57 protein-coding genes are annotated in these 57,671 nt (G+C 33.7%); 10 read left to right on the forward strand and 47 right to left on the reverse strand.

What is annotated here, in order from left to right; all coding sequences use genetic code 11:
* Positions 1 to 284: 284 nt before the first annotated feature.
* From WMO18_RS02945 to rimM, 23 genes are all read right to left on the reverse strand, one after another.
* On the reverse strand, positions 285 to 1,508 hold the full coding sequence (locus WMO18_RS02945) for a fibronectin type III domain-containing protein (protein WP_211148622.1): 1,224 nt from the start codon (positions 1,506 to 1,508) through the stop codon (positions 285 to 287).
* A gap of 33 nt (positions 1,509 to 1,541) precedes the next feature.
* Positions 1,542 to 2,801, reverse strand: a complete 1,260-nt coding sequence (locus WMO18_RS02950) for a fibronectin type III domain-containing protein (RefSeq protein WP_367286303.1) — start codon at positions 2,799 to 2,801, stop codon at positions 1,542 to 1,544.
* Between the two features lie 32 nt (positions 2,802 to 2,833).
* On the reverse strand, positions 2,834 to 4,087 hold the full coding sequence (locus WMO18_RS02955) for a fibronectin type III domain-containing protein (protein ID WP_367286304.1): 1,254 nt from the start codon (positions 4,085 to 4,087) through the stop codon (positions 2,834 to 2,836).
* A gap of 160 nt (positions 4,088 to 4,247) precedes the next feature.
* Positions 4,248 to 5,093 (reverse strand): pantoate--beta-alanine ligase, encoded by an 846-nt coding sequence (panC, locus tag WMO18_RS02960; RefSeq protein WP_211147493.1) that lies wholly within the window; start codon positions 5,091 to 5,093, stop codon positions 4,248 to 4,250.
* A gap of 1 nt (position 5,094) precedes the next feature.
* On the reverse strand, positions 5,095 to 5,931 hold the full coding sequence (gene panB / locus WMO18_RS02965) for a 3-methyl-2-oxobutanoate hydroxymethyltransferase (RefSeq protein ID WP_211147492.1): 837 nt from the start codon (positions 5,929 to 5,931) through the stop codon (positions 5,095 to 5,097).
* Entirely contained in the window at positions 5,921 to 6,781 is an 861-nt protein-coding gene (locus WMO18_RS02970; protein WP_211147491.1) for a Rossmann-like and DUF2520 domain-containing protein, read from the reverse strand. The genes panB and WMO18_RS02970 overlap by 11 nt, the downstream gene beginning before the upstream one ends.
* 236 nt (positions 6,782 to 7,017) lie before the next feature.
* On the reverse strand, positions 7,018 to 8,118 hold the full coding sequence (ftsZ, locus tag WMO18_RS02975) for a cell division protein FtsZ (protein ID WP_022505107.1): 1,101 nt from the start codon (positions 8,116 to 8,118) through the stop codon (positions 7,018 to 7,020).
* A gap of 202 nt (positions 8,119 to 8,320) precedes the next feature.
* Positions 8,321 to 9,703, reverse strand: coding sequence for a cell division protein FtsQ/DivIB (locus WMO18_RS02980; RefSeq protein ID WP_211147490.1), 1,383 nt, complete (start codon positions 9,701 to 9,703; stop codon positions 8,321 to 8,323).
* Positions 9,704 to 9,721: 18 nt separating this feature from the next.
* Entirely contained in the window at positions 9,722 to 10,975 is a 1,254-nt protein-coding gene (gene murA, locus WMO18_RS02985; protein ID WP_022505105.1) for a UDP-N-acetylglucosamine 1-carboxyvinyltransferase, read from the reverse strand.
* 67 nt (positions 10,976 to 11,042) lie between these two features.
* Positions 11,043 to 12,158, reverse strand: a complete 1,116-nt coding sequence (gene murG / locus WMO18_RS02990) for an undecaprenyldiphospho-muramoylpentapeptide beta-N-acetylglucosaminyltransferase (protein WP_211147489.1) — start codon at positions 12,156 to 12,158, stop codon at positions 11,043 to 11,045.
* A 13-nt stretch (positions 12,159 to 12,171) separates the two neighbouring features.
* On the reverse strand, positions 12,172 to 13,395 hold the full coding sequence (locus WMO18_RS02995; RefSeq protein ID WP_248004666.1) for an FtsW/RodA/SpoVE family cell cycle protein: 1,224 nt from the start codon (positions 13,393 to 13,395) through the stop codon (positions 12,172 to 12,174).
* 33 nt (positions 13,396 to 13,428) lie between these two features.
* Positions 13,429 to 14,460 carry a phospho-N-acetylmuramoyl-pentapeptide-transferase gene (gene mraY / locus WMO18_RS03000; RefSeq protein WP_211147488.1) on the reverse strand — a complete coding sequence of 344 codons (1,032 nt, stop codon included), beginning with the start codon at positions 14,458 to 14,460 and terminating at the stop codon, positions 13,429 to 13,431.
* A gap of 40 nt (positions 14,461 to 14,500) precedes the next feature.
* Positions 14,501 to 16,750 (reverse strand): penicillin-binding transpeptidase domain-containing protein, encoded by a 2,250-nt coding sequence (locus tag WMO18_RS03005; protein ID WP_248004665.1) that lies wholly within the window; start codon positions 16,748 to 16,750, stop codon positions 14,501 to 14,503.
* A gap of 113 nt (positions 16,751 to 16,863) precedes the next feature.
* Positions 16,864 to 17,361, reverse strand: a complete 498-nt coding sequence (locus tag WMO18_RS03010) for a cell division protein FtsL (protein WP_211147486.1) — start codon at positions 17,359 to 17,361, stop codon at positions 16,864 to 16,866.
* 236 nt (positions 17,362 to 17,597) lie between these two features.
* Positions 17,598 to 18,521, reverse strand: coding sequence for a 16S rRNA (cytosine(1402)-N(4))-methyltransferase RsmH (gene rsmH, locus WMO18_RS03015; RefSeq protein WP_211147485.1), 924 nt, complete (start codon positions 18,519 to 18,521; stop codon positions 17,598 to 17,600).
* 2 nt (positions 18,522 to 18,523) lie between these two features.
* Complete coding sequence (locus tag WMO18_RS03020; RefSeq protein WP_022505098.1) at positions 18,524 to 18,940, reverse strand: division/cell wall cluster transcriptional repressor MraZ; 417 nt, start codon at positions 18,938 to 18,940, stop codon at positions 18,524 to 18,526.
* Between the two features lie 259 nt (positions 18,941 to 19,199).
* Positions 19,200 to 19,655, reverse strand: coding sequence for an ATP synthase subunit B family protein (locus WMO18_RS03025; RefSeq protein WP_138157048.1), 456 nt, complete (start codon positions 19,653 to 19,655; stop codon positions 19,200 to 19,202).
* A gap of 1 nt (position 19,656) precedes the next feature.
* Entirely contained in the window at positions 19,657 to 20,145 is a 489-nt protein-coding gene (coaD, locus tag WMO18_RS03030; RefSeq protein ID WP_211147484.1) for a pantetheine-phosphate adenylyltransferase, read from the reverse strand.
* 30 nt (positions 20,146 to 20,175) lie between these two features.
* The gene (gene rsmD, locus WMO18_RS03035) at positions 20,176 to 20,724 is read right to left on the reverse strand and encodes a 16S rRNA (guanine(966)-N(2))-methyltransferase RsmD (protein ID WP_211147483.1); all 549 of its coding nucleotides are present in this window, start codon (positions 20,722 to 20,724) and stop codon (positions 20,176 to 20,178) included.
* 40 nt (positions 20,725 to 20,764) lie between these two features.
* Complete coding sequence (gene uvrC, locus WMO18_RS03040; protein ID WP_348982012.1) at positions 20,765 to 22,597, reverse strand: excinuclease ABC subunit UvrC; 1,833 nt, start codon at positions 22,595 to 22,597, stop codon at positions 20,765 to 20,767.
* A 66-nt stretch (positions 22,598 to 22,663) separates the two neighbouring features.
* The gene (locus tag WMO18_RS03045; RefSeq protein WP_022505093.1) at positions 22,664 to 22,930 is read right to left on the reverse strand and encodes an HPr family phosphocarrier protein; all 267 of its coding nucleotides are present in this window, start codon (positions 22,928 to 22,930) and stop codon (positions 22,664 to 22,666) included.
* A gap of 268 nt (positions 22,931 to 23,198) precedes the next feature.
* Positions 23,199 to 23,936, reverse strand: a complete 738-nt coding sequence (gene trmD / locus WMO18_RS03050) for a tRNA (guanosine(37)-N1)-methyltransferase TrmD (protein ID WP_022505092.1) — start codon at positions 23,934 to 23,936, stop codon at positions 23,199 to 23,201.
* The gene (gene rimM / locus WMO18_RS03055; RefSeq protein WP_211147482.1) at positions 23,926 to 24,438 is read right to left on the reverse strand and encodes a ribosome maturation factor RimM; all 513 of its coding nucleotides are present in this window, start codon (positions 24,436 to 24,438) and stop codon (positions 23,926 to 23,928) included. The genes trmD and rimM overlap by 11 nt, the downstream gene beginning before the upstream one ends.
* 187 nt (positions 24,439 to 24,625) lie before the next feature.
* Here rimM and WMO18_RS03060 point away from each other — a divergent pair, with 187 nt between their 5' ends.
* The gene (locus WMO18_RS03060; protein ID WP_211147481.1) at positions 24,626 to 26,326 is read left to right on the forward strand and encodes a glycosyltransferase family 39 protein; all 1,701 of its coding nucleotides are present in this window, start codon (positions 24,626 to 24,628) and stop codon (positions 26,324 to 26,326) included.
* Between the two features lie 104 nt (positions 26,327 to 26,430).
* Here the strand turns inward: WMO18_RS03060 and WMO18_RS03065 are convergent, their stop codons facing one another.
* From WMO18_RS03065 to ylxM, 4 genes are read right to left on the reverse strand one after another with little or no spacing between them, the layout of a single operon-like run.
* Positions 26,431 to 26,664 carry a KH domain-containing protein gene (locus WMO18_RS03065; protein WP_022505089.1) on the reverse strand — a complete coding sequence of 78 codons (234 nt, stop codon included), beginning with the start codon at positions 26,662 to 26,664 and terminating at the stop codon, positions 26,431 to 26,433.
* Positions 26,664 to 26,906, reverse strand: a complete 243-nt coding sequence (rpsP, locus tag WMO18_RS03070) for a 30S ribosomal protein S16 (protein WP_138157040.1) — start codon at positions 26,904 to 26,906, stop codon at positions 26,664 to 26,666. Before rpsP ends, WMO18_RS03065 begins: the two co-directional genes overlap by 1 nt.
* A gap of 60 nt (positions 26,907 to 26,966) precedes the next feature.
* Positions 26,967 to 28,373 carry a signal recognition particle protein gene (ffh, locus tag WMO18_RS03075; protein WP_211147480.1) on the reverse strand — a complete coding sequence of 469 codons (1,407 nt, stop codon included), beginning with the start codon at positions 28,371 to 28,373 and terminating at the stop codon, positions 26,967 to 26,969.
* Between the two features lie 12 nt (positions 28,374 to 28,385).
* Complete coding sequence (ylxM, locus tag WMO18_RS03080) at positions 28,386 to 28,751, reverse strand: YlxM family DNA-binding protein (protein ID WP_022505086.1); 366 nt, start codon at positions 28,749 to 28,751, stop codon at positions 28,386 to 28,388.
* 336 nt (positions 28,752 to 29,087) lie between these two features.
* Between ylxM and WMO18_RS03085 the strand changes: the two genes are divergently transcribed.
* The 6 genes from WMO18_RS03085 (at position 29,088) to WMO18_RS03110 (ending at position 34,886) form a co-directional block, all read left to right on the forward strand.
* Positions 29,088 to 30,059, forward strand: a complete 972-nt coding sequence (locus tag WMO18_RS03085; RefSeq protein WP_287920843.1) for a PhoH family protein — start codon at positions 29,088 to 29,090, stop codon at positions 30,057 to 30,059.
* Positions 30,046 to 30,552, forward strand: a complete 507-nt coding sequence (gene ybeY, locus WMO18_RS03090; protein ID WP_138157038.1) for an rRNA maturation RNase YbeY — start codon at positions 30,046 to 30,048, stop codon at positions 30,550 to 30,552. Before WMO18_RS03085 ends, ybeY begins: the two co-directional genes overlap by 14 nt.
* A 138-nt stretch (positions 30,553 to 30,690) precedes the next feature.
* A complete protein-coding gene (gene era, locus WMO18_RS03095) occupies positions 30,691 to 31,602 on the forward strand; it encodes a GTPase Era (protein ID WP_211147479.1) in 912 nt (303 codons plus the stop codon).
* Between the two features lie 60 nt (positions 31,603 to 31,662).
* On the forward strand, positions 31,663 to 31,827 hold the full coding sequence (locus tag WMO18_RS03100) for a hypothetical protein (RefSeq protein WP_211147478.1): 165 nt from the start codon (positions 31,663 to 31,665) through the stop codon (positions 31,825 to 31,827).
* A complete protein-coding gene (gene recO / locus WMO18_RS03105; RefSeq protein ID WP_211147477.1) occupies positions 31,778 to 32,530 on the forward strand; it encodes a DNA repair protein RecO in 753 nt (250 codons plus the stop codon). Before WMO18_RS03100 ends, recO begins: the two co-directional genes overlap by 50 nt.
* Before the next feature lies 1 nt (position 32,531).
* Positions 32,532 to 34,886: an endonuclease MutS2 gene (locus WMO18_RS03110; protein WP_211147476.1), complete on the forward strand. Its 2,355-nt coding sequence runs from the start codon at positions 32,532 to 32,534 to the stop codon at positions 34,884 to 34,886.
* A 122-nt stretch (positions 34,887 to 35,008) separates the two neighbouring features.
* Here the strand turns inward: WMO18_RS03110 and WMO18_RS03115 are convergent, their stop codons facing one another.
* The 18 genes from WMO18_RS03115 to alr form a co-directional block, all read right to left on the reverse strand.
* Entirely contained in the window at positions 35,009 to 35,794 is a 786-nt protein-coding gene (locus tag WMO18_RS03115) for a hypothetical protein (RefSeq protein ID WP_367286305.1), read from the reverse strand.
* Between the two features lie 49 nt (positions 35,795 to 35,843).
* Positions 35,844 to 36,023 (reverse strand): DUF6472 family protein, encoded by a 180-nt coding sequence (locus WMO18_RS03120; protein WP_022505078.1) that lies wholly within the window; start codon positions 36,021 to 36,023, stop codon positions 35,844 to 35,846.
* Between the two features lie 22 nt (positions 36,024 to 36,045).
* A complete protein-coding gene (locus tag WMO18_RS03125) occupies positions 36,046 to 37,269 on the reverse strand; it encodes a Coenzyme F420 hydrogenase/dehydrogenase, beta subunit C-terminal domain (RefSeq protein WP_211148565.1) in 1,224 nt (407 codons plus the stop codon).
* The gene (locus WMO18_RS03130; protein WP_367286306.1) at positions 37,262 to 38,707 is read right to left on the reverse strand and encodes an oligosaccharide flippase family protein; all 1,446 of its coding nucleotides are present in this window, start codon (positions 38,705 to 38,707) and stop codon (positions 37,262 to 37,264) included. Before WMO18_RS03130 ends, WMO18_RS03125 begins: the two co-directional genes overlap by 8 nt.
* Positions 38,708 to 38,710: 3 nt before the next feature.
* Positions 38,711 to 39,805 carry a polysaccharide pyruvyl transferase family protein gene (locus WMO18_RS03135; RefSeq protein ID WP_367286307.1) on the reverse strand — a complete coding sequence of 365 codons (1,095 nt, stop codon included), beginning with the start codon at positions 39,803 to 39,805 and terminating at the stop codon, positions 38,711 to 38,713.
* Positions 39,795 to 41,021 (reverse strand): O-antigen ligase family protein, encoded by a 1,227-nt coding sequence (locus WMO18_RS03140; protein ID WP_367286308.1) that lies wholly within the window; start codon positions 41,019 to 41,021, stop codon positions 39,795 to 39,797. The genes WMO18_RS03135 and WMO18_RS03140 overlap by 11 nt, the downstream gene beginning before the upstream one ends.
* A gap of 20 nt (positions 41,022 to 41,041) precedes the next feature.
* Positions 41,042 to 42,073: a glycosyltransferase family 2 protein gene (locus WMO18_RS03145; protein WP_367286309.1), complete on the reverse strand. Its 1,032-nt coding sequence runs from the start codon at positions 42,071 to 42,073 to the stop codon at positions 41,042 to 41,044.
* 9 nt (positions 42,074 to 42,082) lie between these two features.
* Entirely contained in the window at positions 42,083 to 43,249 is a 1,167-nt protein-coding gene (locus tag WMO18_RS03150) for a glycosyltransferase family protein (protein ID WP_367286310.1), read from the reverse strand.
* A 21-nt stretch (positions 43,250 to 43,270) separates the two neighbouring features.
* Positions 43,271 to 44,191, reverse strand: coding sequence for a glycosyltransferase (locus WMO18_RS03155; protein WP_367286311.1), 921 nt, complete (start codon positions 44,189 to 44,191; stop codon positions 43,271 to 43,273).
* A 22-nt stretch (positions 44,192 to 44,213) separates the two neighbouring features.
* Positions 44,214 to 45,332, reverse strand: a complete 1,119-nt coding sequence (locus WMO18_RS03160; RefSeq protein WP_367286312.1) for a polysaccharide pyruvyl transferase family protein — start codon at positions 45,330 to 45,332, stop codon at positions 44,214 to 44,216.
* Between the two features lie 11 nt (positions 45,333 to 45,343).
* Positions 45,344 to 45,841, reverse strand: coding sequence for a glycosyltransferase (locus WMO18_RS03165; protein WP_211148309.1), 498 nt, complete (start codon positions 45,839 to 45,841; stop codon positions 45,344 to 45,346).
* An 8-nt stretch (positions 45,842 to 45,849) separates the two neighbouring features.
* On the reverse strand, positions 45,850 to 46,314 hold the full coding sequence (pssD, locus tag WMO18_RS03170; protein ID WP_211148310.1) for a PssD/Cps14F family polysaccharide biosynthesis glycosyltransferase: 465 nt from the start codon (positions 46,312 to 46,314) through the stop codon (positions 45,850 to 45,852).
* A 9-nt stretch (positions 46,315 to 46,323) separates the two neighbouring features.
* A complete protein-coding gene (rfbC, locus tag WMO18_RS03175) occupies positions 46,324 to 46,926 on the reverse strand; it encodes a dTDP-4-dehydrorhamnose 3,5-epimerase (protein WP_211148311.1) in 603 nt (200 codons plus the stop codon).
* 19 nt (positions 46,927 to 46,945) lie between these two features.
* Complete coding sequence (gene rfbD / locus WMO18_RS03180) at positions 46,946 to 47,860, reverse strand: dTDP-4-dehydrorhamnose reductase (protein ID WP_211148312.1); 915 nt, start codon at positions 47,858 to 47,860, stop codon at positions 46,946 to 46,948.
* Positions 47,860 to 48,879 (reverse strand): dTDP-glucose 4,6-dehydratase, encoded by a 1,020-nt coding sequence (gene rfbB / locus WMO18_RS03185; protein WP_211148313.1) that lies wholly within the window; start codon positions 48,877 to 48,879, stop codon positions 47,860 to 47,862. The genes rfbD and rfbB overlap by 1 nt, the downstream gene beginning before the upstream one ends.
* 21 nt (positions 48,880 to 48,900) lie before the next feature.
* On the reverse strand, positions 48,901 to 49,797 hold the full coding sequence (rfbA, locus tag WMO18_RS03190; protein ID WP_211148314.1) for a glucose-1-phosphate thymidylyltransferase RfbA: 897 nt from the start codon (positions 49,795 to 49,797) through the stop codon (positions 48,901 to 48,903).
* 10 nt (positions 49,798 to 49,807) lie between these two features.
* Positions 49,808 to 51,259 carry a sugar transferase gene (locus tag WMO18_RS03195; RefSeq protein ID WP_367286313.1) on the reverse strand — a complete coding sequence of 484 codons (1,452 nt, stop codon included), beginning with the start codon at positions 51,257 to 51,259 and terminating at the stop codon, positions 49,808 to 49,810.
* A 251-nt stretch (positions 51,260 to 51,510) separates the two neighbouring features.
* The gene (alr, locus tag WMO18_RS03200) at positions 51,511 to 52,674 is read right to left on the reverse strand and encodes an alanine racemase (RefSeq protein ID WP_022505061.1); all 1,164 of its coding nucleotides are present in this window, start codon (positions 52,672 to 52,674) and stop codon (positions 51,511 to 51,513) included.
* 211 nt (positions 52,675 to 52,885) lie between these two features.
* Between alr and WMO18_RS03205 the strand changes: the two genes are divergently transcribed.
* Positions 52,886 to 53,281 (forward strand): hypothetical protein, encoded by a 396-nt coding sequence (locus WMO18_RS03205; protein ID WP_022505060.1) that lies wholly within the window; start codon positions 52,886 to 52,888, stop codon positions 53,279 to 53,281.
* Between the two features lie 35 nt (positions 53,282 to 53,316).
* Positions 53,317 to 53,964, forward strand: coding sequence for a 4'-phosphopantetheinyl transferase family protein (locus WMO18_RS03210; protein WP_022505059.1), 648 nt, complete (start codon positions 53,317 to 53,319; stop codon positions 53,962 to 53,964).
* 63 nt (positions 53,965 to 54,027) lie between these two features.
* Here the strand turns inward: WMO18_RS03210 and WMO18_RS03215 are convergent, their stop codons facing one another.
* Positions 54,028 to 55,479 (reverse strand): TrkH family potassium uptake protein, encoded by a 1,452-nt coding sequence (locus tag WMO18_RS03215; protein WP_022505058.1) that lies wholly within the window; start codon positions 55,477 to 55,479, stop codon positions 54,028 to 54,030.
* Positions 55,476 to 56,831, reverse strand: a complete 1,356-nt coding sequence (trkA, locus tag WMO18_RS03220) for a Trk system potassium transporter TrkA (protein ID WP_022505057.1) — start codon at positions 56,829 to 56,831, stop codon at positions 55,476 to 55,478. The genes WMO18_RS03215 and trkA overlap by 4 nt, the downstream gene beginning before the upstream one ends.
* Positions 56,832 to 57,048: 217 nt before the next feature.
* Between trkA and WMO18_RS03225 the strand changes: the two genes are divergently transcribed.
* Entirely contained in the window at positions 57,049 to 57,633 is a 585-nt protein-coding gene (locus WMO18_RS03225; RefSeq protein WP_022505056.1) for a YARHG domain-containing protein, read from the forward strand.
* Positions 57,634 to 57,671: the final 38 nt, after the last annotated feature.

Raw genomic sequence — 57,671 nt, forward strand, 5'->3', positions numbered from 1 at the left:
TACATAGGGCATAATACCTTTATTTAGGATAGTTTGTAACGGTTCAATAGTGTTGACCCTACACCTGTGAGTCATAGTTATATATGATTTAAAATGCATAATCTCACTATAAATTTTTCTTTATAGACAATTAAATTTAAAACAAATTTACCTTAACCCACAATCAAAATAAAAAAGACAAACCCAAATTTATCTCACAAAATAGGTATAAGAAAAAGCACTTCAAATGAAGTGCCTTTAGAATTAAAAACTTTAGACTTAAAATTCTTTTAACTTAGATAGAATTATTTTACATTAATCTGAACAAAGCCGATTTCTTCATTCATACCTAACATAGAAACCTGAGCCTTAGCCTTAACCTGACCTGCTGAAACACCTGTTACAACATAATCATCAGAAACAGTAGCAATACTTTCATCTAATGAAGTAATCTTTAGCACTGACTTTAATTGGTCAAATGTAATCATTCCACCTGTTTGTTTGATAGCTTGTTCAAAGCTTTTCTTGATAGAATCATCAGTTGCACCGGCATTAACATTAACAGTCATAACACCTTTGTACTGAGCCTTTGTTAACATAGCTACAGAGTTTGCTGAGCCTTTATAGGTAACAATCTTATAGTAGTATGTTTTATTCATTTCTACCTTAGTATCTGTATAAGAAGATTTATTCTTTGACAGTTTGCTTATTAATGTATAATTGCCATACTTACCGTTAGTTGAACGATATAGTTTGTAACCATCACAACCGTCATTTTTACTCCAATCAATATACATACCCTTTGTTAAAGCCATAGCAGAAATATCTGTTGGTTCAACATAAGTAATTTTTCTTGTTGCACTTACAGCACTTGTTGAATTATTTCTTCTTGCAACAACTCTATAGTAGCAAGTTTTTACATCATAAAGATTTTCGTCAACAAAGTATGAAGTGTTGCCTGTTGTCTTGATTTTGCTTAGCTTACCGTTACCTACTTTTCTGTAAATATCGTACTTATTAGCACCCTTTGACTTTGTCCATGTAATTTTTACACCATAGATATTATCATCAAAATCATCAAAATCGTCAAGAGAACCACTACTTAAGACGTCATTAACATCTATTGTACAATCAGGATTCTTAACATAAGACTGAACCTTCACATTCTGTGGTGCAAGTAGTCTTGTGATAGACTTTGTCTTTGACTTTGAAGTTTCTTTGCCTTTAACTGCAACAACCTGATAGGAATAAGTCTTACCGGCTGATACCTTTTTATCAAGATACTTTACAGTTTTGTTGTTAGTCTTTTTAACAACTGAATACTTCTTTGCACCGGATGCTTTTCTATACACTTTATAGCTTTTTGCACCGGAAACCTTTTTCCAACTTACATTAACACCACTTGAAATGTTGCTAACGGATACTGTTGTTTTCTTCATTGTTGTCTTTGCAGATGCAGTAATGTCAAATGAAACAAATACAGACACCATAATGCATAGTGAAAGACAAATACTTAATAATCTTTTCATAATTAACCTCCTGAAATTTATAATAAAAAATTATTAGTTTACATTAATTAGGATGAAACCGGCTTCATAACTCTTATCATCTAACAATAAATCAAACTTAGCTTTAACTTGACCCTTTGAAACACCGGTTACAACAAAATCTCGTGAAATAGTTGCAATTTTTTTGTTTAATGAAGTAAACCTTAAATATGGTTTTAAATCATCTACTGTAGTATCACCTAAATCAGAACGCTTAATTGCTTTCTCAAAGCTCTTCTTAACTGAATCATCAGTTGCTCCAACAGAAACATTAACTGTTTTCATTGGTTTATACTGAGTTTTTGTTATTATTGCAACAGAATTTAATGAACCTTTATATGCAACCATTTTGTAATAATAGGTTTTATTAAATTCTACATTTTTATCAGTAAATTCTAATGTGTTTTTTGAAAGTTTAGCTATTAAAGAATACTTACCGTTTTTACCATTTGTTGAACGATATATTTTGTAACCGTCGATACATTCATTAACACTATAACCCCAACCTAAGAACATACCACTTGCATAAGACTCAGTAGAAACTTTCATTGGGTCAATATAAGTAATTTTTCTTACAGTACTTGATGAACTGGTTGATTTACTTCTTCTTGCTACAACTTTATAGTAACACTTTTTTACTTTGTAACTATCATCATCTATATAATAAATATCCTCATCAACATATGCTGATGTATTACCTGTTGTTTTGATTTTTTCAAACTTGCCACCAACAATTTTCCTATAAATATCGTACTTATTAGCACCCTTAGACTTTGTCCATGTAATTTTTACACCCATTACATTGTTGTCAGGTTCACCCGGATCATCAACAAATAGCTTTGCACTATCTATATCAATATAACTCTTATCTACATAATAGTTATTCTTTACATATGACTGAACTTTTACATTCTTTGGTGCTAGTAATCTTGTGATAGACTTTGTCTTTGACTTTGAATAATCTTTGCCTTTTACTGCAACAACTTGATAAGAATAAGTCTTACCGGCTGAAACCTTTTTATCAAGATACTTTACAGTTTTGTTGTTAGTTTTCTTAACAACTGAATACTTCTTTGCACCGGATGCTTTTCTATATACTTTATAGCTTTTTGCACCGGAAACCTTTTTCCAGCTAACATTAATACCGTTTGAAATGTTACTAGCTGAAACTGTAGTTTTCTTCAAATTTGTCTTTGCTGATGCAGTAATGTCAAATGAAACAAATACAGACATCATAATGCATAAAGAAAGACAAACGCTTAGTAATCTTTTCATAAGTACCTCCTGAAAATTTATAATAAAAATTATTAGTTTACATTAATTAGGATGAAACCTTTTTCAAGCTCAAAATTTCCTAGTTTCTGAATAATAGGGGCTTTTATTGTACCTTGTGATACTGCTGTAATAATATAGTCCTTAGAAACGGTTGCTACCTTTTCATCTTTTGATTCAATTCTAATTGATTCCATAATTTTATCAAAAGTTACCTCTTGATACAAGTCCGACATATTTCTCTTTAGGTCTTTATTTATTTTTGCTAAGGTCTTTTTGAACTGCTTTTGAACAGAATCGCTAGTATCACCAACATTTAAATTCACTGTAGTTACAGGTTCATACTTTTCTTTAATTGTTAAGCCAACAGAATTATTTGAACCTTTATAAGCCACAAGTTTGTAGTAATAAGTTTTTCCTAATTCAGCATTCTTTTCTTCATACTTATATTCTTTTGTTGTGTATTTACCGATATAAGAATATGAACCGGCTTTTCCTGTTAATGAACGATACAACTTATAACCGTCACAACCTGCCACTTGAGTCCATGATACCAATAATTCATCTGATAAAGAATATGTAAATATATATGAAGGTTCAACATAACAGATTTTTCTTGTAGTACTATAATCACTTGCTGAAGTATTTTTTCTTGCTACAACTTTATAACTAAGATTTACTACACTAAAAAAAGATTCACGATCCACATATGTTGAAATATTACCTACAGTTTTAATTTTTCTGTACTTTTTACTGTTATCAACTTTTCGGTAAATATCATATTTATTTGCACCTTTAGACTTATTCCAAGTTATCTTTACCCCTAATTTTGAGTCAAAAGTGAAAACATTATCAAAAACATAATCAGCTTTGCTACCCTTTAAGGTACAATCGGTTTTACTGGCATATGACTGAACCTTTACATTCTTTGGTGCTAGTAATCTTGTGATAGACTTTGTCTTTGACTTTGAAGTTTCTTTGCCTTTAACTGCAACAACCTGATAAGAATAAGTCTTACCGGCTGATACCTTTTTATCAAGGTACTTTACAGTTTTGCTGTTAGTCTTTTTAACAACTGAATACTTCTTTGCACCGGATGCTTTTCTATATAATTTATAGCTTTTTGCACCGGAAACCTTTTTCCAGCTAACATTAATACCGTTTGAAATGTTACTAGCTGAAACTGTAGTTTTCTTCAAATTTGTCTTTGCTGATGCAGTAATATCAAATGAAACAAATACAGACACCATAATGCATAAAGAAAGACAAACGCTTAGTAATCTTTTCATAAGTACCTCCTTTTACAAATAAAAATTGTATCTCTGTAAGCACATTATACTATATTATGGTACAAAATGGAAGTATTTTAAATAAAAATAAATTACTAAGCGTAGAATATTTTAATTAAATTTTATAAAAGTTGTACAAACAATGTAATATTATTTTACATTATTTAACTGAGAAGTTGTCAATCAATCTTGTTTTGCCGATATAAACTGCCATAGCAACTAGGGTGTTTTCTTTGATTTCCTTAACAGGGTTCATTGTAACACCGTCAACTGCCTCAACATAGTCAATTTTTGCAAGTGGTTCAGCATTAATAAGTTCTTTCATTTTTGAAAGTATAGTTTCAGCATTCTTTTCACCATTAGCAATAATTTCTTTACCAAGGTTTACTGCTTTTGATAGACACAAAGCTGCCTTTCTTTCTTCATCACTTAGGTATGTATTTCTGCTTGACTTTGCAAGGCCATCACTTTCTCTAACAATAGGGCAACCGATAATTTCAATACCGTAGGACATATCCTTAACCATTTTACGGATAATTGCAAGTTGCTGAGCATCTTTTTCACCAAAGAATGCTCTGTCAGGAGTTACAATGTTAAATAACTTTGAAACAACAGTACAAACACCTCTAAAGTGAATTGGTCTTGTTTTGCCACAAAGTTGCTTTGGCATATCTGATAGAATTTCTACAAATGTACTGCTATCCTCATCATACATTTCAGAAACTTCAGGATGGAAAACCAGGTCAGCACCCATTTCTTCACATAATTTTTTATCATTGTCAAAATCTCTAGGATAAGACTCTAAGTCTTCATTAGGTGCAAACTGTGTTGGGTTTAGGAAAACACTGACAACTGTTTTGTCACAATGTTCAACAGATGTTTTAATAAGACTTGCATGACCTTCATGTAAGTAACCCATTGTTGGTACAAGACCAACTGTTAGTCCATTTCTCTTCCAATCCTTAACTTGCTGACGAACTTCACTGATTTTTGTTGCTACTGTCATTTTACTTCTCTTCTTTCCTTAATTCATCAATAATTTCTTTATCTATTGCAAAGCTATGGTCTTTATCAGGGAAAGAACCATTCTTTACTTCCTTATCATACTGCTTAAAAGCATCTACCATCTTGTCACCAAGAAGTTCATATCTCTTTACAAACTTAGGTACATAGTCACTAAACAAACCCAACATATCTTGATATACAAGAATCTGACCATCTGTACCATCACCTGCACCGATACCGATTGTAGGGATAGTTAGCTTCTCAGTAATATATTCACAAAGTTCAGTTGGTGCACATTCAATAACTACTGCAAAAGCACCGGCTTTCTCTACTGCTAAAGCATCTTCTACCATTTTTCTTGCACCGTCAATACTTTTACCCTGAACCTTAAAGCCACCAAAAGCATTTACACTTTGAGGTGTCATACCGATATGAGCCATTACAGGAATACCTGCATTAGTAATAGCCTTGATACGGTCGCACATTTCTACGCCACCCTCAAGTTTAACTGCATTTGCTCTAGCCTCTTTCATTAGTCTACCGGCATTCATTACTGCTTGTTCAACAGAAACTTCATAAGACATAAAAGGCATATCAACAACAACCATTGCATTTTTACATGCTCTTGATACTGCACTGCCAAAGGTAATCATATCTTCCATTGTAACTGAAAGTGTATCTTCATAACCTAGCATAACATTACCTAGGCTATCACCTACCAAAATACCGTTTACACAATTATCCATAATTTTTGCAGTTGAATAATCGTAAGCAGTCAGCATTGAGATTTTCTCTCCCTTTGCCTTCATCTTTGCAAAAGTTGAAACATTATTTTTCATTTTCTGCTCCTTTCAAAAGTACCTGTAATTCACTATAATCTCGGTTTTCATTTTTTACTTTGCTAATATTTAAAATTCTTTTTGATAGCAAAGTATAAATTTCTTTTTCTTCACCACTTAAACAGTTTAAGTGCTTAGTTACTGTATTAGTGTCACATCTTTCTACCGGTCCTGTTAAGCTGCTTACTACATCATTTTCCATAACATTCTTAACATTGTTAGTTACAATTGGAGTTAGTGCTTTCAGAGCGTTTTCCCTTGTAAATCCACAATCTACTAAAGTAGAAATACAAAAATCAAGTAGTCCTACCACAAGATTACTACCAATAGTAGCTGACAAATGATACTTATGTTTCATAGATTTATCAATAACTTGAAAATCATTACCACACTTTTTAAGAATATCTGTAACTAACTTAACACCAAGGGCTGAGCCTTCCACAGAAAAAAAGCCATCAGCTATTTCACAATATGACTTATACTTGTCACTAATTGCAAATAACGGATGGACTGAACATATCATTGCACCAAAATCTTCTGCATCATCAAAAGCCTCTTTAGCAGACATAACACCACTACAATGGCAAATTAATTTTCCCTTGATTGCTTGTTTTGAAAGAGAAGAATATACATCTCTTATATTATTATCCGGAACTGTAAGAAAAAGAGCGTCACAACTTCTAACCAAATCGTTTATACTTTCAAAACAACTTGTGTTTGTAAAACTTGATGCTTCCTTTGCACTAGAGATATTTTTGCTAAAATATCCAACAACAGATATACCCTTACTCTGAAAATATTTTCCCAAAGTAAATCCAACTTTACCTGCTCCTACAAATCCAATTTTCATAAAATCACCTACTTTCAAGGTGACACCCAAAGTCCCATTCCTTACGGATATAAGCTATAAAAGGATATTAAAAAACATTGTATGTGGTACTATTTCATAAGAATACAGTCCACAAAATATAATATAACATTCTAAAGAAAAAAAGTAAAGAAAAATATACCTTTACACTAAATAATTTTACAGAAAAAGGCAAAATAAAACTCCCCACAATGTGAGGAGTTTAAGTTTAAAATCAATTACTTATTAAAGATTGACATAATGTCATAGAAAGTATCGTCATCATCATCTTCAGCCTTTGGAGCCGGAGTAGATGCAGGTGTGCTACTTACAGGAGCAGTAGCAGTAACCGGCTTTGCAGGAATCTTATCTTCATCCTTATCGCCGTTGAAACCTGTAGCAATAACTGTAACGCTGATTTCGTCTTCCATATTTTCATTGATAACAGCACCCCAGATGATGTTTGCATCTTCAGAAGCCTTGTTAGAAATCATTGTAGAAGCAATATCAATATCTTCAAGTGAAATATCAGCAGAAGCAGTAACATTAATAATAACGCCCTTAGCACCGTCAATAGCTGTTTCTAGTAATGGTGAAGAAATAGCCTGTTCAGCAGCAAGTGTAGCCTTATCCTTACCGGAAGCCTTACCGATGCCCATATGAGCATAACCTGCATTCTTCATAATAGCAGTAACATCGGCAAAGTCAAGGTTAACAAGACCCGGAACAAGGATTAGGTCAGAGATACTCTGAACACCCTGACGAAGAACATCATCAGCAATGCTAAATGCATTCTTAAGAGTGATTGACTGGTCACTAAAGTACTTTAGTCTTTCATTAGGTACGATAATCAGTGAGTCAACAGATGTTGCAAGTTCCTGAATACCCTGTTCAGCCTGAGCCATTCTCTTCTTACCTTCAAAAGCAAAAGGCTTAGTAACAACTGCAACAGTTAGGATGCCCATTTCTTTAGCAATCTGAGCAACCACAGGAGCAGCACCTGTACCTGTGCCACCACCCATACCGGCAGTAACAAATACCATATCTGTATCTTTAAGTAGAGCTGCAATTTCTTCCTTTGATTCTTCAGCTGACTGCTGACCGATACTTGGAAGAGAACCTGCACCCTTACCTCTTGTAATCTTTTCACCAATCTGAACTTTCTTGTCAGCCTTAGAGAACTGAAGAACATGTTCATCTGTATTTATAGCAATAAATTCAACATTTTGAACTTCACTAGAAACCATTCTGTTGATAGCGTTACCGCCGCCGCCACCGACACCGATAACTTTAATAACTGGTAAATAATTCATTGGTTCATTTTCTAACTCAAAAGCCATTTAAACTTCCTCCTTGTTTCCTATATATCTAATACATAATGCTTTAAATAGACACAATTACTATTATATAAGGTATCATAAAATACGGAAAAAATCAAGTAATTTTGTGCTTTATCTTAAATTTCAAAAAGTATAACTACATATGGTGTATATAGTAATTTTTTCGTCAATATATTACTTATTATTTTAGTAAATATTTAACTTAGTTGTATAGTGTACCGTCACCATAACCTGTATCGTAACCTGTACCATAGTCTGTACCGTAGTCAGTACCATAATCAGTACCATAGTTTGTGCCGTAGCCAGTGCCATAGTTTGTGCCGTAATCTGTTCCATAATCGGTACTGTTACCTGTACCATAGTCAGTTACACCACCACTTGTATCAGTACTATAACCATTTGGATCAACATAAGAATTTGCATCTGTAGTTGGTTCTGTAGTAGTTGTGGTTGTATCGTCTGATTTATCAGCCTTATCTACAATAGAGTCTTCGTTAAAGTAACTTCTCTTTGTATCATAACAAGAACTTACATCCAAAGTACCCTCAATAACACCTTGATTATTTGGGTCTAGCTTTTCTGTAATAATAACCTTTGCTGTTTTGATTTTATAATTAATATTTTCCGGTAAACCAAGTTTTACAAGAATTCTATTATCATAAGTAAAGGTTAAGTTTGCACTTTTTGATACATTGATTTCTGTTATATCTTCAAGTTTATTATTGTTAAGTGAAGTGACAATTTCTGTAAGTGACTGTCCTACTGCCTTGTTGCTATATTCAACATAGTCACCGGGAGTATTGGACTTAAGTTTTGCACCTTTTAGAATTGGCAGTCCCTTTACCTTTTTGTTGGAATTATCAAGAATCCTGCCTTCCTTAGAAACTGTACAATACTCTTTGTCGTGTTTAACCATATAACTTGCTTCGCCCTCAGTAACATCAATTACGATTCTGTCAGGCAAACCAAAAGAAACATCAACCTTTTGTACATATGGGAAAGTATTTTTAATATTTTCTTCAGCCCACTTCTTGTTGGCTAAGAAAATATTTTCACCTTCCTTTATACCACAAGCAGAAACAAGTTGTTCCTTAGAATACCTTGTATCTCCTTCAATTTCAAAATTAGCTGTCTTAAAAAATACTGTTAAAGAAAGTGTAATACCGGCTACAACTACAACAGCCACCAAGGCTGAATATGTAATTATCATTCTCCATCTACGACTTTTCTTAGTATTTATACTTTTTGCCGGATTTTTCTTTCTTCTCATTCTGCGTAAATCATTTTTGTCAAGATATTTGTTGTCATCATAAGCTGACTGGTCAACAATATTCTCACCTAAAAAGTCATTACTTCCGGAATATCTGTCTTTTCTGGTATTTCTCTTTGTTGTATCAATTTTTCTTACATCTTTACGAGGTGTAATTACATCTTCTTTTAACTTTTTCTTTCTCTTTTTATTGGCTCTTTTAATTGCTTGATCTCTTCGCTTTTGCTCAGCTTTTCTTTCTTTTTCCCTTCTTTTCTTTTCTTCTTTTATTTTTTTCTTTCTGCTCTTTTCAATTTTCTTTTTTGCATCAGCCAATTTTCACACCTCTTTCCTCTATACTTTCCTTATATTTGCTCCTAAACTTGACAGTACAACCTCTAGGTCTTCATATCCTCTTTCAAGGTACTTAATTCCTTCAATTTCGGTTCTACCCTCTGCTTTTAAAGAAGCAACAACCAAAGCAGCAGCACCCCTTAGTTCTTTTGCTACTACCTTAGCACCAAATAATCTATCTACACCTTCAACAACTGCAACCTTGTTGGCTACCTTTATATTAGCACCCAATCGTGTTAAGTCCTCAACATGACGGTATCTGCTTTCAAAAATATTTTCAACAAATACAGTTGTACCCTTAGCAACTGTTGCAACAGACATCATAACTGCTTGTGCATCAGTCGGAAAACCGGGATAAGGCATTGTCCTTACAGATTTAAAGGGCTTTAGTCTGTTTGGACTATCTATCTTAAGTTTACTGTTTCTCACCTTTATATTGCAACCGGCCTCCTCAAACAGAGGAATAACTCCGTCAAGGTGGCTACTGATAATACCGTTAAGTATTAACTCACCACCGGTAACTGCCGAAGCAGCCATCAAGGTTGAAGCAACAATTCTGTCCGGAATAATAGTATGGACTGTTGGAGTTAAATTATCAACACCATAAATATAAATTGTGCTTTCGCCTGCACCATATATTTCAGCACCACACTTAACAAGATAATCACACAAATCAACAATTTCCGGTTCTCTGGCAGCGTTACTGATTATTGTAGTACCTTTTGCCAAAACGGCAGAAAGGATAATATTTTCAGTAGCACCTACACTAGGGAACGGCAAAGCAATTTTTGCTCCATGTAATTTATCTTTTACTCTACAAGTGATAAGTCCATATCTTTCATCAATAATAACACCCATTTTTCTAAGTGCAGAAAGGTGCAAGTCAATTGGTCTTGGACCTAATTCACATCCACCGGGGAAGTACAACTTTGCCTTTCCTTTTCTTGCGATTATTGCACCTAAAAATACAATAGATGAACGCATTTCATTCATCAAATTTTCCGGTATATCACACCTATTCATATCTTTGCTATCAACAATAAGTGTGTGGTCGCTGAGTTTTGCACTACAACCAAGATACCGTAAAATCTGTATTGATGCATTAATATCACTGATAATAGGACAACAATGAATTACACTTTCACCACTGCACAAGAGAGTTGCCGAGATAATAGGCAATGCACTGTTCTTAGCACCTTGCAAATCAACTTCACCTTGCAACCGTCTGTTACCATCAACTATAAACTTAGCCAATTACAACACCCTTTATAAAATACTGAAACTATTTCTACATATTTTATGTTGGTGTTTCAAAAATGTGTTAGCCTAGAATACCTTTAATAACACTAAAGATTCTTTCATTAGCATCAACAATAGCCATCTTTCTGGCATTTTTGCTATATTCTTCAAGAGTAGCACTACTCTCAAGTAGCTTATCAACTTTTTCAATTAGAAGTTCAGGAATTAAATCCTTTTCTTCAATAATTTCAGCAGCCTTTTTGTTTACCATAGCCATTGCGTTGTGATACTGATGATTTTCAGCAACATTTGGAGATGGAATCAGTACTGCCGGTTTGCCCTGTGCTTGGATTTCTGAAAGTGTAATTGCACCTGCTCTTGATACAACCACATCACAAGCAGCAAGACAAGTTGCCATATTGTTAATATATTCTCTAATATCAAGGTTAGGACACTTTGAAATGTCTGTACCTTTCTCTTTAACTAAATCAGGGAACCACTTACCGTATTGACCATAAGCATGGATATGCTGATACTTACCGTCTTTACCACTTCTTGCGATTAGGTCAGCTAGGTTTTCGTTAATCTTTCTTGCACCTAAAGAACCACCAAAAGATAGAACAACAGGTCTTTCATCAAGTCCAAGTTCTGCTCTGGCACTTTCTCTGTTAGCAGAAAGGATTTCCTGTCTTACAGGGTTACCTGTAATAACATAATCTAGGTTAGGATCAAGGTGTTTCTTAGCATCAGGAATAGCTAACATAACTTTCTTAGCTAACTTAGAAAGCATCTTTGTAGTAACACCCGGATAAGCGTTTTGTTCGTGTATAATAATCGGAACACCCATCTTTGCTGCAGTACGAAGTACAGGACCACTTACATAGCCACCTGTACCAACTGCAAGGTCAGGTTTAAATTCCTTAATAATTTTCTTTGACTCAGCAGAGGCTGTAAACATTCTCTTTACTGTTTTAACATTGTGACCGATTGCCTTAACATTAAAACTTCTCTTAAAGCCACTAATAACAATTTGCTTAAAGTCAAAGCCTGCCTGTGGAACAAGTCTTTCTTCCATACCACCCTTGTTACCAACAAAAAGGATTTCTGCTTCCGGCATTTGTTTCTTTACGTATCCGGCAATAGCAAGTGCCGGATTAATGTGACCGGCTGTACCCCCACCGGCAAATAAAATTCTCATATTTTACACCTCATTATGCTTTTTCAATATTAGAGTGTCTTGAAATCGAAAGTATTACACCCATCTGTGCCATCAATACAACCAGAGAACTACCACCATAAGAGAAGAATGGTAAGCTGATACCTGTATTAGGCAACCAGTCTGTAATAACAAAAATATTTAGAATAACTTGAATACCAATCTGTGAAATCAAACCAATACCAAGTAGTTTACCAAATCTGTCCGGTGCTTTCAGTGCAATCTTTACACCTCTATATACAAGTGCTGCAAAGATAATTAAGATTACTATTGCACCTACTAAACCAAGTTCTTCACATACAACTGCAAAGATAAAGTCGTTCTGTGGTTCAGGCAGATAACCATACTTTTGTCTTGAGTTACCAAGACCTAAACCGAAAAGACCACCTGAGCCTATTGCATAAAGACTGTTTCTGGTCTGCCAAGTTGTTTGCCACATATCTTCTGTTGTATATTCAAGAGCCTGACCCCAACCTTCCATTCTTGTCATAGCATAAGAAAGAAGACCGGTTACCCAAGCAATCAAGAAAGCAATTACAACTGCCACACCGGCAACAGCAATCCATTTTGTGTTAATACCTGCTAGGTAAAGCATTACAACTGTAAGTAATAGAATAATTACAATACCTGAATAGTGAGGTTCAAGCACCAATAAAACTGCAGTACTGACAAATACTGCAAGTGCAGGAACAACGCCATACTTAATGGTACTCATCTTATCATAGTAAAGACTTCCCCAATGTGCCAAGAAAAGCACAATTGCAAATTTTGAAAATTCCGAAGCCTGAATACCATAACCACCGACACCAATCCATCTATGAACATTGTTTACCGGTGGCAACAATAATACAAGAAATAGTGCCAAATAGGAAAGTCCTAAGAATACATAACATAAATGATGTAAGCTATGGTAGTCAATATAGGAAATACCCATCATAAGCACAAAACCAATAACTGCAAATATTAACTGCCTTTTCAAGAAGAAGAAACTGTCTCCCTGATTATAATATGCAACTGCATAAGATGCTGAAAACATCATTATAAGGCCTGTTACAAGAAGAACTAATAGAATAATTAGGAAAGGCAAGTCAATACCCATACCAATCGAGAAAGAAATTCTCTTTCTCTTTTTTGGAGGAGCATTTTTTCTTCTTGTCCTGCCACGGCTATCATATCTTTGTCTTTCGTTTGACATTCTTTTTAAAGTTTCTGATGACATTAAGTTCTCCTCCTCCCTATATTATATGAAGTATCAAAGTCCTAAAATTACTAATGCAGTAACAATACCACAAACAACAATTGTAAATGCACTGAATACTACAACAATCTTTGTTTCACTCCAACCACACTTTTCAAAGTGATGGTGGATAGGACTCATCTTAAATAATCTTTTACCATGTGTAATTTTGAAGTATGTTACCTGAAGGATAACAGATAGCATTTCAAGTAGATAAGTTAGTGCCATTGGAATTAGGATAACCGGCATATTCATTGAATAAGCCAATGCACAAACAATGCCACCTAAGAACAGTGAACCTGTATCACCCATAAATACCTTAGCAGGGTTAAAGTTCCATAGTAAGAAACCTAGACAACCACCGGCTACTGCTGCTGATAAAACACCTGTTGCAGGAGAAGTCATAATGCTTGAAATAATCATATAGAAAATAGCAACAAAGAATGTTTCAGAACCAACAAGACCATCAATACCGTCAGCTAGGTTAACTGCATTAACAACACCGACAATAACAATTACACTGATAATGTGGTAGATAATTGCAAAGTTGCCCATATGAACAGTACCTGCAAAAGGAATACATGTTGTATCGCCATAACCAAAGAAAGCATTGATTACAACGAATGCAATAGCAATTGCAAATTGGAACACTAGTTTCTGCTTAGCAGTTAGACCAAGGTTTCTCTTCTTAACAACCTTAATATAGTCATCAAGGAAACCCACTGCACCGTAAAGTACAGCCATACCTAGGCTAACAAACACCATTAGAACCTCTTTGTTATAAGAATAACCTGTTGGTTCATAAATATCACCGAAAATTGATAAACAAGGAATTGCAATTACTGTTGCAACAACAATACCAATGATAAACATAATACCACCCATTGTCGGAGTACCTTGCTTTTTCTTATGCCAAGATGGTCCAATATCAAGAATTGTCTGACCATACTTTAATTTGTGTAAAATTGGAATCAAAAATCTTCCTATTACTGCTGAAAGAACGAATGCAACAACTGCACCCACAAGTTCCCATAATCCTGTTGTCATTCTAACACCTCATTTTAACATCTTTTATATAAAAAATTTATTATTCTGCAATACCACTTTGTGGCGAGAAGGTAACTGTAATAACTGTACCTTCGCTAACCTTAGTACCCTCAGCTATACTTTGCTTTGTAGAGATACCGTCACCACTTGTACTTGAAGTACCCTTAACAGAGACATTCAGTCCATACTGAGAAGCAACACTGTTTACATCACTTAAGCTCATATCAAGTAAGTTAGGTACTTCTACCGTTTCTTTTGCCGAAGATTTGTCAGTATAAAGAACAACTGTTCCACCCTTTGGTACAGTAGAATTTGATTCCGGCATTTGAGCAATAACCTTGCTACCTGAACCCTTAACTACCGGTGTAAGTCCTTCATCGGAAATCTGTTGTTGTGCATCTTCTGTTGATAGACCAACATACTGACCGGCAATAGCATCTAGATTTTCTCTTTCACTATCTGTATATTCTGTTTCAACCTCTAAGTAAGGTAAAACTTCTTCCATAATCTGTGAGAATACAGGTGCTGCTACAACAGAACCATAGTAGTTATCACCTGTAGGAGTATCAAAGAACATTAGCATTGCATATTTTGGGTTATCTGCAGGAGCATAACCTAGGAAAGACGCAATGTAGTCTTCTACACCATCACCATTACTATCTACCAATTTTTCTGATGTACCTGTCTTACCGGCTACTCTGTAACCTGCAACATAACCACATTTTACACCACCCTGTTCTGAGTTGTGTTGTAAAATTGTGTTTAATGTTTTAGATACGCTACTTGATACAACTTTTCTCTTAATCTTTGTATCATAGTTTTGTACAACATTACCGTTGCTGTCCTGAATCTGCTTTACAACATGTGGCTGAACTAAGTTACCACCGTTTGCAACTGCTGATACGGCAGTAATCATCTGAATTGGAGTAATTGAGAAGCCTTGACCGAAAGAAGCAACTGCAAGGTCAACAACACCCATTGAACCGTCCGGTGTAAAGAACTGGTCGTCACTTTCACCCGGTAGGTCAATACCTGTTAATTCTGAATAACCAAATGCTTGATAATATTCCCAGAACTTTGCTGCACCTACTTTTGCACCAATCTGCATAAATGCAGGGTTACAAGAATTGATAATTGCTTGTTCAAAAGTCTGTGTACCATGACCGTTCCAGTCATGACAGTGGATAAGTCTATCACTTACTTGCATAGAACCGGTACAGTTGAAAGTGCTTGTATCTGCATTTACAACACCTTCTTCAAGTGCCATAGCAGAAGTAATAATCTTAAATACAGAACCCGGATAATATGTGTCGGAAATAGCTTTGTTACGCCACTGTTCAGCTAAAGCCTCATTATAGGCTTTATTCTTTTTCTTTTCATCTGTAATAGCTTTGATTTCTTTTTGCTTTGTTTCATCAGCTATTGTATAAGGTTCGTTAAGGTCAAAGCCACCAACTGTAGCCATAGCAATAATTTCACCATTTGTAACATCCATCATAATAGCACAACCACGGTTATAAACCTTATTGGTTATGATGTTCTGTTGCATATACTTTTCAACAACAGCTTGAACTGTTTCATCAATAGTAAGAACTAGGTTGTTACCGTCTTTAGCATCAACACTTTGTTCATATGCAAACGGCATATCAACACCTTGTGAATTTCGTGCTGAAATAAGTCTGCCACTTGTACCGGACAAATACTTATTGTACTGATACTCAAGACCTTCAAGACCTTGGTCATCTTCACCGGTAAAACCGATTACTGAAGAAGCTAATTCGTTATAAGGATAATATCTTTTGTAGTCATCAAGTAGCTGAATAACATTTTCCAGCTTATATTTTTTGCTTAAAGTATCTTGTAACTTTAAAATTTTATTTCTTTCTTTTGTTTCTATCTTTCGCTTAATGCTAACATAATATGAATTTTCTTTAGTTTCCTTTAGAACTTCATCATAATCCAAATCAAGAATTTTTGAAAGATTTTTAGCTACATACTCTCTCTGTTCATCAGTTTTGAAGTTAGCAGGAGCCATAACAACTCGCCATACCGAAGCACTCTGGGCTAATACTTTACCGGTTCTATCATAGATAGTCCCTCGTTTTGCTGAAATCTCAGTATCATGTAACTGTTGTTCAACAGCCTTTTGGCTTAAACTTTCTCCCCTAACCACTTGCAAAAATGCAAGTCTACAAGTAGCAGCACCAAAACCAATAACCAAAATAATAACCAAAAGAATCATTGTTCTATGTCTTAACTTTTGATTTACGCCTTTTACATTCTTAGCCAACTGGTCTTGCTCCTTTCTTATCTCTTTCATATCAATAAATACGGAAAAAGAGTTAAGATAATTAAAATCTCAACTCTTGTACCCTCTATAATCTTATTACACAAACCTAAGGGTTATGACCAAATTGAGGATATCCAATCTACTATAGTATCAAAAATACTTTTATCCTCTTTTTCAACAACCTTAGCTTTATCCCCACTAGATAAATCCACAAATTCCTTTTGGCTACTGTTCGCTTTAGTCATACCTAGTTTATCCTGTGCATATTCCTCAATAATAGAAGTTGTGTATTTAGCATCAACATTCATTTGCATTTGAGTATATTCACTCTGGCTATTTTCTAATGTTTCCTGTGCTTCTGAAATTTTCTGATTTAATTCTGTTAGCTGAACTTGACTATAAATAATCATACCAACTACTGCCACAACAACTGCAGAAAACAAAAAGCCAACAGTTAACTTCAAAGGATTGCGTTTGCGTCTTTTTGCTTGTTCAAATTTTTTCTTAGGTATTTTTACTACCTTATTTTTCTTATGTAAGTCCTGATTTTCAAGATTTTCATCTTCAAAAACAGAAATGTCATAAGCATTATTACTGCTCAAAAATGCCATTTATTCACCTATATAACCAATTCTTCATTTTTTTAAAATACTATATATAGTACCTTAAAATTTCTTTCTTCTCATAATCTTTACTTATTCGTAGTAATTAAAATCTCAATATATATTTATTGTAATTGTTTTGTTACACTATCTATAGATATTTGTAACTATAATTACACCACTGATATATTTTACTACATATACGGTGCTTTGTCTAGGGAAATACTACAAAACTGTCACTTTACCTAAATTTTTTCGCAAATTCTTAGCTTTGCACTTCTACTTCTAGGGTTTTTGTCCAGTTCTTTCTGTGTAGCCTCTATAGGCTTACGGTTTACCAGCTTTGCCTTTGGTACATTTCCACAAACACATACCGGAAAGTCCTTTGGGCAAGTACAACCCTTGCACCAAGATGCCATCTTTTGCTTTACTATTCTATCCTCTAGTGAGTGGAAAGAAATAACTGCAAGTCTGCCCTTTGGACTTAGCATTTCAAATGCTTCATCAAGACCGTTTTCAAGCTGAGTAAGTTCTCCATTTACTTCAATTCTAAGTGCTTGGAAAGTCTTTCTTGCAGGATGACCTTCTCTTCTAACCTTTTGAGGTACAGAATTCTTAATAATCTCAGCAAGTTGAAGAGTAGTAGTAATTCTTTCTTCTTCTCTTGCTTTAACTATACCCTTTGCGATAGATGGTGCAAATTTATCTTCACCATAGCGATATATAATATCTCTAAGTTCTTCATAACTTAAGTCATTTACTAAATCTTCGGCAGAAGTACCACTTTGGCTCATTCTCATATCCAAAGGTGCATCCTTATGAAAGCTAAAACCTCTTTCGTCAGTATCTAACTGATGAGAACTAACACCAATATCAAGAAGAACACCATCTACTTGATAAATACCTCTGTCATTTAATAGCTTTTTCATATCACCAAAACAACCATTTATAATAATTGAATTTGGCTCATTTTTAAATCTTTCGGAAATTGTTGTAATAGCATCCGGATCTCTGTCAATAGAAATCAATTTGCCACAATCAAGTTTCTTTAGAATTTCTGCTGAGTGACCGCCACCACCTGCTGTACCGTCAACATAAATTCCGTTAGGGTTAATGTTCAGTCCCTCAATACACTCGTTGAGAAGAACTGAAATGTGATTAAATTCCATAATTAAAACTTAATAAGCTGAAGAGCATCTTCAAGTTCTTGGCGTTGTTTAGCCATAAATGCATCGAACTTATCTTTGTTCCATACTTCAATACGACTATCCATACCAACAACTACAGCCTCACCTTGGATGGCGCTGTCCTCACGCAATTTTTGGGGAATTTGAATTCTACCCTGACCGTTTGGACTAACTAGTGTTGCTGCAGATAAAAGCAAATATTGAAGTGCCATAGCTTTGTTAGCAGGTAGCTCCCTTATCTGCTCTCTTAGACGATTAAACTCATCAACAGACATAATCTGTATATTTTCAGAAAAGCCATTGGTTACATAAAATTCTTCGCCAAGTTCTTCTCTGAATTTCTGTGGCAGTACAATTCTGCCTTTTGCGTCAACTGAATGAACTGTTGTACCGGAAAACATATTAAACTGCCACCTCCATTATTAATTAAATATGACACACAGAAATCACTTATCGACACCAAGTGTCCTATTGTGACACCAAATGCCACTTCTATATGAACCATTATATACTACTTGTAATGATATTGCAAGGAATTTGTAACAATTTCTTTATATTTTCAAACTGTTCACATAATGAGTTTTGGCATTAAAATATTGTTTTAGGCAAAAAAATAACCACTACTTTCGTAGTGGTTAAAAATCTCAATTATTTTCTAAATCAGTCTTTCTTCTGAGCCTGAATGTCCTGACGAGTCTTACGAATTTCGTTTGTTAAATCTGTTAGAGTTTCATCAGCTCTCTTCATTAGGTCAGTAACATAACCGTTAGCTGCTTTCTTCATTTCAGAAGACTTCTTCTTCGCATCACTTAGGATGTCTGCAGCCTGAGCCTGTGCCTGTTTTGTGATTTCATCTTCAGCAACTAACTGCTTCTTCTTTTCTTCACCGGCACGGATAATTTCTTCTGCTTCCTTCTTAGCTTCAGCAAGAATCTGGCTTCTATCGGCAACAATGCTCTTAGCCTGTCTAACTTCACCCGGTAGTGCATCCTGAATGTCGTCAAGAATATCAAGAACTGCTTCTGTATCTACAACAGCCTTACCACCTGTTAAAGGTAGAACCTTTGCATCGTTCATCATATCTTCTAACTCATTGATTAGGTCTTCCACTCTCATCTTAATTAACTCCTTTTAATCTACTGTATATTTTGTCATACAAACAAGCCGGAACAAAATCACTAATGTCCCCACCGAAGGATGCTACCTGCTTAACCATACTAGAGCTTAAGTACATATACTTTGCACTGGTAGTTAGGAAGATAGTTTCCAAATCGGGATTGAGTTTTTTGTTTGTTAAAGCCATTTGAAATTCATATTCAAAGTCAGATACAGCTCTTAACCCCTTAACAACTGTAACTGCTGATCTTTCCTTTGCATAACTTGCCAAAAGACCATCAAAAGATACAATCTCCAAATTGCTGATATGTGTTGTCGCTTCCTTTAACAAATCAATTCGTTCGTTAATAGAAAAACTTGGTTGTTTATTTGGATTAACCATAACGGCAACAATAACTTTGTTGAACATCTTAGATGCTCTTTCTATAATATCAATATGTCCAAGGGTTACCGGATCGAAACTACCCGGACAAATTGCTATTTTATCCATTCTTTTTCCTCTTTCCAAGTTTAGTACGAACTACTCAATATTTTCTTTGTAACAAAAACTGCTTACCTTTATTTTACCATAGCGATATTCTCTGTCAAGGCTAAAATTAGAATATTTTTCAATTATTTTTTCATCAACAGGATGTTCACATAGTACAACACCGGTTTCTTTCATATTTTCAAATACCAAAGGCAGTACTTCTTCAAGCAATCCTTGTCTATATGGTGGGTCAAGAAAAGCAATATCAAACTTCTCTTTATTCATCTTTAAGAAACTTACTGCTGAGCCGTTAACAACCTTTGATTTATCTTGAAATTTACATTTTTCAATATTTTCATTTACTACTTGCAAAGACTTTTTGCTATTGTCAACAAATACAGCTTTCTTTGCACCTCTTGAGATAGCTTCAATTCCCATTTGTCCACTACCGGCAAACAAATCAAGAAAAGTTCTACCTTCTATTCCAAATTGTAAAGCAGAAAAGATACCTTCCTTTACTCTGTCTGTGGTAGGTCTTACATCATTACCCTCCAGAGTTCTCAGTCTTGTACCTTTTGCTATTCCTGTAATAACTCTCATAATATCACCACCGTAATTCTAACATATATAAAAGAAAAACTCAATTACTATTATTTTCATTGTGAAAATAATTATAAACGCTATCGGCAGAAACCTTATTCATTTTAGGTGCATTAAGTAATTCTTCATAATCAGCTTCGCTGATATTTTTAATAGTTCTAAAGTGTTTTAAAAGTGCTTTTGCCCTTTCAGTACCTACTCCCGGAATATCGGTTAATGAACTTTTAAAGGTGTTCATACTTCTTCTTTGTCGCTGATAACCAATAGCAAATCTATGGACTTCATCCTGCATTTTACTGATAAAAGTAAACAGTTTTCTCTTTCTGCTAATTGCAATTTCACCCTTATCTGAAACAATTGCCCTTGTTCGGTGACTGTCATCCTTAACCATACCAAAAGTAGGTATGTCAATGTTATGTTTCTTCAGTATAGGCAATACTGCATTTACCTGACCTTTACCACCATCAAGCAAGATTAAATCAGGCTTTCTGCCAAATCCAACAGGCTCTTCTGCTTTTTCATATTCATCAAGTCTTCTGTCAATAACTTCTGCCATACTTGCATAGTCATCCTGACCTTCAAAGCCTTTTATCTTGAACTTTTTATATGCCTTTTTATTTTTCTTGCCATTTTCATAAACTACCATACCACAAACATTTTCACTACCACTAAGGTTACTGTTGTCGTATGATTCAATATATTCAGGAATTTTATCAAGTCCTAAAACTTCTTTAAGTTCTTCCAGCACACCATATTCACCGGTAGTACTGCCTTTAGTTTGGGCAAGTCTTTCAATTGCATTTTTCTTGCACATATCTACAAGGTGCTTTTGGTCACCGATTTTAGGTACAACAATATGAACTGCTAAACCTTTCTTTTCACTAAGCCACTTAGTAAGAAGTTTACTGTCCTCAATCTCTCTGTCCAGTGTTAACTGTTTTGGAACATCATCTCGGATTGTATAGTAACGGGTGATAAACTCAGCCATTAATTCTTCTTCATTCTCACCGTTATCAACCATAAAATGTTCTCTGTCAAAAAGCCTGCCGTCTTTAAATCTAAATACTTCAAATGTACCTTTGTCACCATCGGTAATATAAGCAATTACATCTTGTTCATCAACCTTAATGTCAACTACCTTTTGCTTATCATTCATTTTCTTAACTGAGGCTATTCTGTCACGAATTTTTGCAGCTAATTCAAAGTCGAGATTTTCTGAAGCTTTGTTCATTTCTTCAGTCATTTTTGCAATAGACTCTGTTGTACCACCTTTTAAAAATTCTAACGCAGAGTCAATATGCTCGTTGTATTCTGCCAATGACATTTTTCCTCTACATGGTGCACAACATTGCTTTATATGATAATTTAAACAAGGTCTTGTTTTCCTAAAATCTTCAGGAAACTTCTTGTTGCAAGTAGGAAGCTGAAAAATCTTTATTGCCTCATCAATGGCATTCTTAACATAATAGGAACTTTTATAAGGTCCGATATATGTTGCCTTTGGGTCATCCTGTTGTAAAGCATAGGAGATTCTTCTCCACTTATCACTACTGACTTTAATATAGCTATAGCCCTTGTCATCCTTTAAAAGAATATTATACTTAGGTGTATTTTGCTTAATCAATGAACATTCAAGGATAAGAGCCTCAAACTCACTGTCAGTAATAATATAGTCAAAGTCATAAACATTACTGACCATTCTACGGACTTTTTCTTGATGGTTATTTTGGCTACCAAAATACTGACTGACTCTGTTCTTTAGAGCCTTTGCTTTACCGATATAAATGATATTGTGACTTCTGTCTCTCATTATATATACTCCGGGAAGTAGTGGTAAAGCCATTGCCTTTTTTCTTAATTCTTTAATATTCACAATATCACCTCACAATAAAAAAATAAGGGTGGTTAAAAACTAACCACCCATAATGAAAGTCAAAAATTACATACCAGTGAAACCTGATTCTACAAGAGCAACAATACCTTCTGTTGCATCCTTTTCGTCAGGACCATCTGCAATAATCTTAATTGTTGTACCACCAACAACACCTAGGGATAAAACACCAAGAAGACTCTTACCACTTACTCTTCTTTCATCCTTTTCTACCCATACAGTTGACTTATATTCGTTAGCCTTCTGAATAAAAAATGTTGCAGGTCTACCTCTTAGTCCTGCTTTGTTCTGAACTAAAACTTCCTTTACATACATGCCTAAATCCCTCTCTTGTCAGTGAATAAAAACCTAAAATTTATCAAATCTTGCTTATAAAATCGAAACATCATAAGCAAATTTTCACATTCAATAAGTGTATTATAACCCTAGAAAACAACTAAATCAACCTTATTTTTTAAATTTGTTTCACTACACATTTGAAAAGAAAATAAAAATCTGTTTCTTGTGCAATCCGACGAAAACAACAACACATTTTTGTTATTACATCACAAGAATTTAATTTGTTATAACCAATATTACAAAACTACTTTAGTGAGTTTATATAATTTTTCAAAAATTCCTTATCTTCTTTTGATAACTCTTTCTTTTCTAACAAGTCAGGTCGCTTATTATATGTGTTGATTAAGGAATGTTCCTTCTGCCATTTATCCACATTAGCATGATGACCACTGTATAGTACAGGTGGAACTTCTCTATCTCTCCACACCTGTGGCTTTGTATATTGTGGACATTCAAGAAGTCCATTATAGTGGCTTTCATCAGTAAAGCAAACTGTATCGGAAAGTACACCCTCTGTCATTCTGGAAAGTGCATCAATAAATACAAGTGCAGGTAATTCACCACCGGTTAATACATAGTCACCGATAGAAATTTCTTCATCTACATATTCATCAAGTACTCTTTGGTCAACACCTTCATAGTGACCACACAATACACAAACATTCTTATGACTTGAAATATCAATTAGCTTTTGCTGATTTAGAGTTTTGCCTTGTGGTGACATATACACAAAGTAAGGCTTTTCACCAACTTGTTCACAAATGTTCTCAAAGCATAGTGCAATAGGTTCTGCTTTCATCAGCATACCTTTGCCACCACCATAAGGTGTATCATCAACTCTCTTATGTTTATCAAAGGCAAAATTCCTGAGCTGATGAGTGTTGATTTCAAGTACACCTTTCTTTTGAGCTCTACCTAAAATACTTTCGTTTAAAACTGTTTCACACATTTCCGGAAACAATGTTATCAAATCAATCCTCATCAAATAGTCCTTTCATAGGCTCAATGAGAATATACTCCTCATAAACATTAATTTCCTTAACAATTTCATCAATCTTAGGCATTAAGTAAGTTTTGCCGTCACTTGCTTTAATTTCATAAACATCATTTGCACCGGTATAGAGTACATCTGTAACTTTACCGTATACAGTACCGTCATTTATATCTCTAACTTCACAACCGATAATATCTTGTACAAAATACACATCTTCAGGAAGTGGACAATCATCTCTGTTAATATACAGAACTTTACCGACAAGAGGAATTGCATCGTCAATATTATCAATACCTTTAATTTTCATTAGTGCAATATTTTTATGAGGTCTGCTTTTTACAGAAATACTTTTCTTACCGTCTTTATCAAGATAAAGTGTTGTAAAGCAACTAAAAAAGTCACCACCATCACACCACAATTCTACTCTACACTCACCCTTAATACCGTGAGTGCCTACAATTTTACCTACTTCAAGATATTCCTTAATCATAGTATCTCTCCTATTATTTTAAGTATTCTTATTATCTTTTTTTCAATTATCTTTATATCATATATAAATAATACCCATACTTTTAGGATATTTTAACACAAATCACAACTACATTCAATATTCACTTGAATTTATGTTATATTTTAGATATAATTTATAAGTAGAAAAAAGAAAAGGATTTTTTATTATGGACAATTCAAAAAAACTTCCTTCTAATAAAAGGGAAAAGGTAGTTGCCCCTAACCTAAAAAAGCAAAATCTTTTTGAAACTATATGCTCATATGGTATCACAATTCTTTGCTTTATTTTCTTTGGTTATGTGGCAATAATGTCGGTATTACAAACCAGTGAATTTGACAGTGCTAACTTTGGTGGAGAAGTTATACAGTTTAACTATGATGACCTGGTAATGAACTTCTTTTTACTTGGTGGATTCTTCTTGTTAGTCTTTGCACTAAGCAGATACGCCAATGTTTTCAAGAAAGTTTCCGATTTAGCATTAGTAGTTGGACTTTCGGTTTACACCATAACACTTGGATTTATATGGATATTTATGGCACAGAGTGTTCCTGCTGCTGACTCAGGCACAGTTACTCAAACTGCTATGGAAGCAGCAAAAGGTAACTACCAATCATTCCAGGCAAGTAATGATACCTTCTATAACAATGTTAGTTACTACAAGATTTATCCATTCCAACTTGGTTTTGTGTTTATCAGTGAAATTGTTTACAGAATTTTCGGTACAACAACTTCAATGCCAATGCAGGTATTTAATGTACTGGCTTTAACTGCTCTTTACATTGCTATTGTAGCAATCAGTAAAAAATTATTTAAGAGTAAGTCAGTTACATTTATTACAGTGTTTATGTTAGCCGGTTGTATTCAGGGTATTTTATTCACAACATTTGTTTACGGTAATATTATCGGTATTGCATCAGCAATGTGGGCTTGTTACTTTGTAATCAGATTTATGCAAAGTGAAGAAAAACGCAACTACTTAAACCTACTACCTGCGTCATTACTAATGGCACTTTCAGTTGTAGCAAAGTACAACAATATGATTTGGCTGGCTGCTATTTGTATTGCACTTCTAATTTATATTATTAAGAATAAAAAGTGGTTACACTTTGTTTCTATTGCATTTGTAGTTTTGATTTCTGTTGGTTCATTTAACCTAGTTATTATGAGTTACGAAAAGAGAAGTGGTGTTGACCTTGGTAAAGGTGTTGACCAAATTCTTTACTTAGATGCCGGTTTAAATGAATCTGCTATGGCTCCCGGTTGGTACAACGATATGGCTAAGTCACAGTTCTTAAATGCTAACTTAGATAATAAACAAGCTGACACATGGGCTAAGACAGATATTAAAGAAAGACTTAATAAATTTAAGCAAGACTCTCACTACAGAAACAATTTCTTTAGCAAGAAAATTCTTTCACAATGGAATGAACCATCATATGAAAGTTTATGGGTAAGCCAAGTTAAGGGTCATTACTTTGGTGAAGTTAAGGAAAATACAACACTATACAGTATTTACAATGGCAAGATAAATAAGTTCCTATATGACTACTTTGATTTCTTCCAGATGATTACATTTATTCTCTTTGCAATTGGTGTTGCAGGATTAATCAAAAAGAGATGTTCAGCTGAAACAATTATGATTTTAACAGGTCTTGCCGGTGGTTTTATTTACCACACATTATTTGAAGGTAAAAGCCAATATGTACTTACATACTTTATTGTAATGATTATGTTCTCATCATACGGTCTATATCTACTTGTTAAGCCAAAGAATTTTAACAATAACAGTGACAGTGAAAAAGAAACTCTCGGTGACAAATTCAAGAAAGTTATCTTTAAGATTGACAGCAAAACGAGACAATCTTAATAAACTAAATTAACAAAAGCAAAAACTGACTCAAGTAAAACTACTTGGGTCAGTTCTTTTTCTGCATAAAAATATCCCCCATATTGGGGGTTATTTTTGGAATATCAGTCGATTTCAACTGATATTCTTTCGTTATTACGGATAGCTGCAGAACGAGCTACTGTACGGATAGCCTTAGCAATTCTGCCTTGCTTACCGATAATTCTACCCATATCACTTTCAGCAGCATGAATATGATATACAGTAACGCCTTCAGCATCCTTTTCGTCCTGAGTTACAAAAACCTTGTCAGGTTCTTCAACAAGACCTTTGGCAATGATTGTGAGTAATTCTGTCATTATAGAATACCCTCCTTCTTTAACAATGCCTTAACTGTATCTGTAGGCTGTGCACCCTTAGCAATCCAAGTCTTAACTGCATCAGCATCAACATTAACTGTTGAAGGATTTGTTAGAGGATTGTATGTGCCGATTTCTTCGATGAAACGACCATCTCTAGGATATCTTGAGTCAGCAACTACGATTCTGTAGAAAGGAGACTTCTTAGCACCCATTCTTCTTAGTCTAATCTTTACCATTATATTTTCACCTCCATAATTAAGTATCTATATCACCAAAATTAATTGGATAATAACTATTTGTTAGAACGGAAAACCTCCACCCATTGGTGGCATTCCGTTTCCACCCATATTGCCTAGGTCACCAAGTTCATTTAAGTTTGGCATACCTTTCATCATGGCTCTGCGTTTGCCCTTCTTGCCTTTGCCGGTAAACTGTTTCATCATTTTCTGCATTTGTTCAAGTTGCTTTAGAAGTCTGTTAACTTCTTCAACCTTTCTACCTGAACCGGCAGCAATTCTTTTCTTTCTACTGGCATTAATAAGGCTTGGCTTTTCTCTTTCGGCCTGTGTCATTGAGTAAATAATAGCCTCACACCAGTCAATCTGTCTATCGTCAATATCAGCATTTTCAAGTTGTTTTCCAAGTCCCGGAATCTTACCTAAAATGCCCTTAATAGGACCCATCTTCTTAATCTGCTCAAACTGTTGTAGCAAATCGTTAAAGTCCATCTTGTTTTCCATCATTTTCTTGGCAACTGCTTCAGCTTTCTTTTCATCAAGCTTTGCCTCTACATCTTCAATAAGAGTAAGCACATCGCCCATACCAAGGATACGGCTTGCCATTCTGTCAGGATGGAAAACTTCTAAATCCTCAAGCTTTTCACCTGTACCACAGAACTTAATTGGTTTGCCTGTAACTTCCTTAACAGAAAGTGCAGCACCACCACGAGTATCACCGTCTAACTTAGTTAGGATAACACCTGTGATTTCAAGCAAGTCATTAAATGACTTTGCAACATTAACTGCATCCTGACCTGTCATTGAGTCGATAACCAAAAGAATTTCATCAGGATTAACTTCCTTCTTAATATTCTTTAGTTCTTCCATAAGTTCTTCATCAATGTGAAGACGACCGGCAGTATCAAGGATAACTACATCATTACCGTAGTCTTTAGCGTGTTTAATAGCCTCTTTTGCAATTTTTACAGGGTTCTTCTTGCCCATTTCAAATACAGGAGCTCCTGCCTTTGCACCAACAACCTTTAACTGGTCAATAGCAGCAGGTCTGTAAATATCACAAGCTACAAGTAAAGGTCTTCTACCCTGTGACTTTAGCATTTTTGCAAGTTTAGCAGTGTGAGTAGTTTTACCACTACCCTGAAGACCACACATCATAATTACTGTTGGTGGCTTAGATGCGAATTTAATCTTTTCTTCTTCTCCACCCATCAGTGCAGTTAGTTCTTCATTAACTATTTTAACAACCATCTGTGCAGGAGTTAGGCTTTCCATAACATCCTGACCGATAGCTCTCTCAGTAACTTTGTTAGTAAAGTTCTTAGCAACTTTAAAGTTTACATCAGCCTCTAGAAGTGCCAATCGCACTTCACGCATAGCTTCTTTAACATCACTTTCAGTAAGTTTACCTTTATTTTTTAACTTTTTAAAAGCATTACTTAGCTTATCAGAAAGACCTTCAAATGCCACAGGACTTACCTCCTATTCTTGATTTAGCAGTTCATTTACAACCAGGGTCATTTCATCAACCTTAGCAATAAGTGAACTTTTATCTTCTTTATCTAAAACACATTTTGTTTCTTCAAGGGACTTTTTCAGTTTAGAAAGTCCTTCTTGAGTTTCAACAAAACGCTTGTATAATCCTAATTTTTCTTCAAAAGTTTGGAGGTTACCTTCGGCTCTCTTAATTAAGTCCCTTACTCCTTGACGAGTAATTCCCATATCATCAGCAATCTCCGAAAGTGAGAGGTCATCATTATAGTACATCTCAGTTGCATATCTAACTTTATCGGTCAAAAGTTCACCGTAAAAGTCAAGCAAAAGAGAATTCTCTATGTTCTTTTCCATTTGACTCACCTTTCAACTGTAAAGTTTTTTTCTTTACAGCATAGTTATTATATAATAAAGCCATAATAAAGTCAATAGTTTTCTTACTTTAATTAAATTTTATTAAAATTGCCTTTGTTATATTATTTATATAAAGTTTACATCTTGTTTATATTCACTTGATTTTCACCTATATATAAATAAGTAAACATATTATATAGCAAAATAAAACAACAGAAAAACTACAAAATATATTTTTGTTAGTGAAAATCACAAAATTAAAATTTCTGAAAAATTTTTGGTGATATGTACTAAAAAATGTGTTATAATTTATTAGTATCAAACAAATGGGGGATTATTTTGGAACAAATAATCAGCATCGACAGAATGGAACACGCAGTTGCTCTTTTCGGTAGCTTTGATGAGAACATCAAAATGATTGAAAATGAGTACAATGTTCATGTAATTGGTCGAGACAGTGAATTAAAAATTTCAGGTGAAGCAGAAAGTGTAGGCAAAGCAGTAAAAGTTATTGATAGCTTACTTTCCTTTATCAACAAGGGTGAAGCCCTTAGTGAACAAAACATTAGATACTGTATGAGCCTTGTAAACGAAGGCAGTGAAGAAAAGATTCAAGAACTTTCCACTGACTGTGTATGTATTACAAGCAAAGGTAAGCCTGTTAAGCCTAAGACCTTAGGGCAGAAAAGATACTGTCAAAGTATCGCAAAGAACACTATTACAATCGGTGTTGGTCCTGCCGGTACAGGTAAAACTTATCTTGCAGTTGCAATGGCAGTTACTGCTTTCAGAGCAAAGCAAGTAAACAGAATTATCCTAACAAGACCTGCTGTAGAAGCCGGTGAAAAGTTGGGATTCTTACCCGGTGACTTACAGAGTAAGGTTGACCCATATTTAAGGCCACTATACGATGCACTATTTGATATGTTGGGTGCAGAAACCTACAACAAATATGTTGAAAGAGGTAACATTGAAGTTGCACCTTTAGCTTATATGAGAGGTAGAACTCTTGACGATAGCTTTATTATCCTTGATGAAGCGCAGAATACTTCTAGGGAACAGATGAAAATGTTCCTTACTCGACTTGGTTTTAACTCAAAAATGGTTATTACCGGTGACATAACACAGATTGACCTACCGGGTGGAGTAAAGAGTGGTTTAAAAGATTGTATTCGTGTACTAAAGGATATTAAGGATATACAACATATTTCATTTAGCGAGAAGGATGTTGTAAGACATCACCTTGTACAAGATATTATTAAAGCATATGCTAAGACTGAGGAGAGAAGGAAAAATGACAGAAAATAAAATCAGAGTAATCATCACCAACAAGCAAAAGACTGTAAAAATTCCTACTGGCCTAAGAATGTTAGTAAGAAGAACTTGTAACGCAGTTTTGAGAATGGAAAACTTCCAAGGTCCTGCTGAAGTTAGTGTAACTTTCGTTGACAATGCAGGTATCAAGGAACTTAATGCACAGTACAGAAACAAAGATATTGAAACAGATGTACTATCTTTCCCTATGGGTGAAAACGGTGTATGGGACAAGAACCCTGAAACCGGTGCATATATCTTAGGTGATGTTGTAATTTCTATGGAAAAGGCTCTTAGCCAAGCTGAAACATACGGTCACTCACTTCAGAGAGAAGTTGGTTACTTAACTGCTCACAGTGTACTTCATCTTCTCGGTTATGACCATATGGAACCACTTGAAAGAGTACATATGAGAGAAAAAGAAGAATTAGTTATGGAACAGCTTGGTCTTCCTGCAAGTATCAGCTACATTCCTGATAACGAATAATTTTATCCATCATAGAATATTTCACGCCACACAGATAAGACTACTGTCAATCTTGTGGCGTGTTTTTGTGTAAGGATTATTATTGCATAAAACCTCTGTTTCAATTATAATAGATACAGAAAATTAAGGAGTACAAATATGAACTTTAACGATAAATCAGCCTTTATTGCAATTATTGGCAGACCTAATGTAGGCAAAAGCTCAATTCTAAATAAATTACTTGGTCAGAAAGTGGCTATTGTTTCTTCAAAGCCACAAACCACAAGAACAAGAATTATGGGTGTATTAACAGAAGGAAAGGACCAATTAGTTTTCCTAGACACACCGGGTATGCACAAACCTAAAAATTCTCTTGGTGACTATATGGTTCGTTCAATTAACGAGTCAGTTGCAGGCGTAGATGCTTGTTTACTTGTAACAGAGGCAGGTCAGGAAATAAGAGAAAATGAAAGAATGTTAATTGAAAAGGTTAAGAAACTTGATTTACCTTGTGTATTGGCAATTAATAAAACCGACACTATAAACGACAAGGAAGTTATCCTTGAACAAATCATTAAGTATTCAAAGGAAATGGACTTTGATGCTATTGTTCCTGTATCAGCAGAAACAGGTTCAAAACTTGATGAACTAAAGGAAGAATTAAAGAAATTCACTTCAGAAGGTGGTCATTTCTTCCCTGATGACACACTAACAGACCAACCTGAAAAGGTACTTGCTGCTGAAATGATTAGAGAAAAAATTCTAAGACTGACAGAAAAAGAAATTCCTCATGGCACAGCAGTAGTTATCGAAAGAATGAAAATGCGTGACGACAAAAATCTTATGGATATTGACGCAACAATTTATTGTGAAAGAGATACTCACAAAGGTATCTTAATCGGCAAAAAGGGTGCAATGCTTAAAAAGATTTCCACATATGCAAGACAAGATATGGAAAACTTCTTTGGTTGCAAGGTAAACCTAAAAACATGGATTAAGGTAAAAGAGGACTGGAGAAACAAAGAAAATCTAATGCGTAGCTTTGGATTTGATAGTAATGATTTTCAGTAATCCCATAATTTTCTGACAATATATTTATCCCTAGGTAAAATACTAATAGGGGTGATAAAAATGAATGAAACAGATGCTTGGAATTACTTTTTACAAAGTGGTGCAGTAAACGATTACCTAACCTACCTATCTATACAACAAGCTAAAAATGCAGGTAAGGAGCTAGAAAACAACAATGAAAACTCTGACAGAAGGGCTAATACTGAGAGAACAGAATATCGGTGAAAGAGATAAGCTAGTAACTGTCCTTACTGTAGATAAAGGCATAATTAAAGGCTTTGCTAAAGGTGCAAAAAATATAAAAAGTCAAAATTGTGCCGGTACTCAGCTATTTACCTATTCTCGACTTTGCTTAATAGAAAGCAAAGGTCGAGATACATATGTTATCAGTGAGGCAAAGTCAAAGGAGCAATTCTTTGGTCTTAGGAAAGATATAGCAAATATGTGCTTAGCACAATACTTTTCTGAGTTACTGACGAATATACTTGTTGACGGTGAGAAAAACAAGGAAGTTCTATCCTTAACACTTAATTCCCTATATTTATTGTCAGAAAACAAAAAGCCCCCTACCCTAATCAAAAGTTGTTTTGAGATGAGGTTACTTTCTATTTGTGGATATATGCCTGACCTTACTATGTGCAGTATTTGTGGTGAATATGACAGAGAAACTTTTTTCTTTTTACCTCAAACAGGTTCGCTGATTTGTTCCCACTGTGCAAGCAGCGACAGTTTGCCTTTTTCCATTACAATGGACAGAGGTATTACTAAGGCACTTAGACACACTATTTATGCTGATGACAAAAAGCTATTTTCCTTTTCACTTAACGAAAACGGACTTGACACCTTAAACAGAGCAACAGAAGAATATGTAATCCGTCAAACGGAACGACATTACAAAACACTAGATTTTTATAAGGCAATGAGATAATATGAATAAACATTTTAAAGCACTTGAATTTGATAAAATATTAGAAATGCTTGGCAAAGAATGTTCATTTGCCGATGCAAGAGAACAGGCACTTACAGTAAAACCTGTTTTCACAAAAGAAGAAACAGAAAAACTACTAAAAGAAACTGATGATGCCTATGTGCTTATCGGTAAATTTGGTACACCTAGCTTTGGTTCACCTACTAACTGTGCAAATCAGTTAAGAAGAGCACAAGCCGGTTCAGGACTAACTACCCTAGAGTTACTACGCATTGGTGAAAATTTACGAGTAATTCGTTCACTAAGACAATGGCGTAACGCAAGTGATGACAGAGCAAGTTCACTTGATAAATACTTTAACAACCTAATGCCAAACAAGTTTCTTGAAGAAAAAATCAATGATGCAATTATTGCAGAGGATGAAATTTCTGACAAAGCATCCCCTACTCTATCTGATATTCGTAGAAAAATCCGTACTGCATCATCAAAGGCAAGAGAAGTTCTTGACAAAATAGTTAGAAGTTCCAACTACTCAAAGTTCCTACAAGACAAGGTTATCACTCAGCGTGACGGTAGATTTGTTGTACCGGTAAGAGCAGAATGCAGAGGTAGTATTCCCGGACTTGTACATGATACATCAGGCAGTGGTCAGACAGTATTTATTGAACCTATGGGTGTTGTTCAGGCTAACAACGATATTCGTATGTTACGAAACAAAGAAAAAGAAGAAATTGACAGAATTCTCCTTGAACTTTCTTCAATGGCAGGTAACTGTGCAGACAGTATTATTGGTAGTTATCAAAACTTAATTGACCTTAATGTTATCTTTGCAAAAGGCAATCTAGCCTACACTATGAAAGCAGTTACCCCTATTGTAAATGACAAGGGTTACATCAACCTAAAGAAAGCTAGGCACCCACTAATCGACAAAGAAAAGGTTGTACCGGTTGATATTACTTTAGGCAAAGACTACACACTATTAGTTATTACAGGTCCTAATACAGGTGGTAAAACTGTATCACTAAAGACTACCGGACTACTAACCCTAATGGCAATGTCAGGTCTTATGATTCCTTGTGGTGATGAAAGTGAAATCTCTGTATTCAAAAAAATTCTTGTTGATATTGGTGATGAACAAAGCATTGAACAGAACCTTTCAACATTCTCTGCTCATATGACAAACACCATTGATATTCTAAAACAAGCATCAAGATTTTCACTTGTACTGATTGACGAACTTGGTGCAGGTACTGACCCAGTTGAAGGTGCAGCACTTGCAGTTGCAATTTTACAAAAATTAAAAGAAAAAGGTGCAAAAATCCAATGCACAACTCACTATGCAGAGTTAAAGGAATTTGCTATTACTACCGAAGGTGTAGAAAACGGTTGTTGTGAGTTTGATGTACAAACATTAAGACCTACATACAAACTTTTAATCGGTATTCCCGGTAAAAGTAATGCCTTTGCAATCAGCAAAAGGCTAGGTCTTTCCGATGATATTATTGAAAATGCACAACACCTTGTAAGCAGCGAAAGCAGAAGATTTGAAGATACTATTGAACAGCTTGAAAAACGCAGACAAACACTTGAAAAGCGACTAAAAGAAGCTAACGACACAAAGGCACTTGCAGGTCGTCAAAGAGAAAAAGCAAACAGTATTATTGAAAAAGCTAAACGAGAAGCCGAAAGAGAAATTGAAAAGGCTCATCAAGAAGCTGAAAGAATCAGCAGTCGTACAAAAGCACAAGCACAAAGTATTCTTGACAGACTGGAAAACCTTGAGAAAAAACAAAAAATGTCTGCCGAAGAAAAGGCAAAACTTCGTAAAAGCATTGACAAAATGGAGAATACTGCTGATCCAATCAAGGAAAAGAAAAATGAAAAATACACACCACCAAGACCTTTTAAGGTTGGTGACTCTGTGCTTATCTTTGATATTGACAAAGATGCAGAAATTCTAAGTATTAATGAAAAAGACGGTACTGCTTATGTTCAGGCCGGTATTATCAAAACCAAGGTTAAATTATCTAACCTACGACTAAACAAAGAAAAGCCAAAGGTGACTGTACAGACTTCCAGAAAGAGAAATATGCCTAGCAAAATGGATATGAACCCAACAACTGAGGTTGATGTTCGTGGTGAAACTGCTATGGAGGCAATTATGGATGTTGATGCTGCTATTGATAATGCAGTGCTGATGAACATTAATCAACTGACAATTATCCATGGTAAAGGCACAGGTGTGCTTCGTGCAGAAATACAGAAATACTTGCGTACCCATAAAAATATCAAGTCCTTTAGACTTGGTAACTTTGGTGAGGGTGATGCCGGTGTTACAATCTGTGAAATTAAGTAATCTATAATTTAATGCACTTGTAAAATAACTTGCACACTTTTCTTAACAAAGCCGACAAACAATTTAACACTACAAAAGCTAAAAGGCAGTTAGTTCAAAAACTAACTGCCTAAATTTTTGCCTTATTTTTTTAGTAGTATATCTAAGTCATGTTTATCTTGTTCATAATAATCAAAATCATCTTTTGTACAATCAACAACCTTGCGAATATTATAGCTTTGCAACACTTCATCTAGCTTTACCAGTTCACCATAGCTATCGTTATCATACTTTTCATTAGCCGTAGTTTGGGTGTTACCACCTATCTTATATTCTTCACCGTTTTTCATTTCAATAGTAATCATAGCATTTCCATGGTCATCATCACTAACATAATACTTCTCAGCATCACTATAATTTACAGTATTACCTTTCCAATCAGTTATGCTATATTCAATGATTTTGTCATTTCTATAAACCACTTCACCTCTAAACATAAAAAGACTCAAAGTACAGTTTGCAACTAGGAATATAGCTATTGCAACAATAACAAAAGCAATAGTTTGTTTATCTGTCCAACCTGACTCATCATCATCTAATTCTTTAAGAATTTTTTCTGTTTCTAACTGTTCTTGTGCAGTATTAATATCCTTTTTCTCTGTATATGCCTCTATAACCCACTTAATTAAATATAGCAACACAAAAATAATCAGTGCTATCTCAACAAAAAATATAACAAAACCTATATCCAATATTTTGCCTAAAGTAACACATATTACACCATTTTCATCACTATCAACCGGCATTATATTTTCCAGTAATTTAATAATCCTACTTGCCAGAAAAAATCCACCTACTGCTGATATTGTGGCAAAAATAATTTTTATAGGGCTTAAATTTTTGATAGCTCTTATCTGTCTAAATAACATAACTCACCTTTACTAAAATGCACCCTAAAAATAGGGTGCATTGATTAAATTAATTCTGTTTTCTAACAATTTTGTATTCATCATATGGGTCATAGAATGAGCAATCATCAAAGCTACCTTGCATAAACTTAACTGCCTCATCTTCATCTAAGTTTACATCACAAGTGTAGTAGTCAAACTCATCATCATACACATAATGACTACAGTAATCACAATTTGAACTTGCCATAACGGCCTCCTGATATTTTATATCATCTAAGTTTGTTAATTAATCTTTTTACTTTTAGTGGTGTATAACCCCATAAAAGTCTAGCATAATATTTCTTTCCGAGAGATTTTTTATATGCTTTTTCAAGGTTATCATAACCACCATCTTCAAAAGCTTTCAAAAGCATTTCTCTGTTACCACTTCTATGACTAGGCTGATTAAGTTGAGCATTACCTTTTTTCACTTTTTCAAATGTTGAATCCATTAAGTCCATTTTACTGCTTAGTTCTTTAACAAGTTTTTCACCTTTATCTGTATTTACAATTAGACAAGATACACCTTGTTTTGAATTAATATTACCACCATTGCCGGTTAAATAGTTTGGATGTTCCTTCTCAATTCCCCAATAATCACCAATTGTAAAATCAGCAGGTCTGTTTTCACTTGCATAAGGGCAAGTATAACAATTTTCTCTATAAATCTTGGATTCCAAAAACATTTTGTAATATGATGACAACCCAGACTGAATAAGTTTTACTTTTTCTACACCATCTTTTTGGTAAACAATCTTGGCATTCAAACCCCAACCGTTCGCCTTATCTCTAAAATAGAAATTAGTAACCTTTCCACCAAGTTTATTTTCTAAAGACTGTATATAGCCTTGAAAAACTTTTTCGTTTGGAACACCGTGACAAATAATATCAACAGTAATAAGGTTCGAATAGTCCTTACCTAAGTATCCTTTTAAGCCATCAACTTGACAAGGAGTACCTGAAAACAAAACTTCCTTACCATCCACTAAATCTTTTTTTACATTTTTTAATGTTTCTTCACCTACAAAGCTCTGTACATACTTTGAACCTTGTATTTTATATATGTCACTCTTATCTGTAATACGAATATGTCTTGGTAATAATTTACCATCTTTAGTTATAAAAGCACAACCGTATACTGATCCATTTTTTTTAATAACATTTTCAGCAAAAGAAGCAAACACGCCACCTGAGGCAGATTTACCAAGTAAAATTTTGTCCTTTGCTACAGCTACTTTAGTTATTCTATCCTTTTTCTTTTCAGCTGCAGGATCTTTATATGCACATACTTTCTCACACATTCTACAACTGACACATTTGTCATAATCAATCTGTGGATATATAAAGCCCTGACTATCCTCTACCATTGAAATCGCTTTCTTAGGACAAACATTTGCACAAGCACAACATCCACAACATTGACTTTTATCTTGAAACAAAACTACCTTATTCATAATTATTTCCTTTTCTCTTAAGCTTTGCTGTAACTTTACCCAACATTTTTTTACACATATTAAATATATTAATAATGAAATCTCTAAATATAAATGAAATTACTAGGAACTCTACAACTAGCAAAATTTGACCTACAATATTATCAATAAACATTGTAGTACCCATTACCACTAAAAGAATATAACATATAATATGTTTTTTCTTTAAAACATAAATCTTTAAATATTTTCTGGTATGTACTGCTCTAAACGCATATACGGAAAAATACCCACAAAATGTTGCAAATGCAGCACCTGATACCCCGAAAATTGGAATAAAAGCAAAGTTCAAAATGATATTAACTACTGCACCCATCATACCGGAAAGCAAAAATCCCATACTATCTTTATTCACAGTATATGATGTTGACAAAAATGTACCCAGTGTCATAAACAAGTAACCAATCATCAAATATGGAGTGTACTTCCAAGCTTCATAATAATCATTAGAAACATACAGTTTCATAAATATTTTCATAATCATCAAAAGTCCTGCCGTAATAATAACAACAGTCTTTACCATTTGGTCATACATTTTGTTGCTAAACTCTTCTCTATCGTCACTTTTATCTTCCTTAATAGCAGAATAAGACCATGCTTGATTAAAGATAACTGAAAGAGTAGAAAGAAGTGTTGGCAACTTATAAGCAACTGCATATAAACCGTTAGCATGTGTACCGATCATAGAAGAAACCATAATTCTATCAGATGAATTCATAATCCACCACATAAAAGAGGTTGGAATTAAAACAACTGAATAGGAAATCATTCTCTTTAATAACTTAAAATCTATTGAAAAATGACGTATTGAACTTGGAACACCACCAACAAAGAATGCATAACCGGTAGTAATAATGTTAGCTAAAATATAAGAAGTAAAGTAACCCGCAACACCTTGCTTTAACACAACTAAGAAAAGAATATTAAGTAGTGCTATACTTAAGGAATGCAAAATACTACTTACTGCATATTCCGTCAACTTTTCTCTACCACGCAGGTTACAGTTACACATTTGGCAAATACCTAAAGTAATACTGTAAAAATATATGTAATAACTATAATCTTGGGTTGATTTAAATAAAGTTGAAATAGGAACTATCAATCCACCAACAACCATTGAGATAATCATAAACAGATTACCTATGTTCATAATCTTATCGTAATCAGCATCTTCATCAAGTGCAAATCTCATTACAGATTCACCGATATTACAAGTCAAAATAGGTACTAAAACTGTGCAAATAGAGGCTATCAAGTCTGTTACACCATATTCACTTGTAGAAAGAGCATTTGTGTAAATTGGTACAAGGAAAAAGCTAATCATCTTTGTACCTATGTTACCTAATGCAAATAACGCTGTATTTTTGGCTAAATATTTTCCTCTTTCATTTTTCTTCATTTCTTATAAACCCAATCCATCCAAATATTCTTGTGTTTTCTGTCTGTTCTCTTTAATAATAGAATCGAAACTACTGTAATCACCAACAAAATCTAACTTTTCAACAATTTCCTTATTACTATAAATTAAATGATCTGATATACCTACACGGTTAACTAGGTCAAGCAATTTATTCTTGTTACTTTCTCTAACAACAACACCAACTCTTTTATGAAATTTTGATGAGAAAATTGTACCATGAAAAGTATCAGTAAGAACACACTCTGCATTTTTAAAATATGCTAATAATTCAAATGGTGTAAGAACCTTAAAATCATCTGCCCAATACTGGGAATCACCTAAACTAATAATTTTCATTTTATTTTTCTTTGCATATTTCTTAACAGTATCAATTAATTCTGAGTCTTTGAATCTGTTTTTGTAGGCATACACAACCATATACTTCTTAGGAAAGTTAATTTCCTTTTCAGCCTTAGCAACTTCCTCAGAAAAATTATACATTAATACCGGATCAAGATTGATTACCGGCTTAATACCACATAATTTTTCTACAAAATCAGCAGTATTAGCATCTCTAACAGAAATATTCTCCATACCGGATAGAGAATCTGCAATTGGCTTTATGTACTCTTTTGGAACATCACCATAATCTGTGTAACCACAAGAAGCTGCATAACTGGCAACTTTCTTTGCACAATCAATTTTACCAAATAACTGTAAACTGATACCGTATGGATTAGCCTTGTTACAGTTAAAAACTTCATCACTACCGATAATAGCCATATCGCAAGGAATTGATGTGCATATTTCATCAGTTAGCTTCAAAATACTTTTTCTTTTTTCTTCAAACATTTGATTTCTTTTATCAGCTCTTAATTTATAAATTAATCTTCTAAAAGAATATTTATCAAATGTTCTCTTATGATCTGCAAGGGTAGTACCCTTCTCTACTCTTACGCCTTCATGGTCACCTTGCTCAATATCAATAAAAGAAACTGTATGATTACCTTTGTTTTCTATCAGTTTCTTTAGACCATAAGCCTGTAAGAACGAACCATAGTTATAAACTCTCTGCATAGATAAAATATCAATTTTCATTTAACAATCTATTTGTATTTCTTAAATACAAATCCTTTCTATTTAAATCACTATTATTATAACTTTTTAAAGAATTAACAAATGCTAATCCTAAGAAAAACATACCTGAAAGATTTATTTCTACTGTACAACAAACTGCCATTCCATACAAGAATGCAACCATCGGAAATACCCTTTTAATCGGTACAATAGATACTTTTTTGTGGGAAAATACATTCCAGCAAACAATACCAAAGACTATAAGACCTATAGTACCAAAGTCTAGCATTATCTTTAAAATACCATTTTGAGCATTTCCCCAACCTAATATATCGGAAATATATGTACTATTCATACCAAAACCGTAAATTGGACTTTTCGCAAATGCAACTAATGCTAATGCAAACATTTCAACTCTACCTGTCCAAGTAACATCTCTTTTAAACACATTAGTAATTAAATCTTGGAATGCACTGCTTTGTAAGAGAGCATTTGTACCTATAAGTAGAAATGTAAGTCCGAATATTACCAAACAATAAAATAATGGTTTTGTAAGCACCTTGCTTAATTTACCCTTTTTATCACTGACAAATAGTAATATACCCATTAAAATCAAACCAACTAAACCTGTATTACATCCGGCTATTAGAGAAATCAAAGCAAAAACTACAGTCAAAGTTAATGTACCTATCTTTCTATGCTTAGGCTTCTTAAATATACAATCTTGCATATGACATAGTGCTAAAAAAGCCATATTAGTGTAACTAACAAAAAATTTATTACCGGTAAGATAATAAGATAAAACCTCATTACCACCAATACCATTACCCATAGTCACAAGTACACACAAACTTGATACTACAACAAACGGTAAAAAGGTTTTCCATACTGTATTAGCTACATTTACAAAACCTATTTTACCCACCAAAGTTCTAACAACACAAAACAGTAAAACATATTTATAATTTGTAACAAATGCTGTCATGGTAACTGAATCAAATCCATGATTAAGTATTGTACACAATACAGATACAACCAAAAACAAGCCTATTGCCCAGCAAAGTTTTATATTCTTAAAAGTTTCCTTGAACTTAAAAGACATTGCAGTAACCACAAATTCTAAAGCAAGTGTTATTATGTTGTTTATTGTTTGGCTTAAATACGGAATATTAAAAACTGTTAAAGAAAGTAGTATCAATAAAACAGTAGTATATTTGATTTTTAAATTAACTTTCATTATAAAAATACATCCCTACATTAAATATTAAATTTATTTTTTAATGCCATAAAATCATATAATAATTTTGTATTTTTATGTATTATCAAATTGTTAATAAATCTTGATTTTATAGGTACTAAATTGTTTTCATATTCAGAAAAAGCTTTTTGCAACACTTCATCATTACAAATAGCTTTTATATTTTCTTTTGCTTTTTTCTTGCCATTTTCATTAGCAAATTTCTGTTCCAACTTCACACAATATCTTGTTACGGAAATAAATGTTGTCATTAACCTTTGCTTACTTTCATTGTAAAGATTAAGTTCTTTCATTCGCTTAACCATTTCAAGATAAAGAGTTTTCTGTAGTTCAAATCTATTTGATCTATATTTAGTTGTTAATGAACCCTCGTTATCACAATAGCAGTAACCTGTATCACCACTCATTACAACTCTTTTTGCATATCTGTAGTATTCCGTATCAAAAATTATATCTTCGCTAATAAATACTCGTTCTGATGGAAACTTTAGATTGTACTTACTGATAATATCCATAGAAAACAGAACCTTCCATACAGACATTTCAATATAGTCTGTAAGGTTATGTTTTTTACCAACCATTCTAACTAATACTTCTTTAGGTACGTCATCACCTTCATAAACATTGCCAACAAATTTATTAGCAACAACAACTTCCCTATCACTATATACTCTGCGAAAACCTCCGATGGCAGTATCGGCATTTGCTTTTTTCAAGTCATTATATAGGTTTTCAACCATATCTTTTTGTATATAGTCATCACCGTCTACAAAAATAACATACTTACCGGTAACATATTCCAGACCGGTATTTCTAGCAAAACCAAGACCTGCATTCTCTTTATGTACTACCTTTATATTAGAATATTCTTCCTGATATTTATCGCACATTTCTCCGGAATTATCCTTTGAACCATCATCAACAAGTATAATTTCTATATTCTTATATGTTTGATTTACAACACTGTCAACACAACGATTTAGATATTTACTAACATTGTAAATAGGTATAATAATTGATATTAGTTCCATAAAAAACCCCTAAATATTTTCTATAATATCTTTAAACTGCTTACATGAATTTTTCCAGCTTAGAGTTTTTAAGTAATTATGAGAATTTTCCATCATCCCAGCAATATGATTAGGATTCTCAACACTTTTTATAACTTCTTCAACAAGACTGTTATAATTATAATCCACAAGCATTGCTGTATTCTCCGGAAAGAAGAAAGGAAAAGAACCATCTTTAAATTCTACAATAGGAAGACCCATAGCCAACATTTCATATGGTACAAGTGAAATATTTGTCATTGATGCCACAATACCAAAATCGGATTTCTCATAAAGACTCTTCATCTCTTCCTTATTTAGCTTTCCAAGGTTGTTACCAAAAGATAGCTTTGTACTTTTGTTAAATCCAAAGAAATTAACTTCTATTTCATAGCCTTTTTCGTTAAATACTTTACTAGCTTTTTCAAGCATTACTTGTAGCAAATTAGGTATTCTCTTTCCATCTTCTTTAGAATAAACAGCAAATGAAATTTTCTTCTTACCACTATATGAAGAGTAATCTCTTTCACCGGCACTATATTCTTTTGGCTCATACGGAAAATCTATATAATCCAATTTCTCATTTTCAGGCACATTGCAATTTCTCTTAATTTGTTCTAAATTCCATTTTCCTAAACTAATAATATGTAAACCAAGTTCATAGGTTTTCTTTGCAAGTAAATATCTTTCATTTAATTTAAAGAAATAAGGTTCAAAATCTTGTACGAAATAAGCCTTGTAGCCGGAAAAATTTCTTACATAATAAACACTTTGCCATGATGTTGCAATAATAATATCATAGCCTGATTTATCAGCATTTTCATACTTAAGGAATTTACCCTTAACACCTGCCAAATTTGCCTTTGCTATTTCTTGCATATTATCTTCGTCTTGATTGTTAAAACTAATATATGTTATATCTTTTCCAAGTTCACATAAACCAGTACCTAATCTTAACATTGAAGTATGTCCACCGGAAAACTGCATTATACTACCTACTACAATGGCAATTTTCTCGGTTTTCTTTGGCTTAGGATTTTTTTCTATCGAAAAATCCTCATCAGCCAAAGCTTTTCTTACTATGTTAGATTCATGTGCATCCAACTGTCGATTATAATACCCTATAATCTTATTTTTTACATCACTTTTGAAACTCATATTTTAAATCCTCATAATCTATTACAAATTGTATGGTTCCGATTTTTTAGATAACTTTATTCCGTCTTTTGTACCTTTTACAACAGCTTTCAGAATTTTCATCTTATGGTCGCTACGCATTATACTGGACAAGTTAAACTTAGTATAATAACCGGCAAAAGACTTACAATAGTAGCTTTCGTAACCTATACCACCATATTTCTTGTGTTTCTTATTTAAGTAAATAACATTACGGTTTGTATAATAAATTCTCAAAGGACTAACTTTCTTTTTGTAAGATAACTTAGCAATATTTTTGCTATGTGTTTTCTCCCCTAGCCAAACAAAGAAATGTCCCATTTTAGTATCTTTATATTCTATAACGCCTAATTCTTGGTCAAGAATAACATTGTTCACTCTATAAATATCATAACCAACTATCTTGACTCTTTTACTAAAATCATTGTCAACCAAATCAATAAATAAAGAAGAATCATACTTTCCGGCTTTTTTCCAAGCATCTACTCTGGTACAACTGGCTGATGTTATACATTTTCCAACACTTTCAAATGCTTTGTCATTATCAGCTAATTTCATATATTTTCTTCTTTTATCAATTACTTGTGAACACAAAATACCAACATTTTCACAATCAAAATATTTCTCATATTCTGTCATCATATTTTCCGGTATTTTAGAATCCTGATCAAGAGTTACAACCCATTCATAGCCTAACTCATCTGCTTTTTCCATTATTTGATTTAAAGCATAAGCTATTCCGGCATTCTTGCACTCTGACATATATATAACATTGTCATTGTTTTCAAACAATTTACTGTTATCATCATTAGTATTATCAAACAATATAATATTATCAAACTGTTTTTTCAAAAGTTCTATATTTTTATTAATAGTTTCAACTTCCGGATTAAAAAGAACTATTCCTACTGTTGCTTTTTTCATTATGAACCTCTACATTCCCAATTTATTTGCACAATTCCAACTGCTTTTTTAGGTAATTATATGAATTTTCTCTCTCCATACTAATTACTTTATCCACAGACGGATAATCAATATCATCATTCATAATACCGGATGTTCCTCTAACATTTTTAACAATTCTATTATCAAGATGCAATCTGCCAAGTAAGTCTGTCAACTTTTCTGCATTACCATAACCACTGTTACGAACAAGAGTAACAAACTTTCTATGTGTAATTATTGACATAATTGAACCATGGAATGTATCAGTAATAACTTCTTCTGCATTCTTAAAATATGCCAATACTTCATATGGTGAACAATCAACAAATTCATCACAACAGTTTTGTACACCACCGATACAAATAATCTTAAGTCTTTTTTCTTTGGCATATCTTTTAATGAACTCACATTCATCAACTGTAAATCTACCGGAATAACCATAAAGGATCATATACTTTTCTTTTTCCAGAACTGTTTTCGGAATTTCATTACACTTATTCATAAAGTCATATGCCAAAACCGGATCAATGTGATAATAAGGATCTTTGCCTGTTAAAGTTTTGATAATTTTCACGCTATTTTTATCTCTTACAGAAATAGAGTCAAAATCATCAAACCATTCTTTTAATTTTTCAGAAATATTGTATTGTTTAATCTTATCAAGTGTTGTATTGCCGAAAGAACCGGCATAACTCACTAATCTGTCGGCATTATTATCTGCACCAAATAGTTCAGGGGTGAAACCCACATTTGTATTATTTTGAACACAATTAAATACTTCATCGCTACCAATTACCAACAAATCAACCTTTGGTGAATAATTCATTTCACCTGTAATACCCAAATATGGATAGTAGTTTGAAGCGTAATTTTTCTTATACTTAATGAACTTTAATTTAGAGGAAAGTGGTGCTTTGTACTTAAATGTTTCAACTACTTTTTCAACCTTTCTCTTTAAGCCCCCACTACTCTTTGATGGTATTAAACATTCACCGGGATGATAGTCAACAAACTGAACTTCTCCACCTAATTCTTCAATGATAGATTTTAAGCCCATAGCCTGTAAAAATGAACCATAATTAAATATGCGTTGCATAGATAATATTCCAACTTTATACATTATATTTCCTCTCACTTAAACAAATCATCAACAATCTTCTCAAAATTCTCATTAAAAATTTTGTTGTTGCTATTAACAGAATTATTTTTGGAAGATACTTTTTCGTCATAATTCAAAATTGCATCTTCTAAATCCTCAATATTGTAAATTGGAATTATATTTCCAAATCTCTGATAAACGGCTTTTGAAAAATCGACCTGATGGTCATTGATATGTTCATCGAACTTAAACTGTCTTGGTACAACAATAGGCACTTTTCCCATTTGCAGTGGCATCATAAAGCTTGCAGGTCCACCATGAGTAATCACTATTGAAGCATCTTCAGTATTCTTTATCATTTCATCATATGGTAAAAGCTTTGACCACTTGCAATATTTAGGTTCATATGTACTGAAACCTGTTTGCATAATGACTTCTTCCTGAATTTTTCCATCTCGTTTTAAATTATCAATAAATTCAATTAATCTGTTAAATGGTTGTTCATGAGTTCCAACTGTAACAAATATCATTTTTTCACCTAAAAAATACTTCCTAAATTAATTGCTTTCTTATATACTTCTTTCTGTTCTTCCCACTGTACAATAAATTTATCAACAATAGGATATACCATTTTTCCTGTCATAGTTGGTTTATCAATTCTATCGAAAACTTCAATATAGATAAGTTTCTTACCAAACAACTTACCAAGATAAAAGAAAGGAACTGCTACTGCTGCTCCTGAAGAAATGATAACATCCGGTTTTTCTTTTCTCAAAACCTTCCATGCTACGCCTATATTTCTGATAAGGTTCTTAATATTTCTGTTTGTAGGATAATAACAAGGATACATCCTTTCATCTTTCAAAATACTCTTAGCATCTTGTTTATCAAAAGTTACCCAAAATCTGTCTTTGTTTTCCCAAAAAGGTTTTAGCATATATAAATGTGTTAAATGGCCACCGGATGAACCCACTAAACATACTTTTAAATTTTCTTTACTCATTTTTACCTCTTAAAACTTAAATGTATCCTTTAGACCTAACCACTTTTGGTCTTTATCACTTAGGTTTAGCTTTGTACCGTCCTTTAGGTGATAATTACCTACTTCACAAGTACCGTCATAGTCGCCTTCAAGTTCAGGCCATTCAATACCAATTTCAGGGTCATTCCAAGCTAGACCACCTTCATCTCCCGGATGATAGAAATCAGTTACTTTGTAACAAAATTCTGCTTCATCACTAAGAACTAGGAAACCATGAGCAAAGCCTTCTGAAATGTAAAACTGCTTTTTGTTTTCTTCAGTTAGTTCAACACCATACCACTTACCGTATGTTTCGCTACCTGAACGTAAATCAACTGCTACATCAAAAACTCTACCCTTGATAGCTCTTACAAGTTTGCCCTGTGGGTACTGCTTTTGGAAGTGAAGTCCTCTTAGTACACCCTTTGTACTCATACTTTGGTTATCCTGCACGAATACCATATCAAGACCTGCTTCGTGCATATCATTCTGATTATATGTTTCCATAAAATAACCACGATTGTCACCATGTACTGCCGGTTCAATAATATATAGTCCTTCGATTGGACACTTTGTTACTTTAATCTGTCCCATTTCTCTTACCTCTTATAAATTAATAATCAATTTCTTTTAAATATCTGTTTAAAGCATCTTTCCAGTCAGGTAATGGAGTAAATCCATTATCAACTAATTTAGTTTTGTTAAGTCTTGAGTTAAATGGTCGTCTGGCCTTAGACACACCGTATTCCTCAGTAGTAACCGGATTAACTTTAGTCTTATAATCTGCCTGTTTAAAGATTTCACAAGCAAAATCATACCAGCTAATATATCCACCCTCATTAGTTGCGTGGTAGTAACCATATTTATCGGTTTCTATCATATCAACTAAAAGTCTTGACAAATCATAAGTATATGTCGGTGTACCGATTTGGTCATTAACAACCTTTAGGGTATCAAACTTCTTACCTACATTAAGCATAGTTTTGATAAAGTTATTGCCGTTTACACCAAACACCCATGCAATTCTTACAATAAAGTATTTCTCTAGATTTAGGCTAACAACCTTTTCACCCATAAGTTTTGATTCACCATATACATTAAGTGGTGCATAGTCCTTGCAATCTTCTTCCCAAGGTCTTGTACCATAGCCGTCAAATACATAGTCAGTACTGATATAAACCATTTTGCAATCAAGTTCTTTACAAACCCTTGCAATGTTCTCTGTACCACCAACATTGATAGCCATTACTTTTTCTTTATTTTCTTTTTCTTCTGCCAAATCAACTGCTGTCCAAGCAGCACAATGAACAACTACATCGGGATTTACCTTTTTAATAGTTTCAGTTACTTCTTCACTGTTAGTAATATCCATTTGTACATAATCCATCTTTGTTACTGCTGTACCGTCATCAGCACCACTGTACTGTGGTGCAATATCTGAACCTACACCTTCGTAACCTCTTTTATGAAGTTCGTTCATTACGTCATGGCCAAGTTGGCCTGCAACACCTGTTACTAAAACCTTCATTATCTGTCACCGTACATTTTTTCGTAATAGTTCTGATATTCACCACTGATGATAGTTTCCCACCATTCACGGTTATCAAGGTACCACTGAATTGTCTTTTTGATACCGTCTTCAAACTTAGTTTCAGGTAGCCAACCTAGTTCGTTGTGAATCTTTGTAGGGTCAATAGCATAACGCATATCATGACCTTTTCTGTCTGTTACATATGTAATTAAACTTTCAGGCTTGTTAAGTTCTTTACAAATAATCTTAACAATGTCAATGTTTCTCTTTTCGTTATGACCACCAACATTATAAACTTCACCAACTCTACCGTTGTGAATGATTAAATCAATAGCCTTGCAATGGTCTTCAACATATAGCCAGTCACGAACATTTAGGCCTTCACCATAAACAGGAAGTGGCTTATCAGCTAAAGCATTAGCAATCATAAGTGGGATTAGCTTTTCAGGGAAGTGATATGGACCATAGTTATTTGAACAACGGCTAATTGTTACAGGTAGGTCATATGTTCTGTGATAAGCAAGAACTAATAAATCAGCACCTGCCTTTGATGAACTATATGGGCTACTTGTGTGGATTGGTGTTTCTTCTGTAAAGAATAAATCAGGTCTGTCAAGTGGCAAGTCACCGTAAACTTCATCAGTAGAAACCTGATGATAACGCTTGATACCATACTTTCTACAAGCATCCATAAGAACAGCAGTACCCTTAATGTTAGTATCTAGGAAAACTTCAGGGTTTTCAATAGAACGGTCAACATGGCTTTCTGCTGCAAAGTTTACAACCATATCAGGATGTTCTTCTTCAAATAGCTTATACACTGCTTCTCTGTCACAAATATCTTCCTTAACAAAACGGAAGTTAGGGTTATCCATTACAGGAGCTAGTGTTGACAAGTTACCGGCATAAGTTAGCTTATCAAGACATACAATTCTGTAGTCCGGATATTTCTTTAGCATATGGAATACGAAATTTGAGCCGATAAAGCCGGCACCACCTGTTACGATAATAGTCATTATATTTTCCTCTTTCTTAAATTAATGAAGTGTATCAATATATTTTCCGTCAATAACATCTTTTAGATACTGACCGTACTGATTTTTCTTTAAAACTTCATAAGCAGCCATTATTTCATCTTTTGAAATCCAACCGTTTAGATAAGCGATTTCTTCAAGACAAGCAATCTTTCTGTGCTGATGATTTTCAATAGTCATAACAAAGTTAGTTGCTTCAACTAAACTTTCGTGAGTACCTGTATCAAGCCAAGTAAAGCCTTGACCCAGTAGCTCAACATTAAGGGCATTATTCTCTAAATAAACTTTGTTAAGGTCAGTAATCTCAAGTTCACCTCGTGGAGAAGGTTTTAGACTCTTTGCGTATTCTACAACCTTGTTGTCATAGAAATAAAGACCTGTTACACAGTAATTTGACTTTGGTTTTTCCGGCTTTTCTTCAATAGAAACAGCCTTGCCGTTTTCATCAAATTCAACAATACCAAAACGTTCAGGGTCATCAACATAATAACCAAATACTGTTGCACCGTTACCACTTTCGGCTTTTTCAACTGCTTTCTTAAGTCTTTTATTAAGACCGTTACCGGAGAAAATGTTGTCGCCAAGTACCATAGCAACACAGTCATCACCGATAAATTCTTCGCCGATAATAAATGCTTGAGCAAGTCCGTCAGGGCTTGCTTGTACTGCATATGTAAGATTAACACCAAACTGATGACCGTCACCAAGTAATGATTCAAATCTTGGTGTATCAGCTGGAGTTGAAATAATCAGAATATCTCTGATTCCTGCATTCATAAGAACTGACATTGGATAGTAAATCATTGGCTTGTCATAAACAGGTAACAACTGTTTTGATGTTACCTTTGTAAGTGGATATAGTCTTGTACCGGATCCACCTGCTAAAATAATACCTTTCATATTTTACTCCTTACATTGAACCTTCTCTTTTAAGGACTACTTTTATAGTTTTTAGAATAATTTTCGCATCATAACCTAATGACCAGTTTTGGATATACTGTGTATCAAGTTTTACTACTTCTTCAAAATCGGTAATGTCACTTCTGCCACTAACCTGCCACAAGCCTGTAATACCCGGCTTTGTAGAAAGTCTTGCTCTATGGTGAAGTTCATACTTCTGCACTTCATTAACTGTTGGTGGTCGAGTACCGATTAAACTCATATCACCCTTTAGTACATTTAAAAATTGAGGAAATTCGTCAAGGCTTGTATTTCTTAAAATATTACCTATTCCCTTCTTAGTTGTACCATCCGGTAACTTTTCAAAACCAATAATTCTTGGGTCTTCATCCATTTTAAACATAAGACCGTCACCAACTTTATTGTGTTCTTCAAGTTCCTTTTTTCTTTCCTCAGCATCCATATACATACTACGGAATTTATACATTTTAAAGGTTTTACCGTTTTCACCAACTCTTTCTTGAGCAAAAAATATTGGACCGGGATCTGCCTTTTTAATTAATGGACCGATTATAAGTGTTACTATCCCTGTTAAAACACAACCAATAATACCAACTACAATATCAATCAGTCTTTTAACAAGCAGTTGGAAAGGTGAGGCATAGTTAATTGCAGTAGTTAGTACAGTATAACCTGCCATATGTTCAACAAATTGTTTTCTACCTAATGTATTATTTTCGTTAAACAACTTAATGTGAGTGATAACACCCATTTCTTCAAACATATCAACTAGGAATGTTGGGTAAGGTTGTTCTTGGTCTAAATTGATAAATACTTCATCAACCCAGTTTTTGCAAACAAACTCATATACATCATCGCTATTTGCAACAATCTTTACACCATCTATATATTCACCTTTTAAATCCTTGTCAATAACAGAAATACCAACTATGTTATACCTTTGATAATTTTTATTTCTGATATTGTCAAGTACGGTTTCCATTAAACTTTCTGTTGTAACAATAAATAGCTTTCTTTTGCCACCGTTAGTTGCTCTTTTAGTTAGAAACAATTTCCACAAACATCTAACAGTAAAAGTAATTACAACATAGAATACAAACATCAATAGCAGCAAGTATCTATTGTAATAGTTTGTTGTATCTGTAATATAGATTGAAATAATAGAAAGTAATGCAACCATTATCGAGTGCTTAACCGTTATAGAAATTTCTTTAAACAAATCTCTCTGTATTACATTTCTGAAGGTCTGATAAAAAACAATAACTGCACTATCAATTAAAGTTACAACAAGTAATGCATTGTTATAAAATGTATTTCCATAAGGGTTTTGCCCTTTAAAAATTATTAAATATGAAAATAAATAAGCCAAATGTAAGCAAAATAAATCTAACAATAAAAAGTCAAAATGCTTTCGCCAACTTTGATAACGCTTTTTATACACAATATCCCTCCAACAAACTATTCCACAAATCACCTTAAATGCCTATTGTATCTACATTTTTAGACACAATAATACATATAATATTATACAAAAAAATCATTATTCTTTCAATGTATCGAATAACCAAAATAATGTAAATTATTATAAATATTTATTGATATTTGACTATAAGTAGTTATATCGTCAAAGATATATACTAAAAAATGGCAAAAGAAAAGGATATCTACAACCAGATACCCTTATAAATTATATTAAATTCCAACATAATGGACTTCATCCACTATTTTACCGTTAAAGTAATATACTCTAGGAATTCTCTTACTAACATCACAAACAAACTCATAGTTAAATGAACCGGCTGTTTCGGCTACTTCTTCACAAGATAAGAATTCATCACCATCTTTACCTACTAAAGTAACTGTATCTCCAACCTTAACATTCGGAATATCTGTAACATCTATCATAAACTGGTCCATACAAACTCTACCAATAATATTAGCTCTCTTACCGTGAATAAGAACTTGACCTTTGTTACTTAGTGAACGAGGATAACCGTCAGCATAACCAACAGGAACAGTTGCAACTATTGTATCCTTATCAGCAACATAAGTACCACCATAACCAACTGCAACACCTTTGCAGATAGTCTTAACAAATGAAACAGAAGTTTTTAGTTCCATAGCCGGAATAATCTTAAAATCTTCTTCTCTCATTTCGTGACTAGGATATAGACCATAGTTGATAATACCACTACGAACAATATTTAGGTTCATATTAGGTAATTCCATAATAGCTGCTGAGTTGCTAACATGGCAATTCTTAAGCTCTATTCCCTCATTCTCCAGCTTTTCTTTAAAGTTCATAAATCTGTTATACTGGTCAATAGCAATACTTTTATCAACTTCATCAGCTCTGTATAAATGAGTAAACATACCGTCAATCTTAATATTAGGCAATTTTGCAATTTCCTTAATAACTTCAACACTTTCATCAGTATCGGCAAAACCAATTCTGCTCATACCTGTATCAAGTGCCAGGTGACATATTGCAAACTTATTCATCTTTACTGCTGTATCAGAAAAGTTCTTAGCCATATCATAAGAGAAAATTGCAGGAATTAAATCATAGTTAATTACATCTTCATACTGTAACTTATCGGTATATCCCAAAAGATTAATAGGCTTTGTAAAACCTGCTACTCTAAGGTCAACACCTTCCTCTACAACTGCAACTGCATATCTATCAATTAAGTCGTCACAATACTTTGCAATTTGTTTTGCACCATGACCATAACCGTCAGCCTTGATAACTGCCATTAACTGAGTACCTTCTTTGATACTGTCTTTAACTAACTGAAAGTTATGATGGATTGCATCTAAATTTATATTAGCTTTTGCTCTATAATATTTTTCCATTGTAAACACTTCTTTTCGTTTATTCTTTATAATTATACATTTCCAAACAAGGATAATCAAGTTTATTTAAGTTTTTTATTTAACTACTTTTATATTTCAGATTTTTGTACTATAATATTCTAAAAATATAAGGCGCATTAACCTCTATAAACCCTCGACTTTTTCTATTAAATATGTTAAAATTTATTATATATGAAACTGAGGAAAAGATATGTTATTAGTAAATTTTTTTGATTTTATATGTAAAAAATTTGGAAGAAGTTTCTTTATAATTTTTAAGATAATTATTCCATTTCTTGCAATGCTGGTACCGATTGACCAAGTGTGCAAATGGCTGATGATTTCTTCTTCCAAAGTTACTGCGTTAATTTTATATGCTTGTTTTTTAGCAATGCTTATTTTTGTACCAAAAATAGCATCGGTTGTTGAGTTTATTGTAATAGGACTTGCATTTATTCTGTGCTTTTCTTTAGGTTCAGTTACCCATTTATTCGGATGGACAGTTATGATATTTGCCGGAATATTTCTATTCTTTAAGGTTCTATTTTTCCTAGCTATGCTAATTAAACAAGCAAATTCTAATATAGAAATGGATAGTAAAGAGTGATATGCAAAATTTAAATTTTGCAAAAGGAGAAAATTATGGTTGAAACATTTATTTTAAATACCGACCCACTAGATAGCAGAGAACTATTTGAACAGTTACTGGAACAGGTTGATGACACTAGAAAAGAAAAAATATTAAAATTAAGAACCTTTACAAAGCAAAAGCAATCTTTAGGTGCAGGACTACTAATAAAAAAATATGTTGGGGATATTCATTCTCTAAACAAAAACGGCAAGCCTAAAAACAACAATACCGAATTTAACATTAGTCATAGTGGTAAGTATGTTGTACTGACAAAAGGCGGTACAGAGCCTGTGGGTGTTGATATTGAACTTATGCAAAGAGGTAACAAGCATATTGCACCAAGATTTTTTACACTTGATGAATGTGTACAAATTGACCGTAGCTATGACCCTGATAAAACATTTACACAGATTTGGACTTTAAAGGAAGCATTTCTAAAATGCATTGGTTCAGGTGTTGGCAAAGATTTAAAGAGATTTACAATTCATATTGATGATGAAAAAATCAGAATTGACAACAGAATCAACAGAAATTTCTACTACTTTAAGGAATATGATGTTTCCGGTTATAAACTTTCTGTTTGTAGTGAAGATAACAGATTTTCGGAAACTTTGGAAGATGTTACCGATGAAATCTTTAAATTAGAAGAAACTAAATAATCAACAACAAAAGTAATGGCACTTCATTTGAAGTGCCATTTTTGTATTTATATTGATTTTTGATTAAACTCTTCTTTTCCAAGTTGATGGAATTAATAGAATCATCATAGGAAAAATCTCAAGTCTACCGGCAAGCATATCGAAAGAAAGAACAATCTTGCTTAAAGCAGATAAATGTGCAAAGTTAGAAGTTGCACTAACACCATCCATACCAGGACCAACATTGTTAAAACAAGTAACTACTGCTGTAAAAGTAGTTACAAGGGATTCACCCTCAATGCTGACAAGCAATGTACTTGCTAAAAGAATAAACACATAAATAACAAGGTATGTGTTGATACCCTTTAGAATACTGTTATCAACACTTTTTTTGTTTATTCTAACACTCATAACCTGTCTAGGGCGTACCATTTGCTTAATATCTCTTATCATCTGCTTAAAGTAAAGTACAATTCTTGTAACCTTAATACCACCGGCAGTAGAACCTGCCATACCACCAACAAACATTAAGCTGATCAGTATTACCTTAGAAAATACAGACCATTGCTCAAAATCGGCAGTTACAAAGCCTGAGGTACTGACTATGGAAGCAACTGTAAAGTAAGAATCTCTAAAGGCAGTTTCAAATGCCATTTTACCTGTTGAAAGTAAGTTAACACATATCAAAACGACACTTGCAGTTACCATTCCTAAATAAACCTTTAGTTCAGTATCTTGGAATACAGCCTTAAACTTTCTTAGTATCATAAAGAAATATAGGTTAAAATTTACACCGAACAATAACATAAATGTTGCAACCACATATTCAACATACGGACTGTGATAACCGGCAATAGATGCACCCTTTACCGAGAAACCACCTGTACCGGCAGTTGCAAAAGCAGTAACAACACTGTGATAAAAGCCAATGCCGGAGAACATTAACATAACAATCTCCAGTGCAGTTAAGATAAAGTATAGAATATAAAGAATTCTGGCTGTATCAGTTAGCTTACTAACAATTTTACCGGCTTTAGGTCCCGGAACTTCGGCTCTCATTAGGTGCATTGCCTGACCGTCACCCTGAGGTACAATAGCCATTAAGAATGTAATAACACCCATACCACCTATCCAGTTAGTAAAACTTCTCCAAAATAATAATCCATAAGGATTACCCTCAACCTTAGTTAAGATTGATGAACCGGTTGTGGTAAAACCGGAAACTGTTTCAAAAAATGCGTCAAGATAGTTAGGTATCATACCTGAAATAACAAATGGTAAACAACCAAATGCTGACATAAATATCCACGCAAGACCACAAATCATAAAACCCTCTTTAGCAAGAAGCATTTTATTCTTTGGGGTTTTCACACCAAAAGCAAGTCCAATACTAACTAAAATAACTATTGGAATCAAAAATGCAATCAGTGTATCATATTCACCATAAATAATAGCAACGATAAGTGGAAGTATCATCAAAGCACCTTCCATAAACATTATCTTGCCAAGTACATTTACTACTGCTCTGTAATTCATACAAATATATCCTCGATTGAACGAATTGATTTACTCTTAGTAACAATGATAATTGAGTCACCGGCCTCAATTGTATCATCACCGTTAGGGAAAATAATCTTTTTCTTTCTGCTAATTGCTGCAACAAGAATGTCTTTCTTAAACTTTAAAGTGTGAATTGGCTTTCCTAAATAATCAGCATCATTTGGAGTAACAAACTCAATAGCCTCAATTCTGCCACCCATTAGTTTATATAGGTTTCTAATCTGGTCACTATTAGCATTAAGCTTTGCTCTTAAATACTTAACAATAGTAGAAGAAGTTACCTGACTAAGTGAAATCGCACTTTCTCCCATTACCTTCTCATAAAGTTGGAAAAACTCAGGTTCATTAATTTTAGTTACTTGCTTATGAACATGCAAGTTCTGTGCATACATAGCGACAAGGAAATTAGCCTCATCGCTGTCTGTAACAGTAACAACTGCATCACATCTGTCAATGCCTTCTTCAATAAGAAGTTTATGGTCAGCAGAGTTACCAAGTACAATTCTGGCCTCAGGAAGATGACCGGCAAGGAACTTACATCTGTCACTGTTCTTTTCAATAATAGTAACATCAATACTCATCTTTGCAAGAATTGCAGAAAGATAAAAGGCAATCTTTGAACCACCGATTATCATAACATTCTTAACCTTATCCTTTAAGATTCCCATACCCTTTAAGAAGTTTACAACTTGCTTATGGATACCGGTAATATAGATATTATCCTTTTCTCTGATTATAAAGTTACCGTTAGGGATAAATACCTCTTCACCACGCTTTACGGCACAAATTAGGAATTCATTACCGTAAATCTGAGAAATCTCATAAATAGGTTTATCAATAATATTGTTACCTTCTTTGATAGATATTTCAATCATATCAATTTTGCCATTAGCAAAGGTTTCATAATTAGTTGCAGTAGGGAATTTTAGAATTCTGGAAATTTCCGAAGCAACACTCATATCAGGGTTAACCATCATAGAAATGCTAAGTTCATTTCTCATAAAGTCAATCTGATTAACATACTCAGGACTTCTAACTCTTGCGATAGCATGTCTTGCACCCATTTTTCTTGCAATTAAACAAGAAAGGATATTTATTTCATCAGAATATGTTGTAGCAATTACAAGGTAAGCGTTCTCAACTCCTGCTTCTTTCAGAGTATCACACTGAGTACCGTTACCAAGTACACCGTTGACATCTTGTTCATCAACAACTCTGTCAACTCTCTGTTCATCAATATCTACCACAACAACATCATAGTTTTCTTCTCTCAGGCTGCTAATAAGGCATTTGCCTATCTTACCAGCACCGATTACAATAACATTCATTACACAATACCCCTGTAATTTGTAATTTGTAATTTATAATATACCAGTATTATTATATCACTATGAAACAAAAAATCAAACCTAAAAAGTCCCAATATAACAGAAAAGTTATTACAGTTTTGGAACATTTTCTACAATTGTCGCTTTTTTATTGACTTAATCTATTTTATTTGTTAAAGTAAAGTTAAATATGTACTATTAAGGAGGTATATTAATTTTGAAAAAGTTTTTAACTATTTTATCTATTGTGACTTTATCCTCTGCACTACTAGTATTTGCAGGTTGTAGTACAGATAATAACAGCAGTTCAAGTAGCGAACCTAAAGAACCTACTGTAACAGTTTCTCAGTCTGTATCATTCAGCTTTAAGGCAACCTCATCTACAAAGGCTACAACAAAGCCATCAACTACTAAGAAAACAACTAAACCTTATACACAGCCAACAACTAAGTATGTTGCTCCTACTACTCAGTATGTAGCACCTACAACACATTATGTTGCTCCAACTACACAGTATGTAGCACCTACTACAAAGTATGTTGCTCCAACAACAAAGTATGTTGCACCAAGCAGTAACCGACTAACTGCAAGTGAAGTTAGCAAAATGTCTAAGACAGAAATTCAGAACAAAATCAACGACATTTACGCAAGTTATGGTTACATATTCAAAACAAAGAGTATTCAAGCTTATTATGAAAGTCAGTCATGGTATGTACCAAGATACACTTCAGAAACAACTGTTGAATCACTCTTTAGTGCAGATGACAACTACAACAAAAACCTACTGGCACAATACAGATAAAAACATTAGGGCAAGTTTTTACTTGCCCTTTTTTATTG

It is taken from the genome of Ruminococcoides intestinihominis (assembly GCF_040096285.1).
Lineage (GTDB): Bacteria > Bacillota > Clostridia > Oscillospirales > Acutalibacteraceae > Ruminococcoides > Ruminococcoides intestinihominis.

Coding starts and splice junctions, on each gene's coding strand:
- WMO18_RS03165 (WP_211148309.1), bottom strand. CDS start 45,841: ATGATATTTGTTACAGTTGGAACTCATGAACAACCATTTAACAGATTA.
- WMO18_RS03010 (WP_211147486.1), bottom strand. CDS start 17,361: ATGGCATTTTTGAGCAGTAATAATGCTTATGACATTTCTGTTTTTGAA.
- trmD (WP_022505092.1), bottom strand. CDS start 23,936: ATGAGGATTGATTTGATAACATTGTTTCCGGAAATGTGTGAAACAGTT.
- recO (WP_211147477.1), top strand. CDS start 31,778: ATGAAAACTCTGACAGAAGGGCTAATACTGAGAGAACAGAATATCGGT.
- WMO18_RS03045 (WP_022505093.1), bottom strand. CDS start 22,930: ATGTATGTAAAGGAAGTTTTAGTTCAGAACAAAGCAGGACTAAGAGGT.
- WMO18_RS02995 (WP_248004666.1), bottom strand. CDS start 13,395: ATGTCATCAGAAACTTTAAAAAGAATGTCAAACGAAAGACAAAGATAT.
- WMO18_RS03160 (WP_367286312.1), bottom strand. CDS start 45,332: ATGTATAAAGTTGGAATATTATCTATGCAACGCATATTTAATTATGGT.
- WMO18_RS03060 (WP_211147481.1), top strand. CDS start 24,626: ATGGACAATTCAAAAAAACTTCCTTCTAATAAAAGGGAAAAGGTAGTT.
- WMO18_RS03110 (WP_211147476.1), top strand. CDS start 32,532: ATGAATAAACATTTTAAAGCACTTGAATTTGATAAAATATTAGAAATG.
- alr (WP_022505061.1), bottom strand. CDS start 52,674: ATGGAAAAATATTATAGAGCAAAAGCTAATATAAATTTAGATGCAATC.
- WMO18_RS03130 (WP_367286306.1), bottom strand. CDS start 38,707: ATGAAGAAAAATGAAAGAGGAAAATATTTAGCCAAAAATACAGCGTTA.
- WMO18_RS03215 (WP_022505058.1), bottom strand. CDS start 55,479: ATGAATTACAGAGCAGTAGTAAATGTACTTGGCAAGATAATGTTTATG.
- WMO18_RS02945 (WP_211148622.1), bottom strand. CDS start 1,508: ATGAAAAGATTATTAAGTATTTGTCTTTCACTATGCATTATGGTGTCT.
- rsmD (WP_211147483.1), bottom strand. CDS start 20,724: ATGAGAGTTATTACAGGAATAGCAAAAGGTACAAGACTGAGAACTCTG.
- WMO18_RS03210 (WP_022505059.1), top strand. CDS start 53,317: ATGGTTGAAACATTTATTTTAAATACCGACCCACTAGATAGCAGAGAA.
- WMO18_RS03115 (WP_367286305.1), bottom strand. CDS start 35,794: ATGTTATTTAGACAGATAAGAGCTATCAAAAATTTAAGCCCTATAAAA.
- WMO18_RS03125 (WP_211148565.1), bottom strand. CDS start 37,269: ATGAATAAGGTAGTTTTGTTTCAAGATAAAAGTCAATGTTGTGGATGT.
- rfbD (WP_211148312.1), bottom strand. CDS start 47,860: ATGAAGGTTTTAGTAACAGGTGTTGCAGGCCAACTTGGCCATGACGTA.
- rfbB (WP_211148313.1), bottom strand. CDS start 48,879: ATGACTATTATCGTAACAGGTGGTGCCGGCTTTATCGGCTCAAATTTC.
- WMO18_RS03020 (WP_022505098.1), bottom strand. CDS start 18,940: ATGTTTTCCGGTACAACAGTTCATTCAGTTGACGCAAAAGGCAGAATT.
- murG (WP_211147489.1), bottom strand. CDS start 12,158: ATGAGAATTTTATTTGCCGGTGGGGGTACAGCCGGTCACATTAATCCG.
- ylxM (WP_022505086.1), bottom strand. CDS start 28,751: ATGGAAAAGAACATAGAGAATTCTCTTTTGCTTGACTTTTACGGTGAA.
- WMO18_RS02955 (WP_367286304.1), bottom strand. CDS start 4,087: ATGAAAAGATTACTAAGCGTTTGTCTTTCTTTATGCATTATGGTGTCT.
- trkA (WP_022505057.1), bottom strand. CDS start 56,831: ATGAATGTTATTGTAATCGGTGCTGGTAAGATAGGCAAATGCCTTATT.
- mraY (WP_211147488.1), bottom strand. CDS start 14,460: ATGACAACAGGATTATGGGAACTTGTGGGTGCAGTTGTTGCATTCGTT.
- era (WP_211147479.1), top strand. CDS start 30,691: ATGAACTTTAACGATAAATCAGCCTTTATTGCAATTATTGGCAGACCT.
- WMO18_RS02970 (WP_211147491.1), bottom strand. CDS start 6,781: ATGAAAATTGGATTTGTAGGAGCAGGTAAAGTTGGATTTACTTTGGGA.
- WMO18_RS02950 (WP_367286303.1), bottom strand. CDS start 2,801: ATGAAAAGATTACTAAGCGTTTGTCTTTCTTTATGCATTATGATGTCT.
- WMO18_RS03100 (WP_211147478.1), top strand. CDS start 31,663: ATGAATGAAACAGATGCTTGGAATTACTTTTTACAAAGTGGTGCAGTA.
- WMO18_RS03150 (WP_367286310.1), bottom strand. CDS start 43,249: ATGAGTTTCAAAAGTGATGTAAAAAATAAGATTATAGGGTATTATAAT.
- WMO18_RS03155 (WP_367286311.1), bottom strand. CDS start 44,191: ATGAAAAAAGCAACAGTAGGAATAGTTCTTTTTAATCCGGAAGTTGAA.
- WMO18_RS03205 (WP_022505060.1), top strand. CDS start 52,886: ATGTTATTAGTAAATTTTTTTGATTTTATATGTAAAAAATTTGGAAGA.
- panB (WP_211147492.1), bottom strand. CDS start 5,931: ATGAAAAATAATGTTTCAACTTTTGCAAAGATGAAGGCAAAGGGAGAG.
- ybeY (WP_138157038.1), top strand. CDS start 30,046: ATGACAGAAAATAAAATCAGAGTAATCATCACCAACAAGCAAAAGACT.
- ftsZ (WP_022505107.1), bottom strand. CDS start 8,118: ATGGCTTTTGAGTTAGAAAATGAACCAATGAATTATTTACCAGTTATT.
- coaD (WP_211147484.1), bottom strand. CDS start 20,145: ATGGATAAAATAGCAATTTGTCCGGGTAGTTTCGATCCGGTAACCCTT.
- rimM (WP_211147482.1), bottom strand. CDS start 24,438: ATGATTAAGGAATATCTTGAAGTAGGTAAAATTGTAGGCACTCACGGT.
- pssD (WP_211148310.1), bottom strand. CDS start 46,314: ATGAGTAAAGAAAATTTAAAAGTATGTTTAGTGGGTTCATCCGGTGGC.
- rsmH (WP_211147485.1), bottom strand. CDS start 18,521: ATGGAATTTAATCACATTTCAGTTCTTCTCAACGAGTGTATTGAGGGA.
- panC (WP_211147493.1), bottom strand. CDS start 5,093: ATGACAGTAGCAACAAAAATCAGTGAAGTTCGTCAGCAAGTTAAGGAT.
- rfbA (WP_211148314.1), bottom strand. CDS start 49,797: ATGAAAGGTATTATTTTAGCAGGTGGATCCGGTACAAGACTATATCCA.
- WMO18_RS03140 (WP_367286308.1), bottom strand. CDS start 41,021: ATGAAAGTTAATTTAAAAATCAAATATACTACTGTTTTATTGATACTA.
- WMO18_RS03065 (WP_022505089.1), bottom strand. CDS start 26,664: ATGACAGAATTACTCACAATCATTGCCAAAGGTCTTGTTGAAGAACCT.
- WMO18_RS03025 (WP_138157048.1), bottom strand. CDS start 19,655: ATGAGAGTGGAAGACCTAATCAATGAGTTAGAAGATATGATGAACGAT.
- WMO18_RS03135 (WP_367286307.1), bottom strand. CDS start 39,805: ATGAAAATTGATATTTTATCTATGCAGAGAGTTTATAACTATGGTTCG.
- WMO18_RS03120 (WP_022505078.1), bottom strand. CDS start 36,023: ATGGCAAGTTCAAATTGTGATTACTGTAGTCATTATGTGTATGATGAT.
- WMO18_RS03145 (WP_367286309.1), bottom strand. CDS start 42,073: ATGGAACTAATATCAATTATTATACCTATTTACAATGTTAGTAAATAT.
- rfbC (WP_211148311.1), bottom strand. CDS start 46,926: ATGGGACAGATTAAAGTAACAAAGTGTCCAATCGAAGGACTATATATT.